Below are 51,710 nucleotides of genomic sequence, written 5' to 3'. Positions count from 1 at the left end.
GCTCGCCCATCGCGCGGCGATCGCATGGGCCGGGCAGTGAGTCACGCTGCCGACGACGCGGACCAACCCGTGCCCCCCAGGTACGGCGAGGAACTGCAAGCTCGACCCTTCACTTCAGGGCCGAGAAGCTGACGGAGGGCAGGTGGGAAGGTGACGATGCTCAAAAATGAAATGACCTCGAAAGTGATGGCACATGCGGAAATATGTGATCATGGGGGTGCAGGGGAGCGGAAAGGGCACCCAGAGCCAGCTCCTCGCCCACGACCTCGATCTCGTGCACATCAGCGTCGGCGACATCTTCCGCTGGCACGTCAAGAACCACACCAAGATCGGCGCCCAGGTCCGCCGCCTGGTCGCGGCCGGGGAACTGGTGGGGGACGACCTGGTGGAGGACGTCGTCAGAGGCCGGCTCCAGTTGCACGACTGGAATTACGGCTTCGTCATCGACGGCTTCCCGCGCAACCGGCGGCAGACGGAGTTCTTCCTGGAGAGCTACGACATCGACGGGGTGATCCACCTCGACCTGCCGGACGACGAGGTACGGCGGCGCGTCCTCGCCCGGCGGCTGTGCTCGCGGTGCGGCATGGACTACAACCTGATCGCCCACCGGCCGGAGGCCGAGGGGCGGTGCGACGTGTGCGGCGGGGAGCTGGTGACCCGGGCGGACGACACCCCGGACGCGCTGGCCAGACGGCTGCGCGACTATCACAGCAAGATCGATCCGGTGATCGAGTTGTTCCGGCGCAAGGAGTATGTGATGACGGTGGACGCCAGGGCCGACAAGATCACGATCCAGCGAGCCATCCGCACCCGCCTCAACCTCCCGCCGTACACGCCGTCACCCGCCGATCCGGCCGAGGTTTCGTCGCCCGCGGCATCCGGCTGATCCGGTCCGGCGTCGGCGTTGACTACTTTCCTGTGAGGAAAATCGATGCTAGTTTCCTCATAGGAAAGTAGTCACGACGATCAGGGATGCTCATGAATCCTCACGACGCGCAGTCTTCGCTCGACGACATCCGCCGCCATCAGGCCAGGACCCGAGAGGAGATCGTCCGCCAGAGCTTCGCCCTTCCCTACGTCCTCCTCGCAGCCCTGGGACTCTTTGTGGGCTTCGCGTCGGCTGACCTCGAACGCCCCTGGAGCACCGTCGCCACCCTCTGCGGGTTCGGGCTCTTCGCGGGAGTGGGTATTGTGCGCGAGCTTCGGGCCTCCGTCCGAAGGAAGCCCACCGTCCAGGAAGTGGTGTTCTTCTCAGGAGTGATGATCGGTATTTGCATGTTCTTCGGTATTGCCCGGATCGCCGCCTGGGCGTTGTTCGATGTGCCGGCGCATGGGCTGTTGTCGCAGGCCACGGTGGCTGCCGCTGCGACAGCCGTGGCATACGTCGCGATGACGCCCGTGAACCGCCAGGTCCTCGGGGGGATCATCGCGCATTACGGCGGACGCGGCTGATGGACCCGTCGTTCGACGAGTTCCTGCACGTCCCGGCGCGGTTGTCGATCGTCGCGATGCTGGCGCCGGCCGACTGGGTGGACTTCGGCTTCCTGAGGGACGCGATCGGGACCAGCGACTCGGCGCTGTCCAAGCAGATCTCGGCGCTGGCCGACGCCGGATACGTCGCGGTCCGCAAGGATCAGGAACGCCGGGCACGGCGTACCTACGTACGGCTCACCCCGGAAGGGCGGCAGGCATTCCAGCGGCACGCGGCCGCACTGGAACGGATCGTCGCGGTCGCGCGCACGCAAGCGGAACGGCCCACGCCGGACCGCGAACCCGGCGCCTGAAGCGTCATCAGCCCCGCCAGGACCTTGCCCATGATGTCCCTCCTTCAGGGTCCACCCCCTATACGAACGGCAGCGCCGCAGAATCGACACCGTCGGCTTTGACACATCGCATGACGAGGAACACGGGGAATTCGGCGGCGTCCGCCCGCTTGGCCGCCCATTCCGGGGCCGGCTCGGGCTCGGCCATCTCGTCCAGCCAGAGGCCGTGGCGGCGGAATGGCCTCGACACTACGCACGCGCGAGCCTTCGGATCAGGGGTGTTCGTCGAGCGCGGAAAGCAGCAAGCAGACCGTTCCGGCAAAGACTCGCCTATGGCATTGCATGGTCCTGGTGCGATCGCCGCCGCGGGTCCGCCGGGCAAGAGCAGGATCGCCCCGGGGCCGAGCAGGCGTTCACACGGAGGACGGAGTGCGTATGCCGGGGATCGTGGCGTTCGTCGCGCTCGCGGCGCTGAGCGGCGGCTGGAGCGGCCAGCCCGCGGCCGCGATCCCGATTCCGCGTGGCCCCGACCTTCGGATCACGCAGGCCGTCTCCCCGGCCCCGCTGATCGCCGGCGCGAAGTCCGTCCACACGGTGACCGTCGCGAACACGGGGGACGAGGACGCCGAAGACGTCGAGATCATCATCGATCCGAGCATGAGGATCGCCGGCCCGCTTCCCCACGACTGCGTCAGCGAGGGACAGACCGTCACCTGCGGCGGAACAGGCATGACCCTGGCACCGGGGGAGAGCGTCACATACGAGATCCCCGTCACGACCGACCCCGCCCTCCCCGACGGCACGAACATCACCAGCCGTGCCCAGGCCGCCGCCCCGGGAACGCGCGGCGACGCAACGGAGCTGATCAGCCGCGCCCGTACGATGACCGATGTCGAGATCGTCAAGACCGGCCCGCCCACGGCCAAGACCGGCCGCGTCGTCACCTACCGGCTGACCGTGACCAACCACGGACCCTCGCAGGCCACGGACGTCACCGTGCGGGATCCCACCGCCGAGCTCAGCGATCGCCCGGCCGAATGCCCCGGCCCCGCCCTCACCTGCCCGCTCGGCACCCTCGCCCCCGGCGAGAGCCGGACGTTCCCCTTCACCGTCACCCCGGCGACGACCGGCGTGACAGCCGACTGCGCCACCGTCCACACCGGCAGCCGCGACGCGAACGCCGCGAACAACCGCTCCTGCGCGTCCACCCGCGTGAGACCCCTCCGAAGTGCGATCTTCACGCCCCGCTCCACCCACGCGACACCCACCCCCGCGAACGGCCCTCCGACAGGCCGCAGAGCCGATCCCGGCCCTGACGCGAAGCCGAAAGCGCCGCGCGGCGGCGAGGGCCCCGGCCTCCACGAGTCCCGGCCGGAGCCGGTCGGCGGCGAGGCGCCGCAGCCCCGGCCGGGGCGGGGTTCCCGGCGCGACCAGGACACCCTCCCGATGACCGGCGTGTCGATGTGGATGCTCGGCCTGGGCATGGCCGTGCTGCTCGCGATCGGCCTGCTCGTGCGCCACTTCTCCGGCCGCGACCGAGCAGACCCGCCCTGACGGGCTCAGCGAGCGCGCGGCGCCAGCGCGTCCCGCGTCCACGAGCCGAGCACCAGCAACGTCTTCGTGCCGGTCACTTCCCCGGCCCGGCGCAACCGGTCGATGACCTGCTGGAGATGCCCCAGATCCCGTACCCGTACATGGATCAAGGCGTCCGGATCCCCGGCGATCGTGAACACCTGCTGCACCTCGGGAACGTCCGCCGCCGTCCGGACGATCTCGCTGACCGGTGTCGTGCCGGGGTAGCGTAGCTCGGTGAAAGCCTCGATGCCCCACCCCAGCTTGGCGTAGTCGATCTGCACAGTGAATCCGGTGATCACTCCGAGCTCCCGGAGCCGGTCCACCCGCCGCTTGACCGCGGCCACCGACAGCCCGACCCGCTCGGCCATCTCCGAGAACGTCCTGCGCCCGTCCTCCCGCAGCAGCCGCAGCACGTGGTGATCGATCTCGTCCACGTCAGGCACGCCAGACCTCCCTCAGACGCAAAGTACACCAGCCATGAAGCCCGAATCCTCTTCTTATTTGCGTCTTTGGCCCGCTTTCTCATCTAATACTTGCGCATATCCTGCCCGCGTTGGTGTGCTGGGAATCCCCCCGCACGAAGCCAGGAGGTCAGCGTGAGCGAGACGCCTGTGTCCCTCGACGACAAGTACACGGCACCAGACGGCCGGGTGCTCATCTCGGGCATCCAGGCCCTGGTCCGCCTGACGCTCGAACAGCGCCGCCTGGACGAGGAGCGCGGGCTGGACACGCGGGTGTTCGTCTCCGGCTACCAGGGCTCCCCGCTGGGGGGCGTGGACCTGGAGATGGGGCGGGCGGCTCGGTTCCTGGACGAGGCGGGCGTGGTGTTCCAGCCCGGCCTGAACGAGGAGCTCGCCGCCACGTCCGTGGCCGGGACACAGCTGCTCGGCCAGGTGCCGGGCCGCCGCCACGAGGGCGTGACCGGCTTCTGGTACGGCAAGAACCCCGGTCTCGACCGGGCCGCCGACGCCATCAGGCACGCCAACACGGCCGGCGCCGCGCCACTCGGCGGCGCCGTGGCCTGGATCGGCGACGACCCCGGCTGCAAGTCCTCCACCCTGCCCAGCTCGTGCGAGCCGATGTGCCAGAGCCTGTCCATGCCGCTGCTGGCGCCCGGCTCGGTGGCGGAGATCATCGAGTTCGGGCTGCACGCGGTGGCCCTGTCCCGCGCCACCGGGCTCTGGGCCGGCCTGAAGATCGTCGCGGACATCGCCGACGCCTCCGCCACCGTGGACCTCGGCCCCTTGCGGGACGGCATCCCGATGCCCAGCCGGGACCAGAGCCGGGCGAACGCCATCCTGCTCGGCCCGGCCGCTCTCGACGCCGAGCACGACCTGCTCACCCGCCGCCTTGACCTGGCCCGCCAGTACGCCCGCACGCACGGGCTCAACCGTGTCATGTCCGGCTCCGGCAACACCGCGCTGGGCATCCTGGCCTCCGGCACCACGTACGCGGTCGTCCTGCGGGCGCTCGCGGACCTCGGCCTGGACGAGACGGCCATGGACGACCTCGGACTGAGGCTGATCAGGCTGGCGATGCCGTTCCCGATCGCGTACGACGACCTGGCCGCCATGACCGCCGACCTCGACCGGGTGCTGGTGGTCGAGGACAAGGTGCCGTTCCTGGAGGGACACCTCAAGCAGGCACTGTACGGAAGCGAGCGTCCCCCGGCGGTCGTCGGCAGGGAGCTCCTGACCGCCCGCGGCACCCTGGGCGCCGAGGACGTGGCCAAGGCCATCGCCGCCTGCGTGGGCCGGGACCGGCTGCCGCGCCAGACCGTACGGGTGGCCAGGCGCGCGCTGCCGATCGTCGCCGCGCGCACCCCCTACTTCTGCTCGGGCTGCCCGCACAACACCTCCACCCGTACGTCCGACGACACGCTGGTCGGCGTCGGCATCGGCTGCCACGCCATGATCGCGCTCGACGGGCACGGGCGCGGCACGCAGGTCGGCATCACGCAGATGGGCGGCGAGGGCGCCCAGTGGATCGGGCTGGCGCCGTTCACCGAGGACCGGCATTTCGTGCAGAACCTCGGGGACGGCACCTTCCACCACTCCGGCTCCCTGGCCATCAGGGCCGCCGTCGCCGCCGGGGTGACCATGACGTACAAGCTGCTCTACAACGACGCCGTGGCCATGACCGGCGGCCAGCGCGCCGAGGGCCGCCTCGACGTGCCCGCGCTCACGCACGAGCTGGCCGTGGAGGGCGTGCGGCGCATCGTGATCACGACGCCGGAGCCGGAGACGTACCGCGGGGTGCGGCTGGCCTCGATCACCTCCGTACGCCACCGCGACGACCTGCAGGCGGCCGAGCGGGAGCTGGCCGCGCTCGACGGCGTGACCGTGCTGATCCACGACGACCGGTGCGCGGCCGAGGAACGGCGGCTGCGCAAGCGCGGCAAGCTCCCCACCCCGGTCAAGAAGGTCGTGGTGAACGAGCGGGTCTGCGAGGGTTGCGGCGACTGCGGCGACGTCTCGACGTGCCTGTCCGTCCAGCCGGTCGAGACCGAGTACGGCCGCAAGACCCACATCCACCAGCCCTCGTGCAACTCCGACCTGAGCTGCCTCAAGGGCGACTGCCCCTCGTTCCTGCTGGTCGAGCCGGGAACCAAGCCCGCCCGCCAGACGCCGCCCCTCCCCGTGGATCCGCCCGAGCCCGTCGACAGGCCCGCGGAGGCGTTGATCAGGATGCCCGGCATCGGTGGCACCGGCGTCGTCACCGTCTCGCAGATCCTGCAGATGGCCGCCCACCTCGACGGGCTGCACGCGGCCGGTCTGGAGCAGACCGGGCTCGCGCAGAAGGGCGGGCCCGTGGTCAGCGACGTGCGGATCTCGAAGCAGCCGGTCAGCGGCTCTGTGCGGGCTTCGCAGGGCCGCGCCGACGTGCTGATCGGCTTCGACGTGCTGGGCGCGGCGGCCGACGGCAACCTGGAGGTCGCCGCGCCGGAGCGCACCGTTGCCGTGCTCAACACCTCCGTCGTGCCCACCGCCGCCATGGTCATCGGCCGCGTGCCGGTGCCGGGGCATGCGAGCGCGGTCGCCCGCGTCGAGTCCGCCACCCGGCGCACCGTGTGCCTGGACGCCCATGAGCTGGCCGAGGCGCTGTTCGGCGACCACATGCCGGCCAACCTGCTGCTCGTCGGCGTCGCGTACCAGCATGGCTGCCTGCCCGTGTCCGCCGTCGCCATCGAACGGGCCATCGTCCTCAACAGGGCCGCCGTCGAGCAGAACCTCGCCGCCTTCCGCTGGGGCCGCGCCGCCGTGGCCGATCCCGACGCGGTACGCAAGGCCGTCCTGCCCGAGGCCGAGAAGCCGGCAGAGAAGCTGGAGGACGTGGTGGCCGTCCGCGTCGAGGACCTGACCGGCTACCAGAACGCGGCCTACGCCCGTACGTACGCCGAGGACGTGGGCCGCGTGACGGCCCTCGCCGTCGAGCGCGCGGGGGAGGAGGCCGGGACGGGGATCGCCCTCGCCTACGCCCGCGGCCTGCACAAGCTCATGGCCTACAAGGACGAGTACGAGGTCGCGCGCCTGCACCTCGACCCCGCCGAGAAGGCCAGGCGGGAACGGGAGTTCGGTCCGGACGCCGTCGTGTCGGTGCTGTTGCACCCGCCGGCGCTGCGTGCGATGGGCATGAAGCGCAAGATCGAGCTGCGCCGCTCCGCCCCGGTGCTGTTCCGCGGGCTACGGGCCGCGCGGGTGCTGCGCGGGACGGCGCTCGACGTGTTCGGCCGGGCCCATGTCCGGCGGGTCGAACGCGAGCTGGTCGCCGAGTACCGTGAACTGGTGCGTTCCGCCCTGAACCGGCTCACCCCGGCGACCGCCGAGGCCGTCGCGGAGATCGCCGGCCTGCCCGAGCTGATCCGGGGGTACGAGGACATCAAGCTCGCTCGCGTCGCCGAGTTCCGCGAACGCGCCAGGACCGCCCTGACCCGACTGGCCGAGCCCGCACTGATCGAGGAGTGCCCGTGACCGTCGACCGCCTGCTGCCCGACCAGGACGCCAAGGACCTCATCGAGCTGACCCGCGAGATCGCCGACAAGGAGCTCGCGCGGCGGGTCGACGAGCACGAGCGCGCCGAGACCTACCCCTCGGGGTTGTTCGCCGTACTGGGCGAGGCGGGGCTGCTCGGGTTGCCGTATCCGGAGGAGTTCGGCGGCGGCGGGCAGCCGTATGAGGTGTACCTGCAGGTCATCGAGGAGCTGGCGATGCGGTGGGCGGCCGTCGCGGTCGCGACCAGCGTGCACACGCTCGCCTGCTTCCCCGTTCTCGCCTACGGTACGGCCGAGCAGCGGGCACGGTGGCTGCCCGACATGCTGGCCGGGCGGCTGATCGGCGGATACAGCCTGTCCGAGCCGCAGGCCGGCTCCGACGCAGGGGCGCTGACGTGCAAGGCAGAGCGGGTCGCGGACGGCTACCGGATCAGCGGTAACAAGGCGTGGATCACGCATGGGGGCCTCGCGGACTTCTACGCCCTGTTCGCCCGTACCGGTGAGGGGTCGCGTGGCATCTCCTGCTTCCTCGCGCCGGGCGCGGCCGACGGGCTCACCTTCGGGCGGCCCGAGGAGAAGATGGGGCTGCACGCCGTGCCCACGACCAGCGCCCATTGGGACGGCGTGGTGCTGGGGGCCGACCGGCTGATCGGCGCGGAGGGGCAAGGGCTCCAGATCGCGTTCAGCGCGCTCGACTCCGGCCGGCTCGGCATCGCCGCCTGCGCCACCGGCCTCGCGCAGGCCGCACTCGACGAAGCGGTGGCCTACGCCAAGGAGCGGCGGACGTTCGGCAAACGGATCATCGACCATCAGGGGCTCGGGTTCCTGCTCGCGGACATGGCCGCGGGGGTGGACAGCGCGCGGGCGACGTACCTGGACGCGGCCCGCCGCCGCGACGCCGGACTGCCTTACAGCCGGCAGGCCAGCGTGGCCAAGCTGGTGGCCACGGACGTGGCGATGAAGGTCACGACCGACGCGGTCCAGGTCTTCGGCGGGTACGGGTACACGCGCGAGTTTCGCGTCGAGCGCTACATGCGCGAAGCCAAGATCATGCAGATCTTCGAGGGGACGAACCAGATCCAGCGCCTGGTGATCAGCAGACACCTGGCCAAGTAGCCTCTGACATGCAGAAACCCCGCTTCCCTGTGGTGGGAGGCGGGGTTCTTTGTGTTGGGATGGGGCTCTAGATGATCACTGTTCCGTCCCTGTTCCGTGAGAGACCTCGCGCGGACGGAACAGCCGGTCGTCAATCGCCTTGCGAGCCCGGTCGTGTGTGACTCGGGCATCTGTGGGCGTAGACGCGGAGATGAAGCCTGGTGTCGGATCCGCCGAGGTGATCGCCCCACCTCGGTCCACGAGAGGTTCTCTGACCGAGGCAGGACAACGGTCCAGGCCAAGCCTTCCGACAGCCACGCGGAGTCGGCTCGGAGCACCCCCTCGTAGCGTGCCACGATGTCTCGGAAGCCCATGTGTGCTGACCCTCTCTGCGTTCTGCGCATAAGAAGAAATGCGGGCCGTTGCGAGGGGAGATCGGTCATCGGCGCACCCGATAGCGCAGGTGGAGCACCCGGTTGCCCTGGATCACCACGTCAGGATCCTCCAACAGGTGTTGTGCGTCGACCGACCCGAAGTAGCGCTTGCCGGACCCGAACACGACGGGTACGACGTCCATGCGCACCTCGTCGATCAGGCCCGCGGCAAGCACCTGGCCACCGACGTCGCCGGCGGCGACCTCCACCATGCGGTCGCCCGCAAGCTCCTGTGCCTTGGCCATGGCGGCCTCGACGCCGTCGACGAAGTGGAACGGCGCCTCGGGGTCCCAGCCCTCGGGCATCGGCCGGTGCGACACGACGACCACGTGGTCGATCCCGCCCGGCGGCTTGCCGCCCCAGCCGTCCGTCAGGTCGAAGACGTGGCGGCCGACGATCGTGACTCCGATCTGGTCCCAGTACGCCCGGGTGTAGTCGTAGGACGTCTGCGACACCTTCACCTCCCCCGTCTCGTCCAACGGGACGTCACCGCTGGACAACCAGTCGAACAGCGGTCCGGGCTGGTCATTCTCGTCCGCGACGAAGCCGTCCACCGACACCGAGCTGTACATGACCACCTTGCCCACGGGGCTCTCCTCTGCTTTGGGGTGCCCCCAAATTAGCGTGTCGTGAGCTGTCGCTCTTGTAAGAAATCAATCGGCCGGCAGCGGCCAGCCGTCCATCACGTGGCCGGGATGTTCGCGCAGGAACCGCCGCCGGACTTCGACGTACCGGGTCGGCGTGAGCCCGGTGAACGCCCGGAACTCGTGGCCGAAGTGGGCCTGGTCGAAGTAGCCTGCGCCACCGGCGAGGTCGCCCCAGTCGATCGGTCCGGCGGGGTTGATCGCGAACACGGTGGCGGCGAAGCGGTAGGTGCGGGCCAGCCGCTTCGGCGTGACGCCGATGAGCTCCTTGAACCGCTGTGCCAGATGAGTGTTGCTGACACCGGCTGCCACGCTCAGGTCGCTGATCGCCACCGCCCCGCTGGTCGCCGCGATGACGCTGCTCGTGTGGCGGACCAGACCCAAGCCGGCGGTCGCGCAGAGCCGTCGCATCAGCTCGTCCTCGAGCAGTGTCAGCATCTCGTGCGGCCCGGCCGCCGTGGCCAGCCGGTCTCGCAGCTCAGCGGTGGTGGGGCGGCCCCAGATCTGCTCCACCGTCACCGGCCGGTCGCACAGCTCGGCCGCGGGCATCGGCAGGAACGGCGCCAGCCCCCACGGCTTGAAGTGCACGCCGATCGACCGGGTGCCCGGTGGGTAGCCGAACTCGAAGGCGCGGGTGGGTGTGGTGACCACGCAGCCGTCGGCGTACTCGGCCGTCTCGATGCCGGTGCCGGCGCGGATGCGGAACGGCGCCCCGAGATTGAGGATGAGCAACGCCGACGGCATCGGCGGCAGCGTCAGCCGGGCGTACGGCGGCGCGCCCTCCAGGTAGTAGAGGTCGTCGATCAGCCCGTTCAGCGGCGGTCGCGGCACTCTGGACACGTACTGCACGCGTCACAGCATCGCCGATGCACGGGTGGGCCGCCAGGTCGTCGTACGCCGTCAGTCGCGGAACTGCGGCGGGCGCTTCTGGCAAGGGCGGCCCTCGCGGTGGCGGCCGTGGTGCTGGCCGGGGTCAGCGTTGTTCAGCGTTCCCAGGCTCCGGCGGGGATGCTGTAGAAGGTACGGGCCGGCGTCCACCACTCCCGATCTGCGAAGCGTCCCGTGATCCGGCCGACCACGCACCACAGGGTGTGGACGTCATGCTCAAGGTCACCGTCGGGGTCGAGTGCCAGGCCCTCGGTGAAGGGCCGGTAGTCAGGGAGAGACATGTGTCCGCCCTCCTCGTACGGTGGATTGACATCGCCGAGCAGTTCCCCGTCGTAATGGAGGTACAGCGGCTCGAGTCCTTCCCCCACCTCGCCCCAGAACTTGATCTGGAAGGCTCGCCGCTTTCCGAGATTGCCGATCGCGGGATGGGTCGAGGACAGCCCGAAGACGAGGAGATGGGTCCAGCCCGGCGCTTGCGGGCCGATCCAGATGCCTTTCGCCGGAGGGCCTTTGTACCTTCCCGCGAGCATTGTCACGTCGCACTCCAGGCGTGAGCCCGGGTCCACGCGGAATCGGCTGGACAGTTCTTCCGGGTCGTCGCTCTCCACCCAGAGGGCATGGAAGCCGACGGCCCAGTGGTGCCAGAGTGACTGTTGGTGACTCTGAGTATTGGCTTTGCCCACGGAGGGGAATGTGCAGGTCATGAGCACTCAAGCTGATGGTCCGAGGCGGCGAACGCTGCTTACAGGAGTCGCGTCCTTGGCAGCGGCCTGCCTTGCCGGCTGCTCATCGGCCGAGGTAACGAACCAAATGCACAAGGCGGCGCCCGCATCCCTCACAGGAGCGGCTCCTGACACGCCGAAGGCCGCTTACGAACGGCTGATGGAGGGCAACAGACGCTGGGTGACGAACACACTCAAGCATCCGGATCGCGATCCCACACGCCGGGAATTGCTGGCCGCCAGCCAGCAGCCCTACGGAGCGGTGCTGTCATGCATCGATTCCCGGGTGCCTCCCGAGCTCGTCTTCGACACCGGCCTGGGGGATTTGTTCGTCATGCGTAGCGGCGGGGTGGCTGTGGAGCCCGTCATCATCGGCTCCGTCGAGTACGGGCCGATGACCAGCGGAACCCCGCTGATCGTCGTGCTCGGTCACCAGCGATGCGGCGCGATCTCCGCCGCGTACAAAGCCCTGCGGGAAGGTAAGCCGCTACCGGGCAACCTCCAGGCGATCGTGGAGGCTCTGCGCCCGGCATACGAACAGAGCGTACGGCAGAGCAGCGCCGACCCCGCCGATACGATGGCCAGGGCCCAGGTGAAGCTGACCGCGGACGCCCTGCGCGGCAATCGAGACCTCGCGCCGCTGGTGAGCAAGGGAGTGCTGGCCGTGGTCAGCGCGTACTACTCCCTGGACACAGGCCAGGTCGAGATCCTGAACGGCGCACCTGCCTGAGCGCTGGCGAGCACGAGCTTCGACCCGAGCCGTCCCACACGCGGGCCGTGCCGTCCTGAGCACCGGTCACCGCGAACACGCCCGTTTTCGACACCGCTGAGGGCTGGCGGGCCACGGGATCACCACACGTCGACGTCGACGCCGATCGCGATGGTCCGCAGGGCGCTGAGCGCGACCCAGGTGCGCGTGTTGCTGTCCAGCCCGTAATTGCCGGGGTCGCCCGTCCCGGGCAGCAGGTCGAGCACGGCGCTGATGTGGCCGCACTCCGCCGCGTTCCGGGCCACGTGCGCGGACTCGCGCCGCTTCGTCGCCTTGGGCAGCTTCGCGAGCGCAGCGTGCTGGGCGCCGAGATCGATCACCTGGTCGGCGGTCGGGCCGGTGGGCCTGCCCTCGGACGAGATCCGCTCGGCCACCGGCAAGTCGTCCCGCACCCAAGCTCGGTTGATGTGGCCCCACAGCCGGAGCAGATCCGGCTGCCCGTAGACGGTGAGCGCGCGGGCAGCGGTCCAGTCGTCGAACCAGCGCACGCCATAGGCGTGTGACTTGTCCGGGTCGTTCCGCTCGCTGCGCTCCCCGATCAGCTCACGCACCAGCTCTGTCTCGCCCCGCCTGAGCAGGCAGACCAGCCAGGGCACGCCGTGGTGCCGATCTCTCGGCGTGCCCTGGCCCTCGTCCAGCACGACGCGGGCCTCCTGCTCCCGGCCGCACTCGGTGAGCGCCCAGACCAGCGGCAGGCGGACCTCCCAGTTCGAACGGTCGGCGTCGGCGGCCTCGCGCGCGAAGGCGAACCACTGCTCGGAGCGTTCGTGCCGCCCCAGGACCGCGCACGCCCCGGCGACCGCCGCAAGATCCGCCGCGTCGCTCACGTCCGCGGGATCGCTGCCGGCGTAGGGGAAGACCGCTGCGGCTTCGGCGTCGAAACCGGCCGCGCCCAGCGTGAGCGCGATCCGCGCGAGATGTCCGAGACGTCGCCGGTGTTCTGGCATCGCGAGGGCCAGTTCGCGGGCTTCGGCAGTCTCACCCCGCCGGGCGCAGACCATCGCGAGCTGCTGGAGCGTGTCGACGGTCCACTCGGCGTGGACGACCGAGTCCTGAACGGTCAGGTCGACGAGCGTTCCCCGGACCACCGTGATCAGATCGGTGACGGTGGCGGTGTCGGGTGGCGGCCACGTCCCCGTCGCCTCTGCCGTGCTGCCGCGTCCCCGGAACGGCGCCAGCAGCCGCTCGGTCTCCGGTGAGGCCGCGCCCACTCCCGCGTGGGCGGGGTCGGGGAAGATCTTCTGGTCGCCCCAGCGGAACGGCCAGGCGAAGCGGCGGGCGATGGACCAGCAGAGCCGATCGTCGAGCTCCGCGAGCTCCGCGAGATCGTCGTCCCGGCCGGGCTCTGCGATGACCGTGCCGTCCTCGAACGCCACCGCCCAGCTGTCCTCGTCCAGTGCGAACGTCGGGTTGAGCCGGAGCTGGTCGCCGAGGTCACGGCCGGCGAAGACGAGCGGGCGACGGGCGGCCGGGGCGTGGTGGAAGGGGTGGTCGGCCACGATCTCGCCGGTCTCGGGGCGCAGGAAGCGCACCGCGTGCGAGCCGATCGCGATCAGCACGTCGTCGGCGGGCCATTCCAGGCCGAAGCCGTGATCCCACTGACCGATGGTGCGCCGGACGCCGTCCAGGACGCGCAGCCGTTTCTGGGCGTTCACCGAGCGACCAGATCTCGATCCGCCCCTCGGCGGTGACGCAGGCGGCCCGCTCGCCGTTCGGTGACCAGGCCCACGACCGGGCGTCCCAGCCGCGCGGGTTGGAGGTGTCCGCCTGAACGTTCAGGTCGTACCGGTGCTCGCCGGCCGTCGCGTCGATGATCCCGACGGTCCCGCCCGCCGGGTCCACCACCGCCAGCCGACCGCCCGGCCCCCAGCACAGGACGTCGGCGCCCGGGTAGCCAGGAAGCTCCGCCGTGGTCTCACCCGTCAGCGCGTCGGCGATGATGAGCTTTCCGCCGCGTTGGTAGGCCAGGAGTCGTTCGTCCAGGCTCCACTCGGGCGGAGCCGCATCCTGATCCTCTTCCAGCCCCAGGATCCAGGAGACCTGCCGTTTCTCCACGTCGAGCGAGATCGCCGCGTACTCGTGCCCCGCCTCTCCGTAGACACGGGAGCCGTCGCGCGACCAGAACGCCCGGTCGAGGATGAACTCGGGCTCGTCGCTCCAGGTTTCCCGGGACTCGTCCGGCAACGGTCCGCTGAACTCGATCGGCGCGGTTCCCTCCGGGTGGGCGTCCGGTGGCCCGGCGACCGAGCCCTCGTGCATCGCCACGATGACGTTGCGCAGGACGTCCGACTCGCCTCCGAAGACGAACGCGCGCCTGCCGTCGGGGGCGAAGGCCATGCCCAGCGGTCTGCCGGAGGCGAGGAAGAACGCGTCGGCGATCGGCTCGGGGTCGGTGCCGAACGGGTCCCACACCCCGGTCGCGTTGGTGTTGTACTCCAGTGCGATTCGCGTGCCGTCCGCCGACCACTGGAGGCTGCGTGTGTAGTCCGGGAAGCCGATGCCACCCATGATGCCGTCGATCGCGTGGACGCAGCGGCCGGTGGCGACCTCGAAGACCTGCAGGACCCCGCCCCGGTCGTAGTCGTCGCCGGTCCCGCTTCCGATCGCGAGGTGGCGGCCGTCCGGGCTGAGCGCGTGGCCGTTCAGCTCGCCGTGGTGCACGTCGAAGTGGCGCAGCAGCGCGCCCGCGTCGCGGACCCGGGCGGTCGCGAGGCGATGCGCGTCGGTGACGCCGTGGGCGCGCTCCAGAGCCTGGAGGGCGTCCCGCAGCGGCACGGTGTCGCGCTCCGGGCAGAACGCGGACCAGTCGGCGTTCTTGAGGGTGTCGAGGGCCTCGTCGGGTCCCATTCGCTCGTCCGGGACGCCGGTGAACGGCGGGGACGGCGGCGGAGTGCCGGGCTCCCGGCCTTCGAGCACGGCCGCAAGCGCGTCCTCATCGTAGATCGGAACGCCGCGCACCGCCGCCGGACCCGCCTTGGCCCCCGACTTCGCCCCGGCGAAGACCAGGTCCGTCTTCGCCGAGACCGACGCGGTCACCTTCGCGCCCAACGCTTCCAGGCCGCGCTTGGCCTCATCCTTCGAAAGCCGCCCGAACCGCCCGGCCAGCACGATCTGGCTGCCACTAATGATCATGCCAAGCGACGGTAGCGGAGTGCGGCATGATGATCCACCGCGCTCCTTCTTCTGGCCTGCATCGCAGCACGAACGCCTTCGCTGCACTGCGGTTGCGAGCGGGTGCTCTCGCAGAACGGGGTGGGGACACACGCGGGATGATCGGTGACAGCCACGCTGGCGGATGTTGCTGACACCCGGCCTGGACGATCACGGGAGTGTGTGGGGCGAACTCCGGTAGGTTCGCGGAAGATTTTGACTATTCTTATCTGACGCAACGCCAAGCAGCGGCAATGAGTTGCCGTGATTTGCCTCGCGCGATGAGTGCCATCGCCTCTCTGTGTTTGTATAGAGCGTATGAGGGTCCTTCAGCGGACCTGTTTCGCAGAGCGGTGTCGCAGGGATTTCTGCGAGGTTCCTTCGCGGTTTCTCGTTATATACAGGTCGGCAGGAACGCTGCTTCCGCCGGCCATGTCTGCTGCCCATGCCCGGAAAAATGCGCCGTTTTCTCGATGGATCGTTGGGCTGGACGGGTGCCGAGGGCGCGGGACTCATGGTTGAGGTGCGGAAGTGTGAAGTCCTGGCGGCCACGGAAGGGGAAGGGGGAGAGTATGTGACGACACCTCGGATCGACTACCGGGAGCTGTTCGCCTGCACGCCCAGCCCTCATCTCGTGCTGGGCCCCAACTTGGTGATCATCGACGTCAACCGGGCGTATCTCTCAGCGACCGGCCGCTCTCGTGAGAATCTGATCGGGCGGTACATCTTCGATGCCTTCCCCGGAAATCCGGCGGACCCGGGCGCTGACGGGGTGCGGAATCTGGACGCCTCCTTGCACCGGGTCCTGCGCTCAAAGCAGCCGGACACGATGGCGCTGCAGAAATACGACATCCCTGTGGCGGACAAGCCCGGCGTGTTCGAGGAACGGTGGTGGTCCCCGATCAACACTCCGGTGCTCGGCCAGGACGGGAAGGTGGCGTGGATCATCCACCGCGTGGAGGACGTGACCGCGTTCGTACTGTCTCATACCGCCCGTACGCAAGGAGGCGAGGCGCCCGGCGAGCGAGAAGCGATGGAGGCCGAGCTGTACGCGCGGGCGCGCGAACTCCAGCGGCTGAACGAGGAACTGCGCCAAGCCCACGCCAACGAACGCCAGGTCGCTCTCACCTTGCAAGAAGCCATGCTGCACTCGCCCGACCTGGCCCAGCACCCGGAGGTCGCCGTCCGCTACCTGCCCGCAGCCGAATCCCTGAACGTCTGCGGCGACTGGTACGACGTGATCGACCTGCCCGGCGACGGGCTCGCCATCACGGTCGGCGACGTCGTCGGCCACGGCCTGGAGGCCGCCGCGATCATGGGCATGCTCCGCAGCGCGCTGTCCGCCGCCATCCGGACCTTCCAGGAGCCTGCCAAGGCGTTGGAGGCCCTGGGCCTGTACGCGCGCTCGGTGGAGGGGGCACTGGCCACCTCCATCATCCAAGCCGTCATCGACACCCGCAGCCACCACATCACCTACAGCAGCGCCGGTCACCTCCCGCCGGTGCTGGCCCACTGCGACGGCACCTGCGACCTGCTCGACCAGGCCACCGACCCGCCGCTGGGAGCCCGCCCCACACACACCGCCCGCCCTCAGGCCTACCTGCCCTACAGCCCCGGCGACGCCCTCGTGCTCTACACCGACGGGCTCATCGAACGCCGCGGCGAGGACATCGACGCGGGCCTGCGCCGGCTCTGCGACGCACTCGCCTGCTCCGCCTGCCTCGGCCCCGAAGGGCTGGCCGACGCCCTGCTCGCCCGCCTCGGCGTCAGCGGAGGCGGCCGGGACGACGTCGCCTTGATCGTCGCCCGCCTGTAGGTCCCTCCGCTCGGCTCTGGGTGGTCGACAGCCAAGCCCAGGACGGCCACCCGCGGCGACCTCGCCACCCTCGTCCAACGGCGGCAGTGACCAGCGCCCCCCAAGGTGACGGTAACTAGGCCGTTCGAGCTGCCATGGCTCGCCAGCCGAAGGCGACGGCGCCGGTCAGGAGCACCACGCCGGACAGCACACCGCTGATGAGAGGCACCCAGGCGATGGCGTCCGTCGCCGCCAGCACGAGACCGGCGACGCCGAGCAGGGTGAGAACCACGCCCGGTACGGCGATGGCCCAGTCCTTCCAGACCGGTGCCAACGCGACGAAGTGCACACCGACCACGAACGCCACCCACGCCACGTTGGTCTGCTCAGGACGTCCCCAGGCGGCGAGCAGCCGAAGGCCGCCGAAGAGCAGAACGATCTCAGCGGCGACGATGATCAGATAGCCGCGGCCGTACATGTTCTGCCGCGGGCCCGCGGCGGGCCGCTCCTTCCGCGCGGCGCGGAACCACATGGCGATGACACTCGCGGCCGCCAGGCAGGCGGCCACCCGCAGGGTGTTCACGGTCAGGGCGTTCAGCGGGCTGTGCGCGTTGACGACGACGAAAACGGCGCCGAAGATCGCGCCAACGAGTAATCCGGTCATTCGTTGCATGACGCGATTCAAATGCACACCGGACTCCGTCCGCATGGGGGCTGGGGCGAGGACGAAGTCGGCCTGGCACTACCTCGCCGTGCCCCGCAGATACGCGAGCACCGCCAGCACCCGCCGGTTGTCGTCGGGAGTCTCGGGTAGCTCGAGCTTGGCAAACACGCTGGCCACGTGCTTGCCCACGGCCGCCTCCGTGATCGACAGGGTGCGGGCGACGGCGCTGTTGGAGCGCCCCTCGGCGATCAGGGCGAGCACCTCGCGCTCGCGCGGCGTCAGCTTGTGCGTCGGTTCGGTGACCTCCCTGGCCCTGGCCCAGGTCTGCTCGAACAGGTCGATGAGGGCAGTGATCAGACTCTGCTGCCTGATCATCAGGGCGCCCGGCGCGTAGGCGACGGGGGTGATCCGGACGAACGCCACCGAGCGGTCGAAGATGAGCAGTTGCTGGATCGGCTCGTCGATGACCCGGTGCAGGTCACCGGAGGCATGCAGCTGCCTGACCCAGGCCGCATTGCGCGGGTCGTCCAGCACGCTGGCGTGGATGATCGTGCGCATCGCCATGCCACGCTCCAGGGCATCGAGCACGCTCTGCCTGCTCGGCTGCTCCTTGCGGACTTTGTCCGGCCGGCCCACAGGGTGCATGGCGCGCAGCTCGCTCGCCGAGCGGGCGGCCTGCGCGATCTGCTGCCCGACGAGCGCGCTGTCCTCCAGCCGCTCAACGTCGACGGGGATGCCTCGCAGCTCGCCCACCGCCTCTTCCAGCCGATGGGCGAGCTGGGCCAGCTGGGCCAGCGACACGCTCTCGTCCACACGCCTCCTTCGCCGACCGCGCCACCCTCTGCCGTTGCGCGGGTCCTACCGGCAAATTCTGGCGGGTCTGACACCCTGGCCGTACCCGGACGAGAACATCACTCGACCTCCTTGGCGTAGTCCGGGCTGATGAACACCTTGACGGCCGGCCCGTTACGCAGCTGCCAGACGATCGCGAGCGTGCCGCCGGCGTCGATCGTCCCCAGGCACGCCTTCACGCCGCGTACGTCCACGTTCTGCCGGCCCACTCGCTCGGGTAGTCCGGGCGGACCTCGGCGACCATCCGCACCGCCGCGCGCTTACGCGGCTCGGCCGGGTAGGGGGACTTGGCTGCCATGACTCGATCCCCTCAAGGGAACGAGCCTCCAGCGAAGTCGGGCGCTTCACTTGAGTACGGCCCGGAACGAGCGTCGGGTCGCCGGCACCGTCGAGCTGTCAGTCGGCTTTCGCCAGCCGGTATTGGGTGGGCGTGACGCCGTACGAGCGGGTGAACCAGCGGGTGAGGTGGGCCTGGTCGGTGAAACCGGCCTCGCCGGCGACCCGGGCCGCGGGGTGTCCCAGGGCGAGCAGGTGGCGTGCGGCACGCAGGCGGAGCTGGCGCTGATATTCGCTGGGCGCCAGCCCGTAGGTCGTGTGGAAGGCCCGGTAGACCTTGTACCGGCTGGAACCGGTCCAGACCGCGAGGTCGTCGGCGCTGATCGGGTCGGCGTAGCGGTCGTGGATCAGTTCGCGTGCCTTCGCGGCGAGATGCGCGACCGCCGGCGTACGGGGAATGGCTCGGGGTCGCGCAGGCGTACGCGCGGCCAGGCGCGAGAGGGCGGCGACGGCGGCGCAGAGGAGCTCGTCGCGCTCGAGCGGGCCGGCGCCGTGTGACAGCGCGGTGTGCAGCCTGCGCAGCCGCGCCGCGAGGGCGGGAGAGTCGAGGACCGGGGCGGCGAACAGTGGCAATCCGGCGGGGCGCTGCGTCACGTCGGGGATGACGTCGGTGATCAGCTTTTCGCCGATGTGCACGATCCGGTACGTGAATCCCTGTTCGTGGGCCGCGTGCCCGTCGTGTACCTCGTCCGGGTTGAACGCCATGACCATCCCGGCCGCGCTCGTGTGCCCGGCACCGCGGCACGTGAAGGTCTGCGCGCCGTGCTCGGTGACGCCGAAGGAGTACGTCTCGTGGCTGTGGCGGTGGTAGCGGTGGCGCAGGAAGCTCGCGTACATGGCTTCCAGCGGCATCTCGGCCGAGCGCCAGTACGTCGCCCACTCCCGGCCTGCCCGGCTCCTGCCGGTCATCTCGTCATCACCTCGTTCGCCCCCGGCCATGAGTGCGGACATGAGCGCGGGCATGAGCGCGGCGCACGAGCGTACAAGACCGGCCGGTCGGTGTGAGCGCAGCATGTTCGCTGGTTGTCGCGCCCGCCTCCATGGTCCACGGGCGCGGAAGGACGCGTTGCGGAGGTGTTCCCATGGCAGGCACGATAACGGGCAGTCCGGTCGGGACCCGGCCGTACCTGCTGCTGGCCACGACGATGCTGCTGTGGGGTAGTGGCTTCAGCAGTTCCAAGGTGATCGTCGACCACCTGCCCCACCCCGTGGTCGCGGTGTTGCGTTTCGGTGGCGGTGCTCTGGCGCTGCTGGTCGCCCTGCGGTTGTCCCGGCGAGACGGTGAGGGCGGTGGCCGCCGGCGGTCGTCACCGCGGGACTGGGCGAGGGCGGCCGGCGCGGGTGTGCTGGGCGTCTTCGTGTACAACCTACTGTTCTTCTGGGGACTGTCGCTCGCGCCGGCGATCGACGGGAGCACCATCGTCCCGGTCATGAGTCCCGTGCTGACCACGGCCTTTCTGCTGGTCACGCGGCAGAAGAAGACATCGGCGGCGCGGGTGGCGGGGTTGGCGTGCGGGGCGGCCGGGGCCGTGATCTTCTTCGTGGGCTCGGGCGGAGCGGCGGGCGGAGGCCAGGTCCGGCTCGCGGGCGATCTGCTGTTCCTGCTCAGTGCCGGCTGCTGGGCCGGGTACACGCTGCTGGGCCGCCGTGTCCTTGCCGGTATCGAGCCGCTTCGGGCGACGACGTACGCCACGGTGAGCGGGGCCGTGCTGCTGGGAATCTACAGCGCTCCGGCGGCCGTCGAGGTCGCCTGGCACGACGTGCCCGCCTACGTCTGGCTGAACGTCGTCTTCGTGGCGCTCGGCCCGACCGCGGTGGCGAACCTGCTCTACTACCGGGGCGTTCAGGCCGTGGGCCCCGCGTCGGCGTCCATCATGATGTTCCTCGTACCCGTCGTCGGGACCACGTGCTCCGCCCTGCTCCTGGACGAGTCCTTTGAAGCCGTGCAGGCGGTGGGAGCGGCCGTGCTCTCCGTCGGAGCCGTCCTCGCTGTCACCCAAGGCAGGATCCCGAAGCGGCGTCGCGCTATCACGTCCTGACATTGCCGGACATCGACCAGCACATGCCGCTTCCACGCTGACGGCGCCGCCCTGGTTGCCGCTGTCAGCGTGGAAGGAAGGCGTCAAGTGGGGCGACCCTCCGGTACGGCGCCGCCGTCCCGGGCGGGCGGGCCGAGCAGTTCGGCGAGCGGCAGCTCCGGCCGCACGCCGCGCGGCAGCAGGTCCCCCGTCGGGCCGGTCCTCGCGACCCGTCCGTCGGCGAGCACGAGCAGGCGGTCCGACACCGCGGCGGCCACATGGGCGTCGTGGGTGATGAGCACGACGGCGACGCCGAGGTCGGCCCGTAGCCCGTCGAGCAGCCCCAGCACACCGGCCTGGGTCACGGTGTCCAGCGCGGAGGTGACCTCGTCGCAGATCAAGACGGCCGGCCGGGCCGCCAGGGCGCGGGCGAGCGCCACCCGCTGGCGCTGCCCGCCGGAGAGCTCGCCCGGCAGCCGCCCGGTGAGGGACGCCGGCAGCCCCACCGCGTCGAGCAGCCGCCGCACCTCCGCATCCAGTTCGCCACCGAGCCGCATGCCGCGCAACCGCCGCAGCGGGCGCACGAGCGCGGTACGCACGTCCTGCCGCGGGTGCAGCGCGTCGGCGGGGTTCTGGGCGACCAACTGGACCGCTGCCCGCTCCTGATCGGTGCGCCTTCGGACGTCGCCCGCGAGCGGCGCGCCGAACAGCGCCACCTCCCCTTCGTCGGGCCGATGCAGGCCCGCCAGGCAGCGTGCCAGCGTGGTCTTGCCGATCCCGGACGCGCCCAGCACGGCGAGGCACTCGCCGTGCCGGACGTCCAGGTCGATCCCGCTCAGCACGATCCGGCGCGATCCGCCTTGCCCGTAGCCGGCGGTGAGTCCGCGCACAGCGAGAACCGGACCAGCCGCGCCGCCGGCCCCAGGGGAGTGCTCGTTGGGGTTCATACCGGAGTGTCCACGAGAGTGCCCGTTGACGGGGCCGCCGGTATCTCCGCTGGGGTTCATGCCGGAGTGTCCGCCGGCATCTCCGCCAGGAATCCTGTCGGCGGGTTCGCCGGTGTTTCCGCTGAGGTGCCCGCCGCGGTGGCGGTCGAGCGTGGGGACGGTCGCGTGGATCAGTTGGCGTGCGGCTGCGGAGTCGGGGTCGCGCAGTGCCCGGTCGGCGGGGCCGTCCTCGACGATCCGGCCGGAGTCGACCACCACGACCCGGTCGACCAGGGGGCCCACCGTGTCCAGGTCGTGGCTGATCCACAGCAGGGCGACACCGCTGTCGCACAGGCGGCGCAGCTCCCGTACGACCTCGGACTTCGCCCGCAGGTCCAGCGCGGTGGTGGGCTCGTCGAGCACCAGCAGCCGGGGCTCGCGGGCGAGGGCCGCGGCGAGCACGATCCGCTGCTGCTGCCCGCCGGAGAGCTGGTGCGGATACCGGCGGGCGAAGGCGGGGTCGCCGGGCAGGGCCACGCGTTCGAGCAGTCGCGCCACGAGCGCGGCGCGCTCCCGCCGGGGGATCCGCCGCCCGGCGGCGGTCAGCAGCGCCGCCCCGATCCTGGCGTAGGGGTTCAGCGCGGTGCCGGGGTCCTGGCCCACGTACGAGACGACGCCACCGCGCAGGCCGGCGGGAGGCGCCGGCAGCATGGGCACACCGTTCACCAGCACCTGGCCGCCGGTGTGCCGGATCCCGGAGCGCAGATGGCCGAGCACGGCCAGTGCCAGGGTGGTCTTGCCCGAGCCGGAGGCTCCCACGACGCCGACCGCCTCACCGTCGCGGATCGTCAGGCTGACCCCGTCGATGACCGGGCGTCCGCTCGCGCGCAGCCGCAGTTCGTCGACCGACACCAGCGCGCTCATGCGAGCAACCCCCTGCTGCGGCGGGCCAGGTCGTCGGCGGCGAGGTTCGCCGCCACCGCGATGACCGCGACGCCGAGGACGGGGGCCAGCAGCGCCCACGGCTGCAGCGCCGCGCCTGGCAGCGCCTCCACGATGAGCAGCCCCCAGTCCGAGTCCGAGGTGGACAGCCCGAGGAACCCGGCGGCGGCCACCAGATAGACGGCGGTGACGAACCGGATCCCGGCGTCGGCCAGCAGCGTGCCCCCGACCAGCGGCAGCACCTCCCGGAACAGCAGCCACCCCCAGCGTTCGCCGCGCGCCACCGCGGCGTCCAGATGCGCCCGGCCGATCACCTGCGCGGCGGCCGCCCGCGCCACCCTCGCCGCCAGCGGCGCGCTCGCCGTCGCGACGGCGAGCACCAGCCCGGCCCGGTTCGGCAAGGCCGTCAGGATGAGCAACAGCAACAGGATCGGCGGGACCGCCGCGGCGGCGTCCATCGGCCGCATCAGCAGCGGCTCCAGCCACCGTCCGCGCGGCCCGGCGAGTGCGGCGACCAGGCCGGCGGACGCGCCGAGTGCGGTTCCGGCCAGCGCCGCGGCGAGGCCCGTGAGCACCAGCGGCCTGCCTCCGTGCAGCATGCGGCTGGCGACGTCGCGGCCGAGGTGGTCGGTGCCGAGCAGCCCGGCCTGGCCGGGGGCCGCGTACGGCGGGCCGACCGGTTTCGTCGCGGAGTACGGGGCCAGCTCCGGCCCCAGCAGGATCACCAGAGCCACCAGAGCGAACAGGGCGATTCCGGCGATCTTCACCATGCGCCGCAGCGTGCCGGTCATGAGATGTCCCGGGTGCGCAGGCGCGGCGTCAGCAGCCGCACCGCGACGTCGGCGAGCAGCAACGCGAGGAGCATCGCCGCACCGAGGATCAGCACCAGCGCCTGCACCACAGGCAGGTCGCCGCTCTGCACGCCCGAGACCAGCAGCTCTCCGATGCCCGGGTAACCGAAGACCTTCTCCACCAGCACCGCGCCGCCGACCAGCCCGACCCCGGTGACCAGCCAGGCTTGCACGGCGACCGGGAGCACGGCGGGCAGCACGGCGGTGCGCAGCACGGCCGCCCTGGAGGCGCCCGACAGCCACAGGAACTCGACGTGCGGCGCCCGCATCGCCGCGGCGGCCGCCGCCCTGATCACCCTGGTGGCGTACGCGAGCCCGACCAGCAGCAGGCTGGCCACCGGCAGGACGAGCACCTCGGGGTGGGCGAGCGGATGCGACCCCGCTGGAATGATCGCGACCGCGGGCAGCAGCCGCCAGGTGACGGCGAACAGCACCACCAGCGCGCCCGCCACGACGAACTCCGGGAGCGACACCAGCAGCAGCGCCCCGCCCGACACGATCCGGTCGGCCGCGCCGCCGCTGCGCGTACCGGCCAGCAGGCCGAGCCCGAGGGAGGCGGGGACGAGGACGGCGGCGGTGAGCCCGGCGAGCAGCGCGGAGTTCCCCACCCGGTCGGCCAGCATCGCCGTCACCGGCTGCCCGGTCGTGGATCGCCCGAAGTCACCGCGCGTCAGGCCGGCCATCCACTCGGCGTACCGGGACAGCACCGGGCGGTCCAGGCCGAGGTGCGCCCTGAGCTCCGCGATCCGCTCCGGGCCGGCCGTCGGGCCGAGCCTGCTGGTCACCGGATCCCCCGGGAGCAGGTCGACGCCGACGAAGACCGCGATGGAGAGCAGGGCCAGCAGCCCTGCGCTGGCGGCGAGCCTGCCGAGCACGTGGCGCACGACAGCGGGAGGGGCGAGGCTCACGCGAGCCCCGCCTTGCCGAGATACGGATATTTCGCCAGGCCCCGCGTCTCGACGCCCGCGACGTTCTTCCTGGCCACTGAGAGTGTGTCGGCCAAGCCCCACACCACGCAGTTGCCTTCCTCCGCCATCACGTCCTGCACCTCGGTCCACGAGCGCTTCCGCTGGGCCGCGTCGGTGCTGCCGAAGGCCTTGGCGAAGGCGGACCGCAGCCGGGGGGCGGGAAGGGCCAGCGACGGGTAGGCGGCCAGGCGACCGTAGATCACCATGAGGGGGATCGCGCCGATGGAGAAGGCGATGCCGTTGGCTTCGGCCAGGGCCTTGACGTCGAAGAAGTTCTGCATGCCGACGATGTCGGGGCGCACGTTCAGGCCGACTTCGCGCAGTTGCTCGGCGAACAGCTGGGTGGAGGCGTTGTATCCGGCCTCGTACTCCGACGACCGGATGGTGACCTGCGCCCCTTCGGCCCCAGCCTCCCTTAACAGCCTCCTCGCCTGGTCGACGTCGCGGGCGGGCGGCTCTCGGTCGCTGAAGTATTCGCTTCCCGCGCCGAACAGGTCGTTGCCGGGCTCGCCGTACCCGAGCAGCACGGTGTCGACCAGGGCCTTCCGGTCCACGGCCAGCCGTACGGCGCGGCGGGCCCGAGGGTCGTCGAACGGAGGGCGGGTCGCGTTGAGTATGAACCCGAATCCCACCCGGTTGCCCTCCCCGGCCTGGCGGATCTCCAGCTCGGCGCTGCCGGTGCCGGCCCTCGCGATGCTGAACGGGATGTCCACCGCGTAGTCGGCCTGGCCGGTGAGCACGGCGTTCACCTTCGCCTGGGGGTCGGTCAGGCTCGACAGGACGAGGGTGTCGGCGTTGGGCGCGCCGCCCCAGTGTCCGTCGAACCGGCGCAGCCTGGTCTGGCGTCCGGCCTCGAACGCCTCTACCTGGTACGGCCCGGTGCCCACGGCGTCGGCCGCCGAGAACGAGCGGGCGCCGTCCTTGATGATCTTTCCGGGGAACGAGGCCAGCATGAGTGCCGGATCGCCGACGGGCTGTCGCGCCGGCACCCGGACCGTACGGTCGTCCACGACCTTGACGCCGCCCGTGTCCACGTAGAGCTGGAGTTCGTTCGGGTAGGGCCGCTCGGGCGAGGTCATGTAGCGCAGGCTGTAGGCGACGTCCGCGGCGGTGAACGGCGAGCCGTCGTGCCACCGCACCCCCTCGCGCAGGCGCAGCACGAACGAGCGCCCGTCGGAGGCGGGTTCCGCCGTCAGCGCGAGCGCCGGGGCCGCCCTGCCGTCGACCAGCGAGAACAGGGAGTCGTAGATCACGTCGTTGCGGATGAAGTCGCTCGGCGCGCCGCCCCCGAACGGGTCCAGCGACTCGGCCGCGCCTCCTCCGGTGAGCACCGCCCGGAACTGGCCGCCCCGGCGGGGCGTGGACGGCGTGCTCTGCAGGACGGGGCGGGGTGTCGCGCTCGTGCTGGGGGCGCAGCCACCGAGCAGCGCGCCGACGCCGGCGAGCCCGAGACTCCATCCGGCCGACCGCAACAGGTCACGACGGGTGTGCGACATGCATGACCTCCAGGCTGCAACCCAAGGTTGTGAAAATGATTTTCATAGTCTAGCGTGCCGAGCATGGTTGTGGAATGCCCGAAAACAAGGTAAGCCTAACCTAATCACTTGATTGGCGGACAAGGACGTCTAGGCAGACTGATATCCCGGTTGTTACCGTTTAGTCCAGGCCCGCATGAAAATGAGAATCAATGCTTTAACGTTGTACAAAGGGAGCGAGTGGTGAGCTGTACGGGTTGCCGTCCGTGGTTGGACGAGCGTGGATCCGCATGAATCTTCGATCACTGCGATGCTTCACCCGGCGCTACGCCCCCAGAGTGCGGCTGGTCTGCTTCCCGCACGCCGGCGGCGCCGCCAGCTTCTTCCGGTCGTGGCCGGTCGGCCTGCCCGCCGACGTCGAGGTGTGGGCGGTGCAGTACCCAGGGCACGAGGACCGCATCACCGAGCCCTGCGCCGGCGACATGGACCACCTGGCCGGGGACATCGCGGCCGACCTGCGTCCGCTGTCGGACCGCCCGATCGCGCTGTTCGGGCACAGCCTGGGCGCCGTCGTGGCCTATGAGGTCGCCAGGCTCCTGGGTGACGCCGTGCACCTGTTCGCCTCCGCCCGTCACGCACCGGCCGAGACGGTGCCCGGGGACGTGCACCTACGCGATGACGACGCCGTCATCGACGAACTCGTCCGGCTGGGCGGCACGGACGGGACGCTGCTGCGCGAACCCGAGCCGCGGTCGGTTTTCGTGCCCGCCATCCGCGCCGACTTCCGCCTGGCCGAGACCTACCGCCACCGGCCCGGCCCCCACCTCGGCTGCCCGATCACCGCGCTGATCGGGCGGGACGACCCCGAGGTCACCTCCGCGCAGGCCGAACGGTGGCGGGTGCACACCGGCCACCGGTTCGCGCTGCGCGAGCTACCCGGCGACCACTTCTATCTGATTCCGCAGCGGCAGACGCTGCTCGCGCTGCTCGCGAGCGAGCTCATGAGCGACGCGTACGCCGACTAGAGACGCGCATCCAACCGGACACCTGCCCGGATCCCCTGGGACCAGGGGACGGCTTTGTCATGCGACGAATGGGGGACAACGGTGAGTCAGCAGGTCACAACGGCGGAGGCCGAACTGCGAGAGGCCATCGCGGCCGTGCTGGAACTGCCCGCCGATCAACTGGACGACCACGCCAACCTCATCCAGCTCGGCATGGACTCGATCGCCATGATGCGGCTCGCCGGGAGGTGGCGGCGGTCGGGGCTGGAGATCGGATTCGCCGACCTCGCCGCGGAACCCACCCTGTCGGCGTGGCGAGACCTGCTCGCCTTACAGCAGGCCGGGATGGACGCGAGCGGCGAGCCCGCGCAGTCCGGTGAGAGCGACGGCTCCGAGCCTTTCGAGCTGGCGCTCATGCAGCACGCCTACTGGGTCGGGCGCGCGCACGGGCAGCGGCTCGGCGGCGTGGCCGCCCACTTCTACAACGAGTTCGACGGCGAGCACCTCGATCCGGCGCGGCTGGAAACCGCCGTGCGCGCCGTCATCGCCCGGCACGGCATGCTGCGCGCGCAGATCCTCGACGACGGCCGTCAGCGCATCCTGTCCCAGAGCCCCTGGCCGGGCCTGCGGGTGCACGACCTGCGCGCGCTGCCCGCCGACGAGGCCGAGCGCGAGCTGCTGGAGCTGCGGCGCCGCCTGTCGCACCGGACGATGGACATCGGGTCCGGTGAGGTCTTCGACGTCCAGTTGTCGCTGCTGCCCGGCGAGATCCGCGCGGGCGGGACCCGCGTGCACGTCAACCTGGACATGATCGCCGCCGACGCGCAGAGCCTGCGGGTGCTGCTCGGCGACCTCGCCCGCCTCTACGACCGGCCGGACGACCCGCTGCCCCCGCCGGCCTACAGCTACCCGCGCTACCTCGCCGACCGCGCCGCCGCCCGGTCCGCCCCGGCACGCGCCGAGGCGCTGCGGCGGGACCAGGAGTACTGGCGGGACCGCCTGGCCGGGCTGCCGGCCGCCCCGCGGTTGCCCGTCGCCTCGCACGACGCCGAGATCGGCGCCACGACGGTGGTCCGCCGCCATCACTGGCTGGACGCGGACAGGATGCGCCGCTTCGAGCAGATGTGCCGGCCGCACGGGCTCACCCCCGCGATGGCAATGGCGGCCGTGTTCGCCGAGACCCTGACCGCGTGGAGCGACGAGCCCGCCTTCCTGCTCAACCTGCCGCTCTTCGACAGGGACCAGTCGCATGCCGACGTCGCGTCGCTGGTCGGCGACTTCACCTCGTCGGTGCTGCTGGAGTGGGACGGCGCCGCCCCCGGCTCGCTCGCCGAGCGGGCCGCCCGCCTGCAGCGACGGTTCCACGCCGACGCCGCGCACTCGTCCTATTCCGGCGTCGAGGTGCTGCGTGACCTGTCCCGGCTGCACGGCGAACAGGTGCTCGCACCCGTCGTGTACACCTCCGCCCTCGGCCTCGGCGAGCTGTTCTCCGCCGACGTGCGCGCGCACTTCGGCGAGCCGTCCTGGATCATCTCCCAGGGGCCGCAGGTGTGGCTGGACGCGCAGGTCACCGAGCTCAACGGCGGCGTCCTCGTCAACTGGGACGCCCGCGAGGACGCCTTCGCCCCCGGCGTGCTCGACGCGATGTTCGACGCCTGCACCGGGCTGATCGAACGGCTGCTGGCCGCTCCGGAGGCCTGGTCCGCGCCGGTTCCGCCACTCCTCGCACCGGGACAGCTGAAGGCGCGGGCGGCCGCCAACGACACCGCCGGCCCCCGCACCGGCGCCTGCCTGCACCAGGGCTTCTTCGCCCGCGCGCGCACCGCCCCGGACGCTCCCGCGCTGCTGTGGGGGCAGGAGAGCGTCACCACGTACGGTGAACTCGCCGGGCGCGCCCTGCGCGTCGCCGGCCACCTGCGCGAGCGCGGCGTCCGCCGCGGGGACCTCGTCGCCGTCAGCCTCCCCAAGGGGCCCGGCCAGGTCGCGGCCGTGCTCGGGGTGCTCGCCGCGGGCGCGGCCTATCTGCCGCTCGGCGTGGACCAGCCCGTCCTGCGGCGGGAGCGGATCCTGCGGCAGGCGGGGGTACGGCTGGTGCTGGACGAGCCCGACGAGCCGGCGCGGGCGGCGCCGCTGGCCGAGCCGGTCGCCGGCGACGACACCGACCTGGCGTACGTGATCTACACCTCCGGCTCCACCGGAGAGCCGAAGGGCGTGGAGATCACCCACGCGGCGGCGATGAACACCGTCGACGACCTCAACGACCGCTTCGGCGTCGGCCCCGGCGACCGCACGCTGGCGGTCTCCGCGCTGGACTTCGACCTGTCGGTGTACGACCTCTTCGGACCGCTCTCAGCCGGCGGCGCGGTCGTCTGCGTCGACGAGCCGCGGCGCCGCGACGCGGCCGCCTGGGTGGAGCTGCTGCGGCGGCACCGCGTGACCGTGCTCAACTGCGTGCCGGCCCTCCTGGACATGATGCTGACCGCGGCCGACGACGCCGGTGTCCAGGCCGAGGCGCTGCGGGTGGTGCTGCTCGGCGGCGACTGGGTGACCCTTGACCTGCCCGGCCGGCTGGCCCGCCGCGCCCCCCACTGTCGTTTCACTGCGCTCGGCGGAACGACCGAGACCGCGATCCACTCCACGATCTGCGAGGTCACCGGGCCGGTGCCCGCGACGTGGACCTCGGTGCCGTACGGCACGCCCCTGCGCAACGTGTCGTGCCGGGTCGTCGACCCGCTCGGCCGCGACCGCCCCGACTGGGTGCCGGGCGAACTGTGGATCGGCGGAGCCGGAGTCGCCCGCGGCTACCGCGGCGACCCCGCGCGCACCGCGGAGAAGTTCCTCGAACTGGACGGCGTCCGCTGGTACCGCACCGGGGACCGTGCCCGCTACTGGCCCGACGGCAGCCTGGAGTTCCTCGGCCGCGCCGACCACCAGGTCAAGGTACGCGGCCACCGCATCGAGCTCGGCGAGATCGAAGCCGCCCTCACCTCCTGCCCCGGCGTCGCCCAAGCCGTCGCGGTCGTGACCGGGACCAAGGGCCTGGCCGCCGCCGTCACCGTGGCGGACGAGGCGGGGCCGGACGCCGCGCGGGTACGGGACCACCTGGCCGAGCGGCTTCCCGCGGCGATGGTGCCGGACCGGATAGCCGTGCTGGAGCGGCTGCCGTTGACGCCGAACGGCAAGGTCGACCGCAGGGCGCTGGGAGAGCTCCTCCTCGCCCGCGACGTGGCCGGCGCCGGGCCCGCCACACCGCCGCGCGGCGAGGTGGAGCGGCGCGTCGCCGCGGTGTGGTCGGAGCTGCTCGACGTCGGCGAGGTCGGCCGCGAGCACGGCTTCTTCCGGCTCGGCGGCGACTCGCTGCTCGCCACGCGCATGGTCGGCCGGCTGCGGGCGGCGGGGCTGTCCGGTGTCTCGCTCGCGGAGCTGTTCGCCCGCCCCGCGCTGGCCGACTTCGCCGCGACGCTGCGGCTCGGCGAGTCCGCAGGACCGGCCGCCGCGCTGGTCCCCGACCCGGAGCACCGCCACGAGCCCTTCGGACCGACGGAGGTGCAGCGCGCGTACTGGCTCGGCCGGAGAGAGGGATTCACCCTCGGCGGCGTCGGCTGCCACTTCTACCGCGAGTACGACGTCGTGGACCTCGACGTGACCAGGCTGGAAGCCGCCGTGAACACGCTGATCGGACGGCACGAGATGCTCCGCGCCGTCTTCGACGAGAACGGAGACCAGCGGATCCTGCCCGAGGTGCCCAGGTTCACGATCTCCGTCGTGGACGCGGGCGACGACGGCGAGGCGGCCCGCGACGAGCTGCGCCGCACCGCCTCCCACCGGGTGTTCGACCCCTCGGTCTGGCCGCTGTTCTCGATCGGGGCGGTACGTTCGGGCGAGCGCACCCGGCTGGCCATCGGCATCGACAACATCGTGCTCGACGCGCTCAGCATCCTGATCTTCTACGCCGAGCTCGGCGCGCTGTACGCCGACCCGGACGCCGAGCTGCCGCCTGCCAGCATGTCCTTCCGGGACTACGTGCTGGGCACGCGCCCCGAGCCGCGGGCGCTGGCCGCCGCGCAGCGGTACTGGGCCGGGCGGCTTCCGGAGCTGCCGCCCGCGCCCCTGCTGCCGCTCGCCGCCGACCCGGCCGACGTGACGCGGCCGCACTTCACCCGGTACGAGGGCCGCATCGACGCGCGGCGCTGGCAGACGATCAACGAGCGGGCCCGCGAGCACGGGATCACCGCGTCCGCCGTGCTGCTCGCCGCCTTCGCCGAGGTGCTCGGCAGGTGGAGCACCCGCCCCGATCTCACGCTCAACGTCACCCTCTTCGACCGCAAGGAGGTGCACCCCGACGTCAACAACGTGCTCGGGGACTTCACCTCGCTGACTCCGGTCGCGTACCAGCCGGAGCCCGGGGAGACCTGGTCGGCGCGGGTGCGGCGGGTCCAGGAGCAGATGGGGGCGGCGCTCGACCATCGGGAGGTCTCCACCGTCTGGGTGCTGCGCGAGCTGGCCAGGCTGACCGGCGAGCCCGAGGTGTCCATGCCGGTGGTCTTCACCAGCGCCCTCGGCGTCCCCGGCGGCACCGCCGCCCCCGCGGGCGGACCGTTCAGCGAGCAGGTCTTCGGGGTGTCGCAGACGCCGCAGGTGTGGCTCGACCACCAGGTCGTCGAGGCCGGCGGCGGCGTCGCGGTGAACTGGGACGTGGTGGAGGAGCTGTTCCACGACGGCGTCGTGGCCGCGATGTTCGGCGCCTACCTGCGGCTGCTGGAGTGGCTGGGCGAGGGGGAGTGGGCGCGGCCGGTGCCGGACCTGCTGCCCGCGCGCCAGCGGGAGGTCCGCGCCGCGGCCAACGCGACCGCGGGCCCCCTGCCGGACGGCCTGCTGCACACCGCCTTCTTCGAGCACGCCGCGCGCCGCCCGGACCGCGTCGCGCTGCTGTCGGGCGACTCGGCGATGACGTACGGCGAGGTGGCGGAAGGCGCGCTGCGGCTGGCGGCCCTGCTCGGCCGCCACGGCGTGCGGCGCGGCGAACCGGTGGCGGTCCACCTGCCCAAGGGCCCCGGCCAGGTCGTCGCCGTGCTCGGGGTGCTCGCCGCCGGTGCCGCGTACGTGCCGATCGGGGTGGACCAGCCCCAGGCCCGGCGCGACCGGATCCGCCGCCTCGCAGGGGTCCGGCTGGTGGTCACCGATGGTGTACGGCAGGCCGCGGCCGGCTGGTCGGGCGGCTGGGAGCCGATCGACGTCGAGGACGCGACGGCCGTGCCGCCCGCCGCGCTCGCGGAGGTCTCGCCGGACGACCCCGCATACGTGATCTTCACGTCGGGCTCCACGGGCGACCCCAAGGGTGTCGAGATCACTCACCGGGCCGCGCTCAACACCGTCGAGGACGTCAACGACCGCTTCGGCGTCGGCCCGGACGACCGGGTGCTGGCCGTGTCCGCACTGGACTTCGATCTGTCGGTGTACGACGTGTTCGGGCTGCTGTCGGCCGGTGGCGCCGTGGTCGTCTGCGAGGAGGAGGCGCGCGGGGACGCGCGGCGCTGGCTCGAAGTCGTCGCCGCGCACCAGGTCACGATCTGGAACACCGTGCCGGCCCTGCTGGACATGCTGCTGACGGTCGGCGGCGAGGCCGCGCCGCCGCGTACGCTTCGCCTCGCCCTGGTGTCGGGCGACTGGGTCGGCCTGGATTTGCCGGGACGGGTCGAAGCCCAGTACCCCGGCTGCCGGTTCGTCGCCCTGGGCGGCGCCACCGAGGCCGCCATCTGGTCGAATGCGCACGAGGTGCGCCAGGTCGAGCCGGGATGGCGCTCGGTGCCGTACGGCCGCCCGCTGCGCAACCAACGCTTCCGGGTGGTGGACGGGCATGGGCGCGACTGCCCGGACTGGGTGGCGGGCGAGCTCTGGATCGGCGGCGCCGGCGTGGCCACCGGATACCGGGGCGCGCCCGACCTCACCGCCCGCCAGTTCGTCGAGTGGGGCGGCGAGCGCTGGTATCGCACCGGGGACCTCGGCCGGTACTGGCCGGACGGCACGCTGGAGTTCCTGGGCCGCGCCGACCAGCAGGTGAAGATTCGCGGCCACCGCATCGAACTGGGCGAGATCGAGGCGACCCTGCGGGACTACCCCGGGGCCGGCCCGGCGATCGCCGCCGTGACCGGCGAGGGAAGCGCCCGCCGCCTCGTCGCGGCCTTGGTCCCCGGCGCCTTGGACGACGACGAGGAACCGGCGACCGTCACGGAACCCTCCGCCGGCATCCTGGCCTTCCGCTCGCAGGCACGGGAGACCGAGTCCGCGACGGTCGAGGCCGTGTTGACCCGCCTTCTCGACCTGCCGTCCGCCGACGCGGCGCCCTGGTCGTTCACCGACCTGGCCGCCCGGCTCGACCTCGCCGAACGCCCCGCCCCGGTCGTCCGCCTGTGGCTCCGCTGGCTGGCCGAACGCAAGATCCTGGTCGAGGCAGACGGCACGTTCGCAGCCGGACCGCGACTGGCCGCCGCCGTGAACGGCCCATGGCCGGAGGGCGACACGGGTGCCCTGTACGCGGCGCAGGCGGGCACAGGGGACGGCGCCGGATCGGATGTGGCGGGATATGCCCGGCTTGTTGAGAGGGCGGGGCGGCGGCTGGTCGAGCGGCTCGACGACTATCGGCGGATTCTGTCCGGTGACGTCGATCCGGCGGTGGTGCTCGACGACGACGTGCTGGCGCCGGCGAGTCTGTCGGACAACGATCCGGGGAGCGGCGCCGCGCTGGCCGAGCTGGCCGGTGCGCTGGCGGAACTCGCCGAGGCCGCTGGGCGGCCGCTGGAGGTCGCCGAGATCGACGGCCGGGACGGCCGCATCGCGGCCCGCCTGCTGGGCGCGCTCTCCTCTGACCAGGTCCGTTACACGCTGCTGGACCCGTCCGCCGCCATGGTCGCCGCGGCGGGGGAGCGGCTGGCCGCGCTGCCGCACCACACCGCCTGCCACCGGCTGCCGGGCGAGTACGTGCCGGACGAACTGCGTCACCGCTTCGACGTGGTGCTGGCCTACAACGTGCTGCACCGGCAGCCGGACCCGGCGCACGGCCCCGCCCTGGTCGCGTTGCTGGCCAGGCGCGGCGGGACGCTGCTCGCGGTCGAACGGACCGAGCTGACCCCGATCGCGCTGATGACCGCGGGTCTGCTCGACGGCGGCTACGCCGGCTTCGACCGGGAACGCCGCCAGGCGGGCACCCCCATGCTGTCCGGCGCACAGTGGGCCGGCCTGATCGCCCGTGCCGGCCTGCGGGACGTCTCCTGCCATCCCGTCGGCTCGTCGTTCCTGAACGTCCTGCGCGCGCGGCGTCCGGCCACCGCGACCGACCTGGACACGGCACGGATCCGGGAGTACGCGGCCACCCGGCTTCCCGCGTACATGGTGCCCGAGCGGGTCGAGATCCTGCCGCGGCTGCCGCTGTCGCCCAACGGCAAGGTCGACCGTGCTGCCCTGGCCAGGCTGGCCGCCGGGCAGGACGCCGGAGCCGACCCGGCCGAGGCCCCTAAGGGCGAGCTCGAACAGGCTGTCGCGGCGATGTGGACGGACCTGCTCGGCGTGCCCGCCGTCGGACGCGATCAGAGCTTCTTCGAACTGGGCGGCGACAGCCTGCTCGCGACGCGCTTCCTGGAGGCGGCCCGCCGGCGGTTCGACGTCGCGCTCCCCCTGCGGCGCCTGTTCGCCGCCCCGACACTCGCCGAGGTCGCGGCCGAGCTCACAGCGGGACTCGTGGCCGGACCGTCACCCCAGGACATGGCCGAGGGCACGGCCGGGGGCGTGGGCGCGGCCGGGGACGGCGCCGTCGATGTGGGCGGAGACGAGGTCGAGGAGGGGGCGATATGACGGGGCGCGTCGTCGGGGTCATCGGCGGCTACGGATCGGTGGGCGGGCACGCCGCCAGGCTGATCCGCCGGTGTGGGTTCTGGCCGTTGCGCGTCGGCGGCCGTGACCCGCGGGCGGCTCGGCGGTTCGCCGACGACGAGCTGCGCGCCGTGGAACCCGCCGAGGCGTCAGGGGACGTGGAGGCGGCCGAGGTCGACGTGGCCGACGGCCGGTCGCTGGCGGCGTTCGTGCGCGACTGCGCGCTAGTGGTCAACTGCGCCGGGCCGTCGCACCGGATCTCCGAGTCGGTGGCCCTGGCCGCCCTCGGCGCGGGTGCCGACTACGTCGACGCCGGGGGCGGCGAGCACACGGTGGAGCGGCTGACGCGCGCGGTTGCGGCGTACCCCGATCGCCGCACGGTGTTCTTCGCCGGTGCGTTGCCCGGTCTGTCCGGACTGCTCCCCAGGTGGCTCGCCGCGTCCGGTGACGGCCCCGCACGCGAGCTGACCGTCTATGCCGGGGTGCTCGACCGGTTCACCGCGGCCGGCGCCGAGGACTACCTGCACGGCGTCCTCCACCTGGACAACGTTCCCGGCGGTGCCTGGCGGGACGGCCGCGTCCAGGCCAGGGCGCTCACCCGGCGTACGGGCGTGCGGCTGCCGTTCTTCTCCGGCGAGGTGTCGGCGCTGCCGTACCTCGACGCCGAGTGCGAGCGGGTCGCACGGGACCTGGGGCTCGGCCGCGGAAGCTGGTACAGCGTGCTGGACGGCCGCCACCTGGCCGCCGCGCTCGACCGGGCCCGCGGCCTGCCCGGCGCCGAGGCGGTGGCGGAGCTGTGCCGGGCGACGGCGCTCGACGTCGCGGGGCGCACCCCGTACGTGACGTTCCTGGCGCAGCTCGACAGCGGGCCGCCCGACGGCCGGACCAGCCGCACGGCGGTGTTGCGCGGCACGGGCATCTCCGAGCTCACCGGCGCCGTCACCGCCGCGGCCGCTCTCGCCGTGCTGCACGGCGAGATCCCACCGGGCGCGCACCACGCGGCGACAGCGCTCGACCCGGTGACCGCCATGGATCGCCTGCGGGCCATGTCCGTCCTGTCCACTGGGCCGGGATCCGCGGCGGGATTCGACGTGCCCGGTGCGGCGTCGGATGCGCCCGGGTCCGGCGGGGTGGCCGGCCTGGTCGTGGTGGACGCCGCGATCGAGGAGCTTTCGACGGTCGAGGAGGGGGCGCTGTGAGCCTCGCGGCCGATGTGGGGCGGCGCCTGCGGGTGGTGGTGTGCGGCAGCACGTTCGGACAGTTCTACCTGGCCGCCCTCGCCGGGCTCGCCGACGCGTTCGAGGTCGTCGGCGTGCTCGCCAGAGGGAGCGAGCGCTCGGTCGCGTGCGCCCGCAGGGCCGGGGTGCCGCTGTACACCGACCCCGGGGCGCTTCCCGCGGATGTGGACGTGGCCTGTGTGGTGGTGCGGTCGGGGATGATGGGCGGGGCGGGCAGCGAACTGGCCCGTACGCTGCTCGGGCGGGGCGTCCACGTCCTGCAGGAACAGCCGGTGCACCACGACGATCTCGCCGCGTGCCTGCGCGAGGCGCGGCGCCGCGGGGTGACCTATCGGCTGGGCGACCTCTACGTGCGGTTGCCCGCCGTGCGCCGGTTCATCGCCGCCACGCGGGCGCTGCTCGACCGGCAGGCTCCGCTCTACGTGGACGCGGCATGCTCCGTCCAGGTCGCCTTCCCGCTGGTCCACATCCTCGCCGAGGCGCTGGGCGTGCTGCGGCCGTGGCGGATCGCCGCGGCGCCCGGCATCGGCGAGGAGCCGTTCACCACGCTCACCGGAGCCATCGGTGGCGTGCCGCTGACCATGCGCGTGCAGAACGAGGTCGACCCGGTAGATCCGGACAACCACCTCCACCTGCTGCACCGGATCACGATCGGCACCGAGGGCGGAGCCCTCACGCTCACCGACACCCACGGCCCCGTCACATGGAGCCCTCGGCTGCACATCCCGGACGTGGTCAAGAACGCCTTCGACTTCACCGGAGAGCGGACGGCGCACCTGGGCGAGCCCAGCACCACTGTGCTCGGACCGCAGGCGCCGCCCAGCTACCGGAGCATTCTCGCCGAGATCTGGCCGGCCGCGATCGGCCGCGACCTGCTCGCGCTGCGCGACGCGATCACGGGCGACAGGACCGGTGCCGCGGCCCGGACCGAGCAACTCCACCTGACGCTGTCCCGAATGTGGCAGGACACGACGGCACAGCTGGGCTACCCGGCCCTGCGGCCCCGGCGCGTGCACCGGCCGCTGAACGTCGAGGACCTGGTGGCCGCGGTGGCCGGCGTGGAGGCCGAGGCGCACGGCGTAGAGAGCGGGGTGCGCTGATGGCCCGGCCGACACCGCTGGGCTCAGGCCCGCGCCACGAACAGGCGCTGGCCGAGGGGCGCGAGCGGGTGGTCCTCACCCGGCAGCACCGCGACGCGCTCGGCGCCCGCCCCGTCGAGCACGTCGAGCCACTGGCGCAGCGACAGGAACGTGGCGCCGGACGCCAGCCGGGCGTCCTCGGCCGGGGTCATCATGAACGCCTGCGAGGCGAGGATCTCCAGATGCTCCCTGGTGGGCTCGGTGATCAGCAGCCAGCCGCCGCTCACGAGCAGCCCCATCAGCGCCCGGATCGTCGCGTCGGTGTCGCGGGCGTTGTTGAGCACGCCCGCCGCGATCACGACGTCGTACGAGTCCCCGCTGAAGCCCTGCTCGGCGGGGTCGCGATCGATGTCGAACAGCCCGAAGCGCATCCAGGGGCAGGCGGCCAGCCGCGGCCGGGCCGCGGTGAGGAAGAAGTTGGAGACGTCGGTGAACAGGTAGTCGACCGGCACCGGGGCGGCTCCACCCAGCGCCTGGACCACTGCGTCCGTCGTCGCCCCCGTGCCTGCGCCGACTTCCAGGACCCGCAGCGGCACGTCCCGGCGGGCCTGCGCGAGCGCGTGCACGGCCGCGCCCACCGCGGCGTTGAGGTAGCGCGCGGTCACGGTGTCGCGGTACACCGCGTCGGCGATGTCGGTGCGCCCTTCGGGGAACAGCAGCAGCACGGCCCGCAGTTCGCCGGTCATCAGCTCCGGCAGCCGCTGCGCGTTGTGCCGCAGGTAGTCGATGAACTCCGCGGACCCCAGCCGCGCCGTCCACGCCTGCCGGGCCAGGTCCCAGGCACGGCCGACGGCCCGCTCCTCGACAGGGGCGATCCCCAGGTAGCCGTCACCGTCGCGGGCGAGCCGCCCGCGCTCGGCCAGCACCTGCAGCCAGCGCGCGATCAGCCCGTGGTGCTCGGGCGCCACCCGCGCGGCCGACAGGATCTCGGCGACCGGGTGGCGGCGCTCCGGGTCGCGCAGCACGCCGTGCCGCTGCAGCGAGCACACCATGGACGCCAGGACCGCCTCGTCGAGCAGCGTGACGAACGAGCGGACCTCGTCGGCGGCGAACTCACCGGTGCGCGCCTCCGCGGCGGCCCGCGCCACGCGGACCAGCTCCTCCGCCGTCACGCCATGGGCACCGTCCGGCTGCCCCTCCTCGACGTGCGCCAGGATCGGCCCGAGGAGCGCGATCGCGGTGTCCACCAGGTCCTGACGCGGCTCCGGGCCGACGTGGACCACCCGCCGCAGGGCCGACAGGTCGGTCATAGCGGCCGAGGGCTCCTGGACCAGTTTCCACAGCAGGCTCGACGGCAGGCTGACGTGGGTGGAGCGGGTCCGCTCGAGAGCGGCCAGGATGCGGGCCGGATGGGCGGCGGGGTCGGCGTACACGACGGTCCCGCCCGCCAGCAGGGTCGCGAGCGCCGCCTCATCGCCGAGCCCGCCGAGCGGGCAGAGCACGCTGTGCCGCTCGGGGACGTCCCCGAGCGCGCGCTGCCAGGCCGCCAGCCGCTCCCCGAGCGCCGCATCGGCGTGGCCGTCCGGGCCGGGGAGGCCGGCCGGATCGGCGGCCTCGTTGTCCGCCTGGGCGAAAGCCGCGGCGTCCACCGGCACCTCGCCACCGCCGGCAATGCCGGTACGGAAGCCGCCGCCGAGCAGAAGCGCCGCGATCCGGGCGTGGAGGATCCCAGGGCTCTCGCCTCCGGACCAGACGACGGTCACGCCGGGACCCGCGCCCCGGGAGCGCAGCAGCCGGGCGAGCCGGCAGGACGAGCGCAGCAGCGCCTCGCCGGACGTCTCGCCTTCGCCGTCGAGCACCACCGGGCCGCCGCCCGCTTTCCGCAGAGAATTCACCAGCGACGCGACAAAAGACATGCTGACGCCCCTTCTATAGCCGGGATTTGCGTCGACAATATCTCGGGATATTCAGTCGAGGCAAGCGGGTACGGACGAAATGAGGAATCTTTCCGATGCTGAAGTGCAGCCATATCCTGTGCAAAGTCGATGATATCCGCGCGGCCGTCGGCGACTATTCGAGCCTGGGCTTCTCGGTGGAATGGGGCAGCGCTCCGGAACGCGCGCACAACGCGCTGATCTGGTTCGATGACGGCCCTTTCATTGAATTATTCCAGTTGCCGTCGCGGTTCGCGCTGCTCCGCTGGCCGTTCGCGACGATATTCGGAACGGCCGCCGGTGAACGACTCGCCCGCTGGGCGCGACCAGGTGAAGGGTGGCGCGACCTAGCGGTCGAAACGGAGGACACCGAGCTGGCCGGAGTGCGTGCCGCGCTGCGCCGGAAAAACGTGCGGGTCTCCAGAGTCATGAAAGGAAAAAGGGTCCGGCCCGACGGGGGAACGGTGCGTTACCAATTCCTCGCATCCAGCCCGGCGGAGCTGCCCTTCGTGGTGTCGGCCTACGACCCGCCGCAGCGCCCCGAGCGGGTGGTGCACCCCAACGGCGCGCGGGGCGTCGCCCGCGTCCGGATGGGCGTCTCGGCCGCGGACCGCGCGTCCTTCGACGCCCTCGTCGGCGAGGGCCGATGGCTGTCGGCCGAACCGGCCGCCACGACCGGGGTGCTCGGCGTGGAACTGCACGGGCTGGCCGCCGACCTCGACCCGCGCAGGCTGCACGGCGCGGTCCTGACCCGGGGCCCGGTGAACGACCTGGGAACGGTGGACGACCTCGGAAGGAGGACGCGGTGAACGGCGTCGACCGGCTGCGCGCCGACTTCGGCGGCGAACTGCTGCGGCCCGGCGAGGCGGCGTACGAGCAGGCCAGGCGCGTCCGCAACGCGCGAGTGGACCGCAAACCGGCGCTGATCGCCCGCTGCTCGGACGCGGCGGACGTGGCCGCGGCCGTGACGTACGCGCGCCGCGACGGCCTGCCGGTCGCCGTGCGCGGCGGCGGGGCCAACGTCGCCGGGTGGGGCACCTGCGACGCCGGCGTGGTGATCGACCTCGGGCCGATGAAGCGGGTGCGGGTCGATCCGCAGGCCCGCACGGCCGTCGCCGAACCCGGGCTGACGTGGGGCGAGTTCGACGCGGCCACCCAGCGGCACGGCCTCGCCGTGCCGGGCGCGCGCAACACCGACGTCGGCATCGCCGGGCACACCCTCGGCGGCGGCGTGGGCGACCTGTCCCGCATGTACGGGCTCACCAGCGACAACGTGGAGTTCTTCGACGTGGTGACCGGGTCGGGCGAGCGGGTCAGGGCGAGCGCCGCCGAGCACGCGGAGCTGTTCTGGGGGCTGCGCGGCGGTGGCGGCAACTTCGGCGTGGTCACCGCCTTCGGCTTCCGCCTGCACCCGGTCCGCTCCGTGCTGGCAGGCCCCGTGGTGTACACGGCCGAGCAGGTCCCGGCGGTGCTGCGTACGGCCCGCGACTGGCTGGCGGGCGCACCGGACGAGGCATCGCTGATCGCCCTGGTGTGGACCGCGCCGCCGGTGGCGTTCGTCCCGGAGCACCTGCACTTCGAACGCTGTGCGGTGCTGATCCCCACGTGGTTCGGCGAGCCGGGGCGCGCCGAGGAGGTGCTCGCGCCGCTGCGCCACGCCGCCGGGGGGCCCGTGCACGACCGCGTCACCCGGATGCCGTACCTGGACTACCAGCGGCTGCTGCCGTCGCCGCCGGACCACCGGCGCCAGCACGTCTACAACCGGGGGGAGCTGCTGACCGAGCTCTCCGACGACACGATCGACACGCTCGTCGAACGCTGGCGGGCCTCGGGGCCGAACTTCTCGGTGGTGCTCGGCGCCCTCGGCGGCGCGATCCGCCGCGCCCCCGCGGGCCCGACCGCCTACACCCACCGCGACGCCACGTGGTTCGCCGAGATCTGCGCCCAGTGGTACGGCGCCGCCGACAGTCCCGCGCACGTCGAACCCGCCGTCCTGGGATGGCGGTCGCTGCAGGAAGTGACCAAGGGCCCGTACCTCAACCTGCTGCCCGACCCGGAGCCCGAGTGGGTGCGGGCCGCCTACGGCAGCGAGACCTACGACCGGCTGGCGCGGCTGAAGGCCGTCTGGGACGAGGTCAACATGTTCCGCTTCAACGCCAACATCCCGCCTCTTCGCCGAGGAGAACTCTCGTGACCAGTGAATCGACCGCCGTCGAGTTGATCGCCGAACTGCGGCGCGAAGGAGTACGGCTCTGGGAGGAGGCGGGGCGGCTCCGCTACCGCGCTCCCAAGGGCATCCTCACCGCGGACCGCCTGGAGGCGCTGCGCGCCGCCAAGGAGTCCGTCCTGGCCCGGCTCCGCGGCGAGAGCGCCGAGGTCGCCGTCACCCCCGACCCCGGCGCCCGGTTCGAGCCGTTTCCGCTGACCGACGTGCAGGCGGCCTACCTGGTCGGGCGCACCGAAGCCGTCCGATACGGCGGCGTGGCCTGCCACGTCTATCTGGAGGTGAACTACCCCGACCTCGATCCCCAGCGGGTCGAAGCGGCGTGGAACCGGCTGATCGAGCGGCACGACATGCTGCGCGTAGTGGTCTCCGCCGACGGCTACCAGCGGGTGCTGCCCGCCGTGGAGCACCTGACGGTGGCGGCGACCGACCTGCGCGGCGCACCCGAGGCCCGGGTCGGATCCGCCTTCGAAACGGTGCGGGCGGAGATGGGCCACCGGGTCTACGACACCACCCGGTGGCCGCTGTTCGACCTGCGCGTGACCCGCGCCGACGAGCGCGCGGTGCTGCACCTGTCGATGGACTTCCTGGTCGCCGACTGGGCCAGCATCTGGCTGCTGCTCGGCGAGTTCGAGGCCCTGCACACCGACCCGGCAGGTGAGCTGCCCGAGCCGGACCTCCGCTTCCGCGACTACCTGCTCGCCGAGCTCCGGCTGCGCGAGACCGACCGCTACCAGCGCGACCGGGACTACTGGATGGCCCGGCTGGACGATCTGCCCCCGGCTCCCGAACTGCCCGTCATCGAGCAGACCGGCTCCCCGCCGCCCGTCTTCCGCCGCCGTTTCCTCCGCCTGGACTCCACGGCCTGGGACGGGCTCAAGCGCCGCGCTCAAAAGCGCGGCCTGACGCCCACGGCCGCGGTGCTGACCGCCTACGCCGCCGTCATCGAGCGGTGGAGCCGCTCGCCCCGCTTCTCGCTCAACCTGACCGTGCTCAACCGGTTGCCGCTGCACCCGCACGTCCCCCGCGTGGTCGGCGACTTCACCTCGGTCAGCCTGCTCGCCGTCGACGGGGACTCGGGCGCGTCGTTCGCCGAGCGCGCCACCGCGACCAGCGGGCAGCTCTTCGACGACCTGGACCACCGGCTGTGCTCCGGGGTCGAGGTACTGCGCGAGCTGGCCCGCCGCCGCGGCCGGGAGGCCGCCCTGATGCCGGTCGTGTTCACCAGCGCGATCGGCCTCGGCGACGCCGCGACGGGGGAACGGGCGGCAGGCAGGCTCGACGGGTTCGGCATCACCCAGACACCGCAGGTGTTCATCGACTGCCAGGCCATGGACGACGCCGACGGACTGCAGGTCAACTGGGACGTGCGTGAGGGCGTCTTCCCCGAAGGCGTCGCCGGCGACATGTTCGACGCGTTCGAGGCCCTGCTGCGGCGCCTCGCCACGACGGACGCGGCGTGGGACTCCGGGGAGCCGCTGCCGCTCCCTGACTGGCAGGAGCGTGCGCGCGCCCGCGTCAACGACACAGCCGCGCCGCTGCCCGGCTCGCTGCTGCACGAGGCGTTCCTGGCCCGGGCGGCGGCCATGCCCGGCCGTCCCGCGGTGGTCGGCCCGCTCGGCTCGGCGACGTACGGCGAGCTCGCCGGGCGCGCCGCCGCGGTCGCCGCCGCGCTGCGCGAGGCCGGGTGCGGCGCGGGGCAGCGGGTCGCGATCGTCATGGAGAAGGGCGTCGACCAGGTGAGCGCCGTCCTGGGCACGCTCCTCGCCGGGGCGGTCTACCTGCCCGTCGACACCATCCAGCCGCCGCTGCGACGGGCCGCGATCCTGGCCGACGCCGGGGTCCGCCACCTGCTGACGCAGTCGGCCGTGGACGATGCCGCCGACTGGCCCGACGGCGTCGAGGTCATCGCGGTGGACCGGCTGGCCGCTCATCCCGCCCCGGCGGCCGCGGTGGGCGGGGATCCGGACGCGCCCGCGTACGTCATCTACACCTCCGGCTCGACCGGGCGGCCCAAGGGCGTCGTGATCAGCCACCGGGCGGCGGGCAACACCGTCGCGGACATCAACCGCCGCTTCGGCGTCACCGCCGACGATCGCGTGCTCGGCCTGGCCAACCTCGGCTTCGACCTGTCGGTGTACGACATCTTCGGGCCGCTGTCGGCCGGCGGCGCGCTCGTCTACCCCGACGCCGGGCGCCGCGCCGACCCGTCCCACTGGGCCGAACTGATCGGCGAGCACGGCGTGACCGTGTGGAACTCGGTGCCCGCGCTGATGCAGATGCTGGTCACCTATCTGGACTCCGAGCCCGCGCTCGCGCCTGCCTCGCTCCGGCTGGCGCTGCTGTCCGGGGACTGGATCCCGATCACGCTGCCGGACGAGGTCCGCCGCCACATGCCCGGCCTCACCCAGATCAGCCTGGGCGGCGCCACCGAGGCCGCGATCTGGTCCATCTACCACCCCATCGGGCCGCTGGACGACGGCTGGCGCAGCGTCCCGTACGGGATCCCGCTGGCGAACCAGGGGTTCCGGGTGCTCGACCGGTCCATGCGCGACTGCCCGGTGTGGGTCGCGGGAGAGCTCTACATCTCCGGTGCGGGCCTGGCCGAGGGCTACCTCGGCGACGAAGAGCAGACCGCCCATCGATTCGTCACCCACCCGGTGGACGGGCAACGCCTCTACCGGACCGGCGACCTGGGCCGCTACCGGCCGGGCGGCGAGATCGAGTTCCTCGGCCGCGAGGACACTCAGGTGAAGGTCAGAGGCCACCGCATCGAGCTCGGCGAGATCGAGGCCGCCCTGCTGGAACACCCCGCCGTGGCGGCCGCGGGCGTCGTGGTGGACGACTCGGGCGCCGAGCGCGCGCTCCTCGGCGTCGTCGAGACCGCGCGCGTCGCCGTACCGGACACTCCCGGCATCGGGCGCATGGGCGACCTGGTGCGGGCGGCGGCCGACCGCGCCGCCGGAGGCGTGCGCCGCGACCAGGTCGAGGCCTACGTCGAGCGTCTGGACCGGGCCGTGCTGTCCTCGATGGCGTACGCCCTGCACCGCCTCGGCGTGTCCACCTCTGGAGAGGAGGCCATGACCGCCGCCGGGATCGATCCCCGGCACCACTGGCTGGTACGGCGATGGCTCGACGTGCTCACCCGGTCCGGCGCCATCGAGGGGAGCGTCGATGGCGACACGGTGGCGCGGCACTGGAAGGACGCCGCGGCGGCCTGGACCGCCGACCTCGGCTCGCCGCTGTTCCTCGACTACCTGTCACGCAACGCCGAGCGGCTGCCCGACCTGCTGACCGGGCGGCAGGACCCGGTCGCGCTGCTGTTCCCCGAGGGCGGCTTCGACGTCGCGGACTCGCTCTACCGCGAGAACGCGATGGCCAGGTACCTCAACCAGGCCGTCGCCGCCACTGTGCACCGCATCGCCGCGGGCCGGGCGGAGGACCGCCCGCTGCGGATCCTGGAGGCCGGCGCGGGCACCGGCGGCACCACTCAGGGCGTCCTCGCCGCGCTCGCCGGTTTCGACGTCGAGTATCTCTTCACCGACGTGTCGCCGTACTTCCTGCCCGAGGCGCGATCGCGGTACGGCGAGCACCCGGGGATCTCCTTCGGCGTGTTCGACGTGGACTCGCCGTGCCGGCCGCAAGGGCTGGCCCCCAACTCCTACGACGTGGTGCTCGCCGCCGGGGTGCTGGAGAACGCACGCGACGTCGAGGCGGCGCTCCTGGGCCTGACCGAACTGGTCGCCCCGGGCGGCTGGCTCGTCATCACCGAACCCACCCGCGAGCACCCGTGGATCCTGGCGTCGCAGGCGTTCATGATGACCCCGCCCGAGGACGCCCGCCGCACCGGCGGACCGTCCTACCTGGACCGCGACGGCTGGCTGGACCTGCTGGCCAAGGCCGGGGCCGGGGACGTGCTGTGCCTGCCCGGAGATGACCACAGCCTCGCCCCGCAGCGGCTCCACATGTTCGCGGCCCGGATGAAGGGCGACCGCGCGCCGGTCACCGCCGGTGAGCTGGCGGCCTTCCTGGCGCAGCGGCTGCCCGGCCACATGGTCCCGGCGCACCTGCAGATCGTGGACGCGCTGCCGCTCACCGCCAACGGCAAGGTGGACCGGCGCACCCTCGCCGGCTGGCGGCCGGTCTCCACAGCCGCCTCCCCGGCGGCCGTGGAGGAGCCGGCCGACGCGTTCGAGGCGGCGCTGTCGCAGCTGTGGGCGGCGGCGCTGGCGCTGCCGGGTGTCGGGCGCACGCAGAGCCTGTTCGACTGCGGAGCCGACTCGCTGATCATGGCGCGGATGGCCGGGAAGCTGCGCGAGGAGGTGCCAGAGGCGGCCGGGATCCCGTTCGACACCCTGCTGCGCCACATGCTGAGCGCCCCCACCGTCGCCGCCCTCGCCGCCTTCCTGCGCGAACCCCGCCAACCGGAGGCGGGCGGCCGGCGCCGGGACGGCAGCAACGCGGTGCTCGTCCCGTTCAGCGAGCGCGCGGAGGGCCCCGTCCGGGTGCTGTTCCACGCGGGGCTCGGCACCATGGAGTGCTTCCGGCCCCTGGCCGCCGAACTCGTCGCCCAGGACCTCGGCCCGGTCACCGGGATCGTCATCGCCGACACCGACGTGTACTGCGCGCTCGACCAGGCCGAGGTCGTCGAACGCCTGGCCGACGACTACGCCGGCCGGCTGCTGGCCGAGGGGCACACCCGCTTCCAGCTGGTCGGCTACTGCCTCGGCGGCATGTACGCCGTCGAGGTGTCCCGGCGGCTGATCGAACGCGGCGCCGAGGTCGCGGACCTGATCCTGGTGAGCAGCCACCCGGTGCTGTTCGACATCGACGAAGACCTGATGATCGAGACGCTCTTCGTGCCGAACCTGGGCCTCACGATGGATCAGATCGGCCTCGGCGAGCTGGACGCCGGCGCGGCCGTACGCGCGTTCATGCACGTGATGCGGGCCAACGACGGCCGCATGCCCGCGGGTTCACTGCTCGGCGTCGGTGGCGACCCCGGCCTGGACGAGATCGCGGCCTTCTACCGGCGGCTCGGGGCGCATCCCCAGCAGGAGCGGTTCGAGCTGTACGCGCGGGCCGCCTCGGCGGTCGCCGGCCAGGAGATGCGGCCCGAGCTGGTGTCGGGCATGTTCCGGGTGTTCCGGCAGAGCTTCCGCTCCGCGCGGTTCACTCCCGAGCCGTACGCGGGGGACATCCGGTTCCTGCGCCCGAGCGGCGCGTCCGGGTTCGCGCCCGGCATGGACGACATGACGCTCGACTTCTGGCGCCGGGTCTGCGTCGGCGAGTTCGACCTGGCCGACATCGAGGGGAACCACTTCACCTGCATCACGGACCCGCATGTCCGCCAGGTCGCCGAGCACATCGCGAGGCCACTGAAAGAGGCCGGACGCCGCTGAGCCGCACGTACCCCGTCCGGTCCGGCGGGCCCGCCCCGCCGGACCGGGACCGCTCGTTGTGAGGAGAGATCCCGTGGTGGACCGTTATCAGGAGGCCCTCATCGAAGGTGTCTTCGATCCGCTGTCCGTGGTGTCGCACGTGGTGCGCTCGGGCGCGCTCACCGGTTATGTCGCCTACGAGCGCGACCAATGCTTCCACCTCGCCGGGAACCCGGTCGGCGAGGTCACGGTGAACGCGCGCACGGTGCGCGCGACCATGGGCGGCGCCGCGTCCGCCGAGCCGTGGACCGGCACGCCGTGGCGGCAGGTGCACGCCGCGCTGCGCCGCTCACCCGTCGCCGGATGGAACGCCTACGGCTGGGCGTCCTTCGAACTCGCCAGCCTGCCGGGCGGACAGTCGCCTGACACCGCCCTGGCGCATTTCATCATCCCCGGCGTCGAGCTGCGGGTGACCGGCGGCAGCGTGCTGATCCGCGCCGTCGACCCGGCCGACCTCGCCCGCGTACGGGCCGTGCTCGACGCCTGCCCGCCGCCGCTGGAGCACCGGCCGACACCGGTCGACGTCCGGGCGTGGGACGAGGCGTACCTGCGTGATGTGGCGCATGCGGTGGAGGAGATCCGCAAGGGCCGGCTGCGGAAGGTCATCCTGTCGCGCCGCGTCCCCGTGCCGTTCCCCGTCGACATGTGCGCCACCTACGTGCTGGGCCGCTCGCACAACACCCCCGCCAGGTCGTTCCTGCTGGATCTGGGCGGCTGGCAGATCGCGGGCTTCAGCCCGGAGACCGTCATCGAGGTCGACGCCGGTCGTCTGGTCTCGACCCAGCCCCTCGCCGGCACCCGCGCCCGCACCGGCCGGGCGGCGGACGACCACGCCCTGGGCGACGAGCTGTCGGCCGACCCCAAGGAGGTCTTCGAGCACGCCACTTCGGTGAAACTCGCCTTCGACGAGCTCGACGCCGTCGGCGAGCGGGGCGCGACCCGCGTCAGCGAATTCCTGACGATCAAACTCAGGGGCAGTGTCCAGCACCTCGCCTCCCGGGTGGTCACCACGCTGGCCGGGGACAGGAACGCCTGGGACGCGCTCGGAGCGGTCTTTCCCGCGGTCACGGCCTCCGGGATCCCCAAGCGCGCGGCCTACCGCCTGATCGGCGAACTGGAGGATCAGCCGCGCGGCGTGTACGCCGGCGCCGTCATCATGGCCGACGCCGCCGGCACCCTGGACGCGGCCCTGGTGCTCAGGGCGGTCTACCAGCGCGAGGGCCGCGCCTGGCTGCGCGCGGGAGCGGGCATCGTGGCCATGTCCCGCCCGGAGCGAGAGCACGAGGAAACCTCGGAGAAGCTCAGCAGCGTGGCCCCGTACTTGGTGGCCGCCCCGCGGCACTCGTCCGACGTCGTCCCCGGCAGTCCGGAAACGACCCGGCTGGAGGCGGCCCCCCGATGACATCAGACGCTGAGAAGACCAGCGGTGCCGCGAAGGCCGCCCTGCCGGAGCGTCCCGCCGGGGCGGTCGAGCCAGGGGAGGAGCTCGACCCGCTCCATCCGCCGGGCTGCTTCGGCTGCGGTGCGGTCGCCGGCGGTCTCGGGCTGCGCTTCCGCGCCGGGGAGGGGCTGGTGGTCGTCGGCAGCTTCACCGTCCGGGACGTGCATGAGGGAGCCCCCGGGCTGCTGCACGGAGGCCTGCTCGCCACCGCGTTCGACGACAGCCTCGGAACGCCGGCCATGCTCGCCGGGATGCCCGCGGTCACGGCGCACCTCGAAGTCGACTACCGCAGCCCGGTCCCGATCGGCGCGACGGTGTGGATCGTCAGCCGCGTCGAGGGCGTGTCCGGCCGCAAGGTCCACGTCAGCGGAGAGGCCCGACTCAACGATCCGGCCGGCCCGCTCGCCGCCCAGGCGCGCGGCCTGTACCTGCGGATCGACGCCGGCTACTTCCTCGCCCACAGCCGTCCCGAAGACCTCGCGGCGGCCGGGATCGACCCGTCCGCCGCCATGCCCGAAGGTGCCGGCCGCCGCCCCGGCCGGGCCTGACCCGCCGCGGGCTCCCTTGCCCGCGGGCTTTCCGGTTGACCGCCGTACAAGGACGGCCGGTCGCCGCATCTCATGATCACGTGTAGTCGATGGAAGGACGCGTTCAATGCTCGACGGATGTATCGGGTGGCCGGACGATCTCGCGGCGCGGTATCGCGAACGCGGCTATTGGCGGGGAACCACGCTCGGGTCGCTGCTGCGCGAGCAGGCGGCGGCGCGGCCGAAGCGCCTGGCCGTCGTGGACGGCGCGCGCCGCTGGACGTACCGGGAACTGGACGAGCACAGCGACCGGCTCGCGGCCGGCCTGCGGAGGCTCGGCGTCGCGCGGTACGACCGCGTGCTGGTGCAGCTGCCCAACATCGGGGAGTTCCTGCCGCTGTGCTTCGCGCTGTTCCGGCTGGGCGCGGTGCCCGTGCTGGCGCTGCCGGCGCACCGGGAGACCGAGATCGCGCATCTGGCCCGGCTGTCGGAGGCCGTCGCGTACGTGATCCCCGACACCCATCTGGGCTTCGACTACCGGCAGCTCGCCAGGGCGGTCGGCGAGCGGGCGCCGAGCCTGCGGCACGTCCTGGTGGCCGGCGAGCCCGCGGAGTTCGGCGCGCTGGCCGACCTGGACAAGGGGCCCGTCGGCGACGAGTTCCCGCCCGGGCCCGACCCGTCCGACGTGGCGCTGCTGCTGCTGTCCGGAGGGACCACCGGGTTGCCCAAGCTGATCCCGCGGACGCACGACGACTACGCCTACAACGCCAGGGCCAGCGCCGAGGTCACCGGGCTGGACGAGAGCACGCGCTACCTGGTGACCCTGCCCATCTCGCACAACTTCCCGCTGGGCTGCCCCGGCGCGCTCGGGACGCTGCTCGCGGGCGGCACGGTCGTGTTCTGCCCGACGCCGAGTCCGGAGGACGCCTTCGAGCTCATCGAGCGGGAGCGGATCACCGTCACGGCGCTGGTGCCGCCGCTGGCGCTGCTGTGGGCGGAGGCCGCCGGATGGGCCGAGGCGGACCTCGGCAGCCTGCGCGTGCTGCAGGTGGGCGGGGCGCGGCTGAAGTCGGAGGCCGCGGCCAGAGTGGAACCGGCGCTGGGCTGCCGGCTGCAGCAGGTGTACGGCATGGCCGAGGGCCTGCTCAACTTCACCCGGCTCGACGACGACCCCGCGCTCGTGCTCGACACGCAGGGCCGGCCGCTCGCCGAGGACGACGAGGTCAGGATCGTCGACCGCGACGACGCCGAGGTGGCGGCCGGAGAGGTCGGCGAGTTGCAGGTGCGCGGTCCGTACACGTTGCGCGGCTACTACCGGGCGGAGGAGTACAACCGGTCGGCGTTCACCGCCGACGGCTTCTACCGGAGCGGCGATCTCGTCCGGCGGTTGCCGAGCGGCCACCTCGTGGTGGAGGGCCGGGTCAAGGACGTGATCAACCGGGGCGGGGACAAGATCCCCGTGGAGGAGGTCGAGAACCTCGTGCTGGGGCATCCCGCCGTACACGACGTCGCCATCGTCGGCGTCCCGGACGACATGCTCGGCGAACGCAGCTGCGCCTGCGTGGTGGCCCGGGGGACGCCGCCGAGCCAGGCCGAGCTCAACGCCTACCTGACCGGGCTCGGGCTGGCCGCGTTCAAACTGCCCGACCGGCTGGAGATCTTCGACTCCTTCCCCCGCACCGCCCTGGGCAAGATCGACAAACGGGCGCTGGCCGAGACGATGACCCGCCGCCACGCCTCGAGGAGCCGTTCATGACCATGTCCCACAGTGGCCTGCTGATGGCGCCCACGCTGTGGGAGCTCATCGAGGCCCGCGCCCGGCACACCCCGGAGCGGACGATGCTGATCGACGAGGCCGGCCGGACCGTCACCTTCGGGGAGTTCCACGACCGCGCGCTGCGGGTGGCCGCCGCGCTGCACACCGAGGGCGTCGGCCCCGGCAGCAGGGTCGCCTGGCAGCTGCCGACGCGCATCAGCACCCTGCTGGTCATGGCCGCGCTACGGCGCCTCGGCGCCGTACAGGCCCCGATCATCCCGGCCTACCGCGAGCGCGAGGTGACCGCCGCGGTCGCCACGGCCGGCGTGAACACGATCCTGGTGCCCGGCACGTGGCACGGCACCGACTTCACCGCGATGGCCACCGGGCTGCGCCCGGACGGCGGTCCCGGGCCCCGGGTGCTGGTGATCGGGGACGACGCGCCGGAGAAGGACGACCTCGGCGGGCTGCCCCGCGACCCGCGTGATCCCGGCGCCGTCCACTGGGTCTACTTCACCTCGGGCTCGACCGGCGCCCCCAAGGGCGCCCGCCACTGCGACGACGCCCTGCTGTGCGCCGGAGCGGAGTTCAACCGGCGCAGCGGGCTCCGCGCCGACGACGTGGGCGCGATCGCGTTCCCCGTGGCGCACATCGGGGGCCTGTGCTCGCTCATCACGATGCTGTGCGTGGGGTTCCCCGCGGTGGTGATGGAGGCGTTCGCGCCGGTGCCCGCGGTGGAGCTGTTCCGGCGGCACGAGGTCACCTTCATGGGCGGCAGCCCGGTCTTCTTCGCCGTGCTGCTGCAGATGGCGCGGGCCCGCCCCGGCGAGTCCCTGATCCCGAGCCTGCGGCTGTTCAAGGGCGGCGGGGCGCCGTGTTCGGAGCAGCTGTACCGGGCCGTACGCGAGGAGCTGGGGGTGACGATCGCACACGACTACGGCATGACCGAGGCGCCGTCGATCACGGTCGCCTCGCCCGGCGACACCGACGAACAACTCGCGCACACCGAGGGCCGCCCCATCCCTGGCTGCGACGTGCGGATCGTCGGCTCCGGCGGCCTGCCGGTGCCCGCGGGCGCGACGGGCGAGGTGCAGCTGTCCGGCCCGATCGTCTGCCAGGGGTACACCGACGAGGCCGAGACCAAGGCCGCCTTCACCCCGGACGGCTGGTTCCGCACCGGAGACCTCGGACGGCTGCGCTCCGACGGCCACCTCGAACTTCTCGGCCGGATCAAGGACCTGATCATCCGGAAGGGCGAGAACATCGCCCCTCAGGAGATCGAGGAGCTCCTGTCCACCCGCCCGGACATCGCCGAGGCCGCCGTCATCGGCCTCCCCGACCC

General features: G+C 72.3%; 35 protein-coding genes (1 of these 35 only partly in view). 20 read left to right on the top strand and 15 right to left on the bottom strand.

The annotated features are described in order from the left end of the window. Positions 1–193: 193 nt before the first annotated feature. The 4 genes from ACTMTI_RS24415 to ACTMTI_RS24400 all read left to right on the top strand — a co-directional run bounded on the left by ACTMTI_RS24415 (position 194) and on the right by ACTMTI_RS24400 (position 3,317). The gene (locus tag ACTMTI_RS24415) at positions 194–886 is read left to right on the top strand and encodes an adenylate kinase family protein (RefSeq protein ID WP_441122817.1); all 693 of its coding nucleotides are present in this window, start codon (positions 194–196) and stop codon (positions 884–886) included. A gap of 92 nt (positions 887–978) precedes the next feature. Continuing rightward, positions 979–1,452 carry a hypothetical protein gene (locus ACTMTI_RS24410; RefSeq protein WP_441122816.1) on the top strand — a complete coding sequence of 158 codons (474 nt, stop codon included), beginning with the start codon at positions 979–981 and terminating at the stop codon, positions 1,450–1,452. Beyond that, positions 1,452–1,784, top strand: a complete 333-nt coding sequence (locus tag ACTMTI_RS24405) for a winged helix-turn-helix domain-containing protein (RefSeq protein WP_441122815.1) — start codon at positions 1,452–1,454, stop codon at positions 1,782–1,784. The genes ACTMTI_RS24410 and ACTMTI_RS24405 overlap by 1 nt, the downstream gene beginning before the upstream one ends. 414 nt (positions 1,785–2,198) lie before the next feature. After that, complete coding sequence (locus ACTMTI_RS24400; protein ID WP_441122814.1) at positions 2,199–3,317, top strand: DUF7507 domain-containing protein; 1,119 nt, start codon at positions 2,199–2,201, stop codon at positions 3,315–3,317. A 5-nt stretch (positions 3,318–3,322) separates the two neighbouring features. On the opposite strand, the gene ACTMTI_RS24395 is transcribed toward ACTMTI_RS24400, so the two are convergent. Next, positions 3,323–3,781, bottom strand: a complete 459-nt coding sequence (locus tag ACTMTI_RS24395; RefSeq protein ID WP_441122813.1) for an Lrp/AsnC family transcriptional regulator — start codon at positions 3,779–3,781, stop codon at positions 3,323–3,325. A 153-nt stretch (positions 3,782–3,934) separates the two neighbouring features. Between ACTMTI_RS24395 and ACTMTI_RS24390 the strand changes: the two genes are divergently transcribed. Both ACTMTI_RS24390 and ACTMTI_RS24385 read left to right on the top strand, forming a co-directional pair. Further along, on the top strand, positions 3,935–7,309 hold the full coding sequence (locus tag ACTMTI_RS24390; protein ID WP_441122812.1) for an indolepyruvate ferredoxin oxidoreductase family protein: 3,375 nt from the start codon (positions 3,935–3,937) through the stop codon (positions 7,307–7,309). Then, on the top strand, positions 7,306–8,445 hold the full coding sequence (locus ACTMTI_RS24385; RefSeq protein WP_441122811.1) for an acyl-CoA dehydrogenase family protein: 1,140 nt from the start codon (positions 7,306–7,308) through the stop codon (positions 8,443–8,445). Before ACTMTI_RS24390 ends, ACTMTI_RS24385 begins: the two co-directional genes overlap by 4 nt. A 418-nt stretch (positions 8,446–8,863) precedes the next feature. On the opposite strand, the gene ACTMTI_RS24380 is transcribed toward ACTMTI_RS24385, so the two are convergent. From ACTMTI_RS24380 to ACTMTI_RS24370, 3 genes are all read right to left on the bottom strand, one after another. Continuing rightward, positions 8,864–9,445 carry a dihydrofolate reductase family protein gene (locus tag ACTMTI_RS24380; protein ID WP_441122810.1) on the bottom strand — a complete coding sequence of 194 codons (582 nt, stop codon included), beginning with the start codon at positions 9,443–9,445 and terminating at the stop codon, positions 8,864–8,866. A gap of 66 nt (positions 9,446–9,511) precedes the next feature. Then, positions 9,512–10,351 carry a helix-turn-helix domain-containing protein gene (locus ACTMTI_RS24375; RefSeq protein WP_441122809.1) on the bottom strand — a complete coding sequence of 280 codons (840 nt, stop codon included), beginning with the start codon at positions 10,349–10,351 and terminating at the stop codon, positions 9,512–9,514. A 134-nt stretch (positions 10,352–10,485) separates the two neighbouring features. Continuing rightward, positions 10,486–11,073, bottom strand: a complete 588-nt coding sequence (locus ACTMTI_RS24370; RefSeq protein ID WP_441122808.1) for a hypothetical protein — start codon at positions 11,071–11,073, stop codon at positions 10,486–10,488. Positions 11,074–11,272: 199 nt separating this feature from the next. Here ACTMTI_RS24370 and ACTMTI_RS24365 point away from each other — a divergent pair, with 199 nt between their 5' ends. Beyond that, the gene (locus ACTMTI_RS24365) at positions 11,273–11,842 is read left to right on the top strand and encodes a carbonic anhydrase (protein WP_441122807.1); all 570 of its coding nucleotides are present in this window, start codon (positions 11,273–11,275) and stop codon (positions 11,840–11,842) included. A gap of 1,473 nt (positions 11,843–13,315) precedes the next feature. Here the strand turns inward: ACTMTI_RS24365 and ACTMTI_RS24360 are convergent. Beyond that, positions 13,316–15,013, bottom strand: a complete 1,698-nt coding sequence (locus tag ACTMTI_RS24360) for a BRCT domain-containing protein (RefSeq protein ID WP_441122806.1) — start codon at positions 15,011–15,013, stop codon at positions 13,316–13,318. Positions 15,014–15,605: 592 nt separating this feature from the next. Between ACTMTI_RS24360 and ACTMTI_RS24355 the strand changes: the two genes are divergently transcribed. Next, complete coding sequence (locus ACTMTI_RS24355; RefSeq protein ID WP_441122805.1) at positions 15,606–16,847, top strand: PP2C family protein-serine/threonine phosphatase; 1,242 nt, start codon at positions 15,606–15,608, stop codon at positions 16,845–16,847. 115 nt (positions 16,848–16,962) lie between these two features. On the opposite strand, the gene ACTMTI_RS24350 is transcribed toward ACTMTI_RS24355, so the two are convergent. The 5 genes from ACTMTI_RS24350 to ACTMTI_RS24330 form a co-directional block, all read right to left on the bottom strand. Further along, on the bottom strand, positions 16,963–17,490 hold the full coding sequence (locus tag ACTMTI_RS24350; RefSeq protein ID WP_441122804.1) for a hypothetical protein: 528 nt from the start codon (positions 17,488–17,490) through the stop codon (positions 16,963–16,965). A 78-nt stretch (positions 17,491–17,568) separates the two neighbouring features. After that, positions 17,569–18,303 (bottom strand): LuxR C-terminal-related transcriptional regulator, encoded by a 735-nt coding sequence (locus ACTMTI_RS24345; protein WP_441122803.1) that lies wholly within the window; start codon positions 18,301–18,303, stop codon positions 17,569–17,571. A 98-nt stretch (positions 18,304–18,401) separates the two neighbouring features. After that, entirely contained in the window at positions 18,402–18,536 is a 135-nt protein-coding gene (locus ACTMTI_RS24340) for a hypothetical protein (protein WP_441122802.1), read from the bottom strand. Next, positions 18,518–18,640 carry a hypothetical protein gene (locus ACTMTI_RS24335; RefSeq protein WP_441122801.1) on the bottom strand — a complete coding sequence of 41 codons (123 nt, stop codon included), beginning with the start codon at positions 18,638–18,640 and terminating at the stop codon, positions 18,518–18,520. Before ACTMTI_RS24335 ends, ACTMTI_RS24340 begins: the two co-directional genes overlap by 19 nt. A gap of 98 nt (positions 18,641–18,738) precedes the next feature. After that, positions 18,739–19,629 carry an AraC family ligand binding domain-containing protein gene (locus ACTMTI_RS24330; RefSeq protein ID WP_441122800.1) on the bottom strand — a complete coding sequence of 297 codons (891 nt, stop codon included), beginning with the start codon at positions 19,627–19,629 and terminating at the stop codon, positions 18,739–18,741. Between the two features lie 131 nt (positions 19,630–19,760). Here ACTMTI_RS24330 and ACTMTI_RS24325 point away from each other — a divergent pair, with 131 nt between their 5' ends. After that, positions 19,761–20,717 (top strand): DMT family transporter, encoded by a 957-nt coding sequence (locus ACTMTI_RS24325; RefSeq protein WP_441122799.1) that lies wholly within the window; start codon positions 19,761–19,763, stop codon positions 20,715–20,717. A gap of 83 nt (positions 20,718–20,800) precedes the next feature. Here ACTMTI_RS24325 and ACTMTI_RS24320 read toward each other — a convergent pair whose 3' ends face one another. From ACTMTI_RS24320 to ACTMTI_RS24305, 4 genes are read right to left on the bottom strand one after another with little or no spacing between them, the layout of a single operon-like run. Further along, on the bottom strand, positions 20,801–22,546 hold the full coding sequence (locus ACTMTI_RS24320; RefSeq protein WP_441122798.1) for an ABC transporter ATP-binding protein: 1,746 nt from the start codon (positions 22,544–22,546) through the stop codon (positions 20,801–20,803). Next, on the bottom strand, positions 22,543–23,355 hold the full coding sequence (locus tag ACTMTI_RS24315; protein WP_441122797.1) for an ABC transporter permease: 813 nt from the start codon (positions 23,353–23,355) through the stop codon (positions 22,543–22,545). The genes ACTMTI_RS24320 and ACTMTI_RS24315 overlap by 4 nt, the downstream gene beginning before the upstream one ends. Next, positions 23,352–24,323, bottom strand: coding sequence for an ABC transporter permease (locus tag ACTMTI_RS24310; RefSeq protein ID WP_441122796.1), 972 nt, complete (start codon positions 24,321–24,323; stop codon positions 23,352–23,354). The genes ACTMTI_RS24315 and ACTMTI_RS24310 overlap by 4 nt, the downstream gene beginning before the upstream one ends. Then, on the bottom strand, positions 24,320–25,879 hold the full coding sequence (locus ACTMTI_RS24305; protein ID WP_441122795.1) for an ABC transporter substrate-binding protein: 1,560 nt from the start codon (positions 25,877–25,879) through the stop codon (positions 24,320–24,322). The genes ACTMTI_RS24310 and ACTMTI_RS24305 overlap by 4 nt, the downstream gene beginning before the upstream one ends. A 269-nt stretch (positions 25,880–26,148) precedes the next feature. Here ACTMTI_RS24305 and ACTMTI_RS24300 point away from each other — a divergent pair, with 269 nt between their 5' ends. The 4 genes from ACTMTI_RS24300 (at position 26,149) to ACTMTI_RS24285 (ending at position 37,066) form a co-directional block, all read left to right on the top strand. Then, entirely contained in the window at positions 26,149–26,883 is a 735-nt protein-coding gene (locus ACTMTI_RS24300) for a thioesterase II family protein (protein ID WP_441122794.1), read from the top strand. A gap of 81 nt (positions 26,884–26,964) precedes the next feature. Further along, a complete protein-coding gene (locus ACTMTI_RS24295; RefSeq protein ID WP_441122793.1) occupies positions 26,965–34,710 on the top strand; it encodes an amino acid adenylation domain-containing protein in 7,746 nt (2,581 codons plus the stop codon). Continuing rightward, positions 34,707–35,927 carry a saccharopine dehydrogenase NADP-binding domain-containing protein gene (locus ACTMTI_RS24290; protein ID WP_441122792.1) on the top strand — a complete coding sequence of 407 codons (1,221 nt, stop codon included), beginning with the start codon at positions 34,707–34,709 and terminating at the stop codon, positions 35,925–35,927. Before ACTMTI_RS24295 ends, ACTMTI_RS24290 begins: the two co-directional genes overlap by 4 nt. After that, complete coding sequence (locus ACTMTI_RS24285; protein ID WP_441122791.1) at positions 35,924–37,066, top strand: Gfo/Idh/MocA family oxidoreductase; 1,143 nt, start codon at positions 35,924–35,926, stop codon at positions 37,064–37,066. The genes ACTMTI_RS24290 and ACTMTI_RS24285 overlap by 4 nt, the downstream gene beginning before the upstream one ends. 23 nt (positions 37,067–37,089) lie before the next feature. On the opposite strand, the gene ACTMTI_RS24280 is transcribed toward ACTMTI_RS24285, so the two are convergent. Continuing rightward, positions 37,090–38,961 carry a methyltransferase gene (locus ACTMTI_RS24280; protein WP_441122790.1) on the bottom strand — a complete coding sequence of 624 codons (1,872 nt, stop codon included), beginning with the start codon at positions 38,959–38,961 and terminating at the stop codon, positions 37,090–37,092. 95 nt (positions 38,962–39,056) lie between these two features. Here ACTMTI_RS24280 and ACTMTI_RS24275 point away from each other — a divergent pair, with 95 nt between their 5' ends. The 7 genes from ACTMTI_RS24275 to ACTMTI_RS24245 form a co-directional block, all read left to right on the top strand. Continuing rightward, positions 39,057–39,788 (top strand): VOC family protein, encoded by a 732-nt coding sequence (locus ACTMTI_RS24275; protein WP_441122789.1) that lies wholly within the window; start codon positions 39,057–39,059, stop codon positions 39,786–39,788. Next, complete coding sequence (locus ACTMTI_RS24270) at positions 39,785–41,173, top strand: FAD-binding oxidoreductase (protein WP_441122788.1); 1,389 nt, start codon at positions 39,785–39,787, stop codon at positions 41,171–41,173. Before ACTMTI_RS24275 ends, ACTMTI_RS24270 begins: the two co-directional genes overlap by 4 nt. Next, positions 41,170–46,605: an amino acid adenylation domain-containing protein gene (locus tag ACTMTI_RS24265; RefSeq protein ID WP_441122787.1), complete on the top strand. Its 5,436-nt coding sequence runs from the start codon at positions 41,170–41,172 to the stop codon at positions 46,603–46,605. The genes ACTMTI_RS24270 and ACTMTI_RS24265 overlap by 4 nt, the downstream gene beginning before the upstream one ends. A gap of 73 nt (positions 46,606–46,678) precedes the next feature. Next, entirely contained in the window at positions 46,679–48,046 is a 1,368-nt protein-coding gene (locus tag ACTMTI_RS24260) for a salicylate synthase (RefSeq protein WP_441122786.1), read from the top strand. Then, entirely contained in the window at positions 48,043–48,633 is a 591-nt protein-coding gene (locus tag ACTMTI_RS24255) for a PaaI family thioesterase (protein WP_441122785.1), read from the top strand. Before ACTMTI_RS24260 ends, ACTMTI_RS24255 begins: the two co-directional genes overlap by 4 nt. A 106-nt stretch (positions 48,634–48,739) precedes the next feature. Continuing rightward, complete coding sequence (locus ACTMTI_RS24250; protein WP_441122784.1) at positions 48,740–50,368, top strand: (2,3-dihydroxybenzoyl)adenylate synthase; 1,629 nt, start codon at positions 48,740–48,742, stop codon at positions 50,366–50,368. After that, positions 50,365–51,710, top strand: the 5' portion of a protein-coding gene (locus ACTMTI_RS24245; protein WP_441122783.1) for a class I adenylate-forming enzyme family protein. It continues 220 nt past the right edge of the window; 1,346 of the gene's 1,566 nt are visible here — the first part of the coding sequence; the start codon lies at positions 50,365–50,367; its stop codon lies beyond the right edge, outside the window. Before ACTMTI_RS24250 ends, ACTMTI_RS24245 begins: the two co-directional genes overlap by 4 nt.

It is taken from the genome of Nonomuraea sp. H19, assembly GCF_052068215.1.
Classification (GTDB): domain Bacteria; phylum Actinomycetota; class Actinomycetes; order Streptosporangiales; family Streptosporangiaceae; genus Nonomuraea.
Note: the sequence above shows the minus strand (reverse complement) of the source record. Positions and strands in the feature narration are given on the sequence as shown.

What these genes read in the sequence shown, in the direction of transcription:
- ACTMTI_RS24415 (WP_441122817.1), top strand. Translation starts at nt 194, where the DNA reads ATGCGGAAATATGTGATCATGGGGGTGCAGGGGAGCGGAAAGGGCACC.
- ACTMTI_RS24410 (WP_441122816.1), top strand. Translation starts at nt 979, where the DNA reads ATGAATCCTCACGACGCGCAGTCTTCGCTCGACGACATCCGCCGCCAT.
- ACTMTI_RS24405 (WP_441122815.1), top strand. Translation starts at nt 1,452, where the DNA reads ATGGACCCGTCGTTCGACGAGTTCCTGCACGTCCCGGCGCGGTTGTCG.
- ACTMTI_RS24400 (WP_441122814.1), top strand. Translation starts at nt 2,199, where the DNA reads ATGCCGGGGATCGTGGCGTTCGTCGCGCTCGCGGCGCTGAGCGGCGGC.
- ACTMTI_RS24365 (WP_441122807.1), top strand. Translation starts at nt 11,273, where the DNA reads ATGGAGGGCAACAGACGCTGGGTGACGAACACACTCAAGCATCCGGAT.
- ACTMTI_RS24360 (WP_441122806.1), bottom strand. Translation starts at nt 15,013, where the DNA reads ATGATCATTAGTGGCAGCCAGATCGTGCTGGCCGGGCGGTTCGGGCGG.
- ACTMTI_RS24350 (WP_441122804.1), bottom strand. Translation starts at nt 17,490, where the DNA reads ATGACCGGATTACTCGTTGGCGCGATCTTCGGCGCCGTTTTCGTCGTC.
- ACTMTI_RS24335 (WP_441122801.1), bottom strand. Translation starts at nt 18,640, where the DNA reads ATGGCAGCCAAGTCCCCCTACCCGGCCGAGCCGCGTAAGCGCGCGGCG.
- ACTMTI_RS24330 (WP_441122800.1), bottom strand. Translation starts at nt 19,629, where the DNA reads ATGTCCGCACTCATGGCCGGGGGCGAACGAGGTGATGACGAGATGACC.
- ACTMTI_RS24325 (WP_441122799.1), top strand. Translation starts at nt 19,761, where the DNA reads ATGGCAGGCACGATAACGGGCAGTCCGGTCGGGACCCGGCCGTACCTG.
- ACTMTI_RS24320 (WP_441122798.1), bottom strand. Translation starts at nt 22,546, where the DNA reads ATGAGCGCGCTGGTGTCGGTCGACGAACTGCGGCTGCGCGCGAGCGGA.
- ACTMTI_RS24315 (WP_441122797.1), bottom strand. Translation starts at nt 23,355, where the DNA reads ATGACCGGCACGCTGCGGCGCATGGTGAAGATCGCCGGAATCGCCCTG.
- ACTMTI_RS24305 (WP_441122795.1), bottom strand. Translation starts at nt 25,879, where the DNA reads ATGTCGCACACCCGTCGTGACCTGTTGCGGTCGGCCGGATGGAGTCTC.
- ACTMTI_RS24300 (WP_441122794.1), top strand. Translation starts at nt 26,149, where the DNA reads ATGAATCTTCGATCACTGCGATGCTTCACCCGGCGCTACGCCCCCAGA.
- ACTMTI_RS24290 (WP_441122792.1), top strand. Translation starts at nt 34,707, where the DNA reads ATGACGGGGCGCGTCGTCGGGGTCATCGGCGGCTACGGATCGGTGGGC.
- ACTMTI_RS24280 (WP_441122790.1), bottom strand. Translation starts at nt 38,961, where the DNA reads ATGTCTTTTGTCGCGTCGCTGGTGAATTCTCTGCGGAAAGCGGGCGGC.
- ACTMTI_RS24275 (WP_441122789.1), top strand. Translation starts at nt 39,057, where the DNA reads ATGCTGAAGTGCAGCCATATCCTGTGCAAAGTCGATGATATCCGCGCG.
- ACTMTI_RS24255 (WP_441122785.1), top strand. Translation starts at nt 48,043, where the DNA reads ATGACATCAGACGCTGAGAAGACCAGCGGTGCCGCGAAGGCCGCCCTG.
- ACTMTI_RS24250 (WP_441122784.1), top strand. Translation starts at nt 48,740, where the DNA reads ATGCTCGACGGATGTATCGGGTGGCCGGACGATCTCGCGGCGCGGTAT.